Origin of the sequence: Carboxylicivirga caseinilyticus (genome assembly GCF_050589785.1) — a bacterium.
GTDB lineage: Bacteria > Bacteroidota > Bacteroidia > Bacteroidales > Marinilabiliaceae > Carboxylicivirga > Carboxylicivirga caseinilyticus.
Window position 1 is genome coordinate 115,343 of the sequence record NZ_JBNGOX010000005.1, and the last position, 57,671, is coordinate 173,013.

Genomic DNA, 57,671 nt, shown 5'->3' on the forward strand with positions numbered 1-57,671 from the left:
TCTGACTCTAAAATTAGAAGACCTTCTTTACTTAAAGGGTGCTGACAATTATGTCACCATTTATTATAATGATCACCAGAAGCAAGAAAAATTTCTTTTACGTAATACTTTAAAGCAATTGGAGGAGTCGCTAAGACCCCATGATATTATCAGATGTCACCGTTCTTATATGATTAACTTCAATAAAGTTAAACTCATAGAACGCAGCAAAGAAGGCCTTCGAATAAGACTGGATGTGTTGCCCGTAATTGAAATTCCAATTTCCAAAACCTATTCCTCTGAGGTATTTACATTGTTTGAAAGAAATGGCTAATACATATATTTTGCAACACTGTTGCAAAATATAAATAAGGATGCTATTTTTGCAACAAAGTTGCAATTATGGAAGCGAATGATTTTTTATCCGAATTTGGTTTAAGCCGCACTGCAATCCGAACAAAACTGGTTCAAATTTTAATGGATGCTAATGAAGCATTATCGTCCAAAGAAATTGAAGCATTCCTGGATGACAATATAGACAGGGTTACCTTATATCGTACCATTAAACTATTTGAAGAAAAGAAACTGATTCACAAAATTGTTGTGGATGAGCAAATAACCAAATATCGTTTAATCAAACCCAATAAAAACACAGAACATCCACATTTCCATTGCGTCAGATGCGACAAAGTAGTTTGTTTACCGGATACTCCGTTACCCTGTTGTGATCTTCCTGAAGGATTTAGTGTAAGCAATCAGAACACCATAATTGAAGGCACCTGTCAAAAATGCAATAAATAAACCTATGAAACTTAAACACACCAAGATATTACTGTTGATTATAAGCATTTCAGTTTTAATAGCCTGTAATCAGAATAAAACAAAAAATAGTAAACCAACAGTATCTGTAAGTATTGGACCACAGAAATATTTTGTCGAACAACTAACGGATACCTTGTTAAACGTTAATGTTATGGTTCCTCCCGGGGCTAGTCATGCAACCTACTCACCAACTCCTAGCCAACTGGTTAAATTAAGTCAGTCGGAGGCATACTTTCTTATGGGACATCTTAGTTTTGAAACAACATGGGAAGATAAACTGGAAACAGCTAATAATAAGTTGAAATGGTATAATCTATCAAAGAATATAACACCCATTGAAGGAGATCATGATCATCACCATCATGATGATGAATTATGCAGCCATGGAGTTGATCCACATACATGGACGTCTCCAAAAGAAGTTAAACAGATCATTAATAATCTAAAAGAAGCTCTTCTTGAATTGCATCCTGAGTTTAAGGAGACAATAGAAAAGAATCACCAGACCTTTATGGCAAAAATAGATGAATTGGATGCCCGTTTACTAAAACTGCAAAGTATCAATCCTGATTTATCGTTTATGATTTTTCATCCTGCATACACATATCTGGCACAGTCTTATGGATTTGAGCAAATAACAATTGAATTTGAAGGCAAAACACCAACCCCGGCGCGAATGCAAAAAACCATCCAGGATGCGAAAAAGAAAAATATAACAACAATATACATTCAGGAAGAATTTGATAAAACCAATGCCGAAACCATTGCCAATTCTATCAATTCAAAAACAGTACAAGTTAATCCACTTTCTGAAAACTGGCTGGAAGAGATGAATCGCTTTATCACACATCTTGAAAAAAACTAATATGTCAGCATTACTTGAATTGAAGAATATTAGCGCCGGTTATGACGACAAAACCATTTTGCAAGGCGTTAACCTGCAGGTTAATCCGAAAGACTTTGTTGGAATTATTGGCCCCAATGGAGGTGGTAAAACTACTCTTTTGAAAGTACTACTTGAACTTTTACCTCCTTTTGACGGAAAGGTGATTAAACAAACAGGATTGCGCATCGGCTACTTACCACAAATTAATTCCATAGATAAAAAATTTCCCATTTCTGTTAAGGAGGTTATTTTATCAGGACAATTATCAAAAAGTTTGTGGAATAAAAAACACGAAAAGACATCCAATAAGGTGGATGAACTTTTAAAGTTTGTTGGTCTGGAAAAATATAAACACAGTGCAATCGGTGACCTCTCAGGAGGGCAGATGCAACGTGTGTTTTTATGCAGGGCCCTCATCAGTAATCCTCATCTACTAATTCTGGATGAACCCAATACATATGTCGATAAAACCTTCGAAGCCAACCTATATAACCTTTTAGGTGACTTAAATAAAGATATGGCAATATTACTGGTATCGCATGATGTAGGAACCATTGCTTCTATGGTAAAGACAATTGCCTGTGTGAATGGAGGATTACACTACCACGCATCCAATAAGATCACCAACGAAGTATTAAAATCATACAATTGTCCAATCGAAATTATTAGTCACGGCACTATTCCTCACCGCGTTTTAAAAGATCATAAGCATGAATGATTTTATTGAATTACTATCCTTTTCCTTTTTCAAGAATGCACTATTGGCGGCTATTCTTACATCCACAGTTGCAGGAATAGTAGGAACCTATATTGTTGCCCGAAGAAATGTGTTTATAAGTGGAGGAATTACACATGCTTCATTTGGAGGAATGGGTATTGCATATTTTTTTGGTTTATCACCACTTTTAGGTGCTGCTTTATTTGCAATTGCATCTGCCCTAGGCATTGAGTGGAGTAGCAAAAAGGCAGGCTTACGCGAAGATAGTGCAATCGCCATTATCTGGTCTTTAGGGATGGCCATCGGTATCATCTTTGTTTTTCTTACTCCTGGTTATACACCAAATTTGATGGGATTCCTATTTGGTGACATTCTAACCGTTAAAATTACCGATCTTATACTTTTGGCCGTACTAGCTGTAATTATCGTAGTTCTAACCATAATTTATTATCAACCAATTTTATTTACTGCGTTCGATAGCGAATATGCCCAAACAGTAGGATATAAATCAACTCTGATCCGATACATAATATCAATAGTTATTGCTATATCCATTGTGTTATCAATTAAGATTATGGGTATTATTCTAGTACTTTCACTATTTACCATACCTCCATCAGCTGCCAATTTATTTTCGAAAAGTTTTAAATCAATCATCTGGTACTCCGTAATTATTAGTCTGACAGGTAGTATAGCCGGCTTACTATTTGCCTATCTTTTTGATTTACCTTCCGGAGCCACCATCATATTTACCCTTACCGGAATCTATGTTTTACTAAGAATTTTAAAAACTATTATTCGTAATTAGATGAGAAGAACACTTTCGGCTATAATAACATTAACATTTTCTATAATAGTTAATGCTCAAATTTCTGGCATCATAACTGATAAGAACAGTTCTGAAAAACTCGTTGGCGCAACTGTTTATATAATGGAATTAGACAAAGGTACAACAACAGATACTAACGGCCGATTCACCCTCAAGAACATACCTGACAACGAAATAACTATTCAAATATCATATATTGGATATCAAACAACATATATTAAATGGTCTCCTGAATCAAACCAGTATGATTTAAGTATCAGTCTTGAACATGTTATGATACGACACGAGGAAGTAGTTGTTTCTGCAGGTTTCTCTGATACTCAGCATAGAAATGCTATTTCTGTCGATTTTTTAGATAACAAACAAATCTCATCAAGCCCGGCTATCTCATCGACCCAGCTTTTGGCAAAATTCCCGGGCGTAGATGTTGCAGGTGGCAGTCCAGCTGAATCGCAACCTGTTATCAGAGGATTATCAGGCACCAATATCTTAATGCTTAATAATGGAATCCGCTTGGAAAACTATCAATTCTCACGTCACCACCCTTTTATCGTTGATGAATACGGAACAGAAAGAATTGAGGTCATCAAGGGTCCTGCATCATTATTATACGGTTCTGATGCCGTGGGCGGAGTGATCAATTTCATAAAAGAATTACCAGCTGCGACTAACCAGATGGAAGCCGTTTTTGGCAGTCGGTACTTTAGTAACACAAATGGCTTTAATACGACTATGGCTGTGAAACAAAGCTCTGAAAACTTCCAGTGGGGAGTAAGAGGAGTCGTTAAATCACATGGTGATTATCACGATGGAAATAATAATGCGATTCCAAACTCACGATATACGAGCAAAGCATTAAAAAATTTTATTGGTTATAATTTCAAAAATGGTTCAACTAAATTATTTTATGATTATTCAACAGACAATATTGGTTTAACAATTGGCGGAATTGATACTATAACTCTTGGGGACAGTAATAATCCAATAGTTTATTATCAGGATCTGGAAAACCATTTTATTAGTTCAAAAACAACCTTGTTTATTGGTAACACTAAACTAAATGCAAACTTTGGATATCAAATTAATAAACGTAAAGAAATTGAGATAGCCACTGCCGAAGAAGACGGAATTGCTATCAATAGTCAACTTAACACCTTTAATTACGAGCTAAAAGCACAGACTAATTTATCTGATAAAATTAAATCCATTTTTGGTTTTCAGGGAATGTATAGAAACAATGCCAATCATGAGGCAGAAGGTAAAATCATACCTGATGCTGATTTATTAGATCTTTCAGGATTTGGATTCTTCCAGTATACACCGAATGATAAATTTGTAATGCAGGCTGGTTTAAGATACGATTACAGAAGCCTCGACGTGCCATTGCAGGAAAGGGGATCACATGAACACGGAGAAACAACCGAAGAAACTGCTCATGAAGAAGAATATATTGAACTCTATCGTAATTTCAATAACATAAGTGGATCAATAGGTGCTACCTATAATTTATCCGAGACAAGTCTTTTACGAGCCAATTTTGCAAGCGCATTCAGGGCTCCTAACCTGGCTGAACTAACTCAGGGTGGATTGCATGCAGGTCGTCATGAAGAAGGTAATATGAATTTGGAAGCTCAACGCAGTTACGAAGTTGATTTGGGGTTACATAATCATCATGAACTATTTACATTTGATATCTCAACTTTTTATAACAACATTACTAATTATATTTATCTGGCTCCAACCGGGATAATTGAGGATGAAAACCCTGTTTACGAGTATCGCCAAACACCAGCTGGTTTGGCAGGAGCTGAAGCAGGTATACATTATCACCCCAGTTCTGCCAAATGGCTGCATATAAAAGGAACTGGTGCCTATATTCATGCACAACAAAAAGATGGGAGCCCTCTTCCTTTCATTCCTCCTTTAAAAGGAAATCTGGAGATCAAGATTGAAAAAGATAACTGGGCTTTTTTGAAAAGAAGCTTTTTCCAGATAGATCTGGATCTTGCTTCAAAACAAAACAATCCTTCAGAATTTGAAACCGTTACCAATGGTTACTATTTGGTAAATGCCATGGCAGCAACAGAACTTAACCCGGGAACCATAAATATTGAGTTATCAGTTTCAGCGAATAATTTAATGAACATACAATATGTTGACCATTTAAATCTTTTAAAAGATTTAGGCTATTACAATATGGGTAGAAATATCTCCATTGGATTAACCGCAAGGTTTTAGAAACAGAAAGGCGATGCTCCACCACGATGCATCGCCTCTACCTTTCAATTGTCAAACAATTCTTAATCTTTGGCATGATAGCCAACTTTCTCTATTATTTTAGCTAAATCTTTTCTATTCACTTTTAAGGTATCTGCTTTTACCGTTGTAATTCCTGTTTCGTGATCAGCTTTTACTTCAGCTACACCTTCGAGTTTCATCAAACCTTTTTCAATGGTCATTTCACAGCCATCACAAGTCATTCCTTCAACATTCAAAACTATTTCACCAACATTTTCAAAAGAAACAGGCTCAGTGTTATTTTGTTCACTTTTTTTACTTTGACAAGCCCCTAAAAACAGGGTAACAAAAAATAAAAGACTTAGTATTCTCATCATTGCTATTTTTTTAGTTTGTTAAATCTGATCGGCATAAATCAAAATGATCATCCATAAATAGAACGTATTAAAATACAAAAACATCTTTCTCAAGCTCGTATTCTGATTCTCGTTCTTTAATTTTATGGTAATACGAACCGACCAAGCCATCATCAGAATTGTTGATATTGTAACAATCCATATCACAGGTCGATTGGTAATTACATTAAAAAATGGAAGAAACATTGCTGAAATAAACGTAGCCAAAAACCAAACCAAATTAATTCTATTGATCTGTTCCTTGGATAAAACATCTGTAATAACAGGAAATCCGGCATTTCTGTATTGCTCTCCATATTTAAGAACCAATAACCAAAAATGTGGCATCTGTCCTAAAAAGAAAAACAAAGCCAGGAAATGAATACGAGCATCCATTATTGAACCTCCGGCAGCAATCCAACCAGCAATTGGAGGAATAGCACCAACAACAGCACCCGGAAACACTGAAAACGCACTCCATCGTTTCATTGGTGTATAGATAAGGTTATACCAAAACACTCCCATCCATCCACTAAATATAGCCCAAAACCCAAAAGGCAAAAGAGCAAATGTTCCTGCCAACAAAAACAGTAAAGATAAAACTACCGCCCCTGAAGTATTGATAATTCCAATTGGCAAGGGACGATTAGCTGTTCGGGTCATTAAAGCATCAAATTGTTTTTCCTGCAATTGATTAATCGCTGATGCTCCGGCAGAAAGAAAGAATATACCAACAAACACCAACAAACCTTCAAACGATAACTTACCGTCATAAATAATGTAACCGGTATAAGCAGTTAAGCCTACAGGTAAGGAAATAGAGAATTTTCCAAAGGTTTTAATATGTAGTAGAGATAAACCCACTATTCAGATAATGACTGGAAATATTCTATTAAATGCATCATTTCATTTTCAGTGATTTGATCCTTATAAGATAGCATCAAGCCTTTATCATATCCCTTAACAAGATCAGCATTCGGATCCATAATAGATCGACGAATATATTCCTCATCAGCAACAACTTCCCGTTCTTTACCATCAGTAATAACAGTACGGGTTGATCCAATAATTCCTTTATATGAAGGGCCTACTAATTTACTGCCATCGACAGTATGACAAGCAACACAACCGTACTTTCTCAAAACACTAACCCCGGCCAATCGTTTATTAGTACCTTCATTGGCTTCTTCTACAGCTACTGTATTCTCTTCCATCCATTTATCAAAATCAGACTCAGGAACTACTTTAACTGCCGACATCATATAGGAATGTCTTAAGCCACAATATTCAGCACAAAAAACCTCGTATTTACCTTCTTTTTCTGATTCAAACCAGATATAAGATTCTTTACCCGGAACCATGTCCTGCTTCACTCTGAATGCCGGTATATACATACTATGTATAACATCCATAGCTTTCAAATCCAATTTTACAGCTCGGTCCTTAGGAACAATCAGTGTATCTGTAACCATTCCGTTTTCATATTCAAAAGCAAAACTCCACATACGTGCTATCACTTTAACAGGCATTGCATCATCTGGTACCTCTTTTTGAGATTTCCAACCTTTCCATCCATAAGAGAACATTACCAAAACCAGAATAGTTGGAATTACAGTCCAGATGATTTCCAATTTGGTACTTCCTTCAATATGTGTAGCTTCCGGATTTTTACTTTTTCTGTATCTAAAAATATAATACACCAAAAAGGCAGTTATCCCAAACAAGAATAGTAAGGCAACACCAAAAATAAACAGGAAGGCCGAATCAACCTGCGAAACAAAGGTGGAAGCATTTTGTGTAGTTTTGTCGATCATATCTTAACGATAATTATAATCCAAAAATGTTACAAACATCACCAATGCAATCAAAATAAACACAGCACCAACAAGCGCCTTCAATAGTTTATTATCAAACTTAAGATGCATAAAGTACACCAGAACAAAACCTGATTTAACTGCAGCAATCAATATGGCAGTAAATACTGTAAGACTTGCCAAATCAATTTGAGTAACAGCTACTGACAGAAGCGTTAATACTATTAATACTGCCAGTATAATTCCATAGGTTTTAAAAGGAACGATATGTGATTCATTATGATTTTCCATAGTATTGAATTTATGCGATAAGGTAAAACAACGGGAAAAGGAAGATCCAGATTAGATCAACTAAATGCCAATATAATCCTGCGTTATCAAGCAGTACAGGATTCTCAGCAGTTAGTTTATTATTATTCACTTTCACACTTACAATAGTGATTAAAACAATACCTACTATAATATGCAAAGCATGCAATCCAGTCATAAAAAAGTATAATCCATAAAACAAAGTATCACCTTGTCCCAGCTTTAACAGATCTTCGCTTCCGGGAAATAACCCATGATGAAACTTACCTTCCCACTCAAAATATTTATTCACCATAAACATAAAGGCGATAAACAAAGTGGTAGCAAGCATAAGCATGGTCATGCCCTTCTTTCGCATGCGAATTGCACTACTGGCCATAGCCATACATGCGCTACTTACCAAAAGTATAATGGTATTAACCGTTCCAACTGTCACACTTAATTCCTCAGCTGCCAAATGAAACGCAACCGGATTTAAGTATCGGTAAACACCGTACACAATAAACAAACCGGCGAATAACAACAGTTCGGTAAAAATAAAAAGCCACATTCCAATTTTCGACCCTTCATCGTCGCGATGGATATCATGTGATAATGCAATTGTTTGACTCATATTATTTGGATTTTATCTGTAATCGTAAGGACTACGTTCAATTACTGGTATTTCTTCAAAATTTTCAAGTGTTGGTGGAGAATCCACTTCCCATTCCAGAGTTCTTCCTCCCCATGGGTTTTTACCGGCTTTAGGTCCGCTTTTTGCTCCTTTAATCAGATTAACCAGGATGATAATTAAACCTGTGATCAATACCCACGAACCCACCGTGGAAATAATATTAGGTCCGTGAAAACGATCTACATAATCATAGTAACGTCTTGGCATTCCATCAATACCTAAAAAGAACATTGGCAGATATAACGTGGTAAAACCGATAAAAAACAAAATCCATCCAGTAGTTGCAACTCTGGTATTATACATTCGTCCCCATATTTTAGGAAACCAGTAATGAATAGCCCCCATGAAGGCAAAACCGACACCTCCAAATACAATAAAATGAAAGTGAGCAACCACAAATGCAGTATCATGCAAATGCACATTCGTTGCTAAAGCTCCTAATGCTAATCCCGAAAGCCCTCCGATCATAAACACAAACAAGAACGATGCAGCCCAAAAGAATGGTGGCTCTAATTGTATAGATGCTTTATGAAGTGTTCCAACCCAGTTAAAGACTTTTATAGCACTTGGTATTGCAACCAAAAAGGTAAGGAACGAAAATGTATACAAAGCCGTACCACTCATTCCGGAAGTAAACATGTGATGTCCCCAAACAAAATATCCTACGAATGCAATTGCCAAGGTAGAAATCACAATGGCCTTATATCCAAAAATTGATTTATTGGCAAAGGTTGGAATGATTTCAGAAATAGCTCCCATGGCAGGTAATATCATGATATAAACAGCCGGATGGGAATAAATCCAGAATAAGTGTTGATATAAAATCGGATCTCCTCCTAATGCAGGATCGAAAAAACCTATATGAAATAATCTTTCTCCAACAATCATAAGTAAGGTGATTCCTACAATTGGAGTTGCCAGAATCTGAATCCAGGCAGTACCATACAATGTCCAGGGAAATAATGGTAAACGGAACCATGTCATGCCCGGAGCTCTCATCCTATGTATTGTTACAATGAAATTGATACCAGTTAGAATAGATGAAAAACCTAAAACAAATGCCCCTATAACAGCGGGAAGCATATTTGTATTGGTTTTAAAACTATAGGGAGCATAAAAAGTCCAGCCTGTATCAGGAGGTCCACCGCCCATGAACAAAGCGGAAAGAGCTATAATCGCTCCTGCAATATACACCCACCACGACATCAGATTTAATTTTGGAAAAGCAACATCCTTTGCCCCAATCATAATAGGTAGAAAGAAGTTACCAAATACTGCAGGTAACCCTGGCACTACAACCAAAAAAATCATTATCACACCATGAAGTGTAAAGATGGCATTGTATGCTTCTGGATTCATGATGGTCTTTCCTGGTGCAATCAGCTCTAATTTCATAGCAGCCCCTAACGAAACCCCTACAAGAAAGAACGTAACAATGGCATATAAATACAAGAGGCCAATTCGCTTGTGATCAGTTGAAAAAATCCAGGCAAAAATACCTTTGTATTTTCCTTTCTCTTCTCTAAAACTCACATGTGTTGTAGTTTCCGATTCGTGATTTGACATATACTAACGATTGATTTGAATTTAATTAGTAGCTTTCCTTTTAGGTTTTACAGTTAGAACTAAAAGAACCAAGCCGGCAATTACAATTATTAAAACACCGGCCAACTTGGTCACATTCAAAACATATGACTGTCCAACCGGATCGTAACTATAACAAAACTGTAATATTCTATTAACAGTAGGTCCTGGAATTCCTTTGGATGATTCTATAACCGCAAGTTTGAATTCGAATGGTAGAAAATAAGTTCCGTTAAGGTAACGGGTTATTTTACCTTCGGGACTTATAAGAATTAAACCTGCTGTATGAATAAAATCTGAACCTGTTTTTTTATAACTAAAACCTAAAGACTGAGTTAATCGGGATACATTTAAACTATCGGCTGTAAAAAATAACCATCCATCTTCCATTCCTTCCTTTTTAACCAGCATCGAATAGTTATTTCTTTTTTTCATGGCAAGATCAGCACCTTCTGTAAAATCAAAACTTACCGTTACAATCTGATAATCTTCCCCCAACACCATATCTGATCCATTGACAAGCTCTGTTATTCCATCCATTAATGGAGTACATATTCCGGGACAACGATAATAGACAAAATTTAAAACGGTGGGTTTTGTAAACAAAGAGCCAATCTGTACCTTCTCATTATTCACATCAACCAGTTCAATATCTGACGGAACCAACTCATCCAAATGCTCAATTATACCGATCTTTTCAGGATCCTGACCCAGAATATCAATTATTATTAAACCTAGAAATAAAAAAACAAATGCTATTCTCATAGAAAGATGTTTTGGACTTAATCGCTAAAATACTATTAATATTTGTTTATCTTTTATTCTTTTTAACACTTCAACCATCTAAATGTTTTCTCATGTCAGACCTACAAACAACGATATATTAACGTTTTAAAACATTTATTGTAGAGCACTTTTATAACAATAAAGAGTGCGTAAGGTTTAAGAGGTGTTAAATTTCTTATATACAAACACAAAAAAAGGGCTGCCAGAACGGCAACCCTCTTATATATTTTTTCAATCAGCTTTCTACTTCAACCAACCAATGATAGTTTGTCGACCCGTTACTTTTTGTTCAAGCTGAACATCAATTCTGGAATCCAAAGGTAAATAAAGATCAACTCTGGAACCGAACTTAATAAATCCCATCTGCTCACCCTGAGAAATGGCTTTTTCTTCTTCAGCATAACATACAATACGACGAGCCATTGCTCCTGCTACCTGACGAACAAGAATCTGAGTCCCTTTATGGTTTTCAATCACCACAGTTGTTCTTTCGTTTTCAGTAGAAGATTTTGGCAAATAGGCAGCCATAAATCTACCGCTGTGATGTCTGAAATACTTAACAACTCCTTTAATTGGAAACCAGTTGATATGTACATTTGTAACCGACATAAAGATAGACACCTGAAGACATTTGGTTTTTAAATATTCATCTTCTACCACTTCTTCGATAGTTACCACTTTACCATCAGCCGGTGCAATAATTGCACCATCCTGGATAATAGCATCACGTTTTGGACTCCTGAAAAAGTTAACTATCAGGAAATAAAATAACGCCGACACAAAAGTTGTAATATTTGTGATTTCAATACCAGCTAAAAAATAAATGCCGGCATTTAGGCCCAGCAGTACTATAAGTACTACAAATAACGTCGAGTAGCCTTCTTTATGTATAGTCATATTTATAAATTACAATTATCCGAATAAAACAAAAAGTGCAAATACCATTGGTGCTGCAAAGAGCACAGCATCAAAACGATCTAATATTCCACCATGCCCAGGTAAAATATTTCCCGAATCCTTTGTATCAACATTACGCTTTAACATCGATTCGATTAAATCGCCCATTGTACCAAATAGCGAAATAATAACTCCAGCTCCCAGCCAAACACCCAGAGATGCCAAACCGGTTAGCTTAAAAATAATATATGCGGCCGCAAATGTAAATATAACTCCGCCAATAAATCCTTCCCAGGTTTTTTTTGGTGAAATTCTTTCGAAAAGCTTATGCTTCCCAATGCTAACTCCTACAAGGTATGCTCCTGTATCATTGCACCATACCATTGCAAAGAATCCCAGTAAATAGTATCCATTAAATGCACCATCAACCCATCCAGTAAGATACAGAAACGATAATGGCAAAGAAACATATATAGGAACAAGTAAGGTTAGTCCAATTCTCAGGAAAGGATTATCTCCTCCTTTAAATAATTCACGAACAAATGGAATCCAGATAATTGGCATCAAAACTACATACCAACTTTGGCTAATAATATCCATTGTATCTAAAAAAACAAGAATTTGAAAGGATAGCCCTAATGATAATGAAGCAAGCAAATTTACTTTGTCGTATTTACGCTCAAGCAGGCGCTTTAGCTCTAACATACCAACCAATGCCACGACCAAACACACGATAAAAAATAGAACAGGATGATATAGGATAGACCCTACAACCGTTACTACGAAAAGGATACCTGTTAAGGTGCGTTGTATAAAATTATTCATTGATTGACGTTAATGCGCTGCAAAGTTAATATATCCTCGCTAATTTTAAAATCAAGCTTCCAAGTCAATCAAAACAATTAATTCTTTAGGTCCGTGTGCTCCCATAACGAGTGTCTTCTCAATATCTGCAGTGCGGCTTGCACCCGTAATAACTGTCATTTGAGAAGGCATATTACCGTCATATCTTTCTTTCATTCCATCAATCGCCTCCTCTAAAAATGGAACCAGCTGAGATGCTTTTGCCACCACAATATGTACAGGTGGAAAAATATTCATTAATCTACCTGATGGATGAGCAGAACTAATAACAACGGATCCGGTTCTTGCCACCAAGAACTCACATTTTGTTATACCAACTTCCATTTCCACAAAGTCATCATCTTCAGAAGAAACTTTCACAACCTCTTTCAGTTGCTCTTTTAATTCCGGATCACGAGTAAAGAGATATTTACATCCTTTTTCATCCAGGATATTTTTAACCAATGCGGAAAATTCTCCCCCCCCTTTATAAACATATGATAATCCCTTTATTTTCTCCAACTCCTCTCTAAAGATAACAAGTAAATCCTCAGGGTAGGGAAAAACACGAACGGATCGATCTCCTGGCGAGAACGATCCGTCTGTAGTATTTTGAGCCGCTTTAAGTCTGTTCAGAATCTTTTCGCGGTCGTTTTTTGACTTATTTTGCTGATTATTGCTCATTTTTTTCAGTTGTTTCAGATGGAGAATCAGCCACTTCATCTTCAACAGCAGGAGTTTCGATAGAAGTTTCTGCTTCCTTCGATTCTTCCAAATCCTCTTCCTCAATTACATGTTCTGAGAGTTTTCGCTTACCGAATAATTTTTCCAGATCCTCGCTAAAAATAACTTCTCTCTCTAACAACACTTCAGCTAGCTGAACATGTTTATCATGATTTTCAACCAAAATCTTTTTCGCACGGGCATATTGTTCGTCAATGATACGGCTGACTTCTTCATCGATTAGCTCAGCTGTTTTTTCGCTATATGGCTTTTGGAATGAATATTCCGACTGACCTGATGAATCAAAGAAACTCTTATTTCCAAGTTTATCACTCATACCAAAATAGGTCACCATAGCATAAGCCTGTTTGGTTACTTTTTCAAGGTCATTCAAAGCCCCCGTACTTATTTTACCAAACATGATTTCTTCAGCAGCACGACCTCCCAAAGCAGAACACATCTCATCCAGTATTTGCTCAGTTGTGGTCAACTGACGTTCCTCAGGAAGATACCATGCAGCACCTAAAGCTTTACCACGAGGTACAATGGTAACTTTTACCAATGGGTGAGCATATTCAAGCAACCAACTGATGGTGGCATGACCAGCCTCATGATAGGCAACGGCCTTACGCTCGTCTTTTGATATAATCTTATTTTTCTTTTCCAGTCCGCCAACAATACGGTCAACAGCGCTAAGGAAATCTTCTTTCTCAACAATCTTTTTATTACCGCGGGCAGCAATTAAAGCAGCCTCGTTACAAACATTGGCAATATCGGCACCCGAGAATCCAGGTGTCTGCTTTGCCAAAAATTTGCTTTCAACCTCTTTACTCAGTCGCAATGGACGTAAGTGAACATCAAAAATTGCTTTACGTTCCTTCAGGTCAGGTAACTCAACATGTATCTGACGATCGAAACGGCCAGCACGCATCAATGCACGATCAAGAATATCTGCACGGTTGGTAGCTGCTAATATGATAACACCACTATTGGTTCCAAAACCATCCATTTCTGTCAATAGTTGGTTAAGGGTATTTTCGCGTTCATCGTTGGCTCCCATGTTAGGACTTTTACCTCGAGCTCGTCCAATGGCATCAATCTCATCGATAAAAACAATACATGGTGCTTTTTCTTTTGCTTTCTTAAACAAGTCACGTACGCGGCTGGCTCCAACTCCCACAAACATCTCAACAAAATCGGAACCCGACATGCTAAAGAATGGTACATTTGCTTCACCAGCAACCGCTTTTGCAAGCAATGTTTTACCTGTTCCCGGAGGGCCTACCAAAAGTGCACCTTTGGGAATCTTACCTCCCAGTTCGGTATATTTTTCAGGTCTTTTCAAAAACTCGACTATTTCTTCCAATTCCTGTTTTGCTTCAACCAAACCAGCTACATCCTGGAATGTAACATTAATGGCTGATTCCTTATCAAACATTTTGGCACGCGACTTACCTACATTAAAAATATTGCCGGCACCACCACCGCCACCTTGAGCTCCCATACGACGGAAAATAAATACCCAAACTGCAATTAAAAGCAATAGAGGCCACATAAATGCGAAGAAATCACCAAAAAAATCGGTTCGTTTTTCATATTCAACAGGAATACTTATGCCAAGTTTTTCTTCTGTCTGCATTCTTAATTCCTCAAATTTATCAATCGAAGGAATCTCTACTTTAAAATGAGGACCTGAAGCAGGAGGCCCGGAATTGGTTAGATTCTCCTTAAAAAGGTCTTTAAATTTATCTAACCTATCTTCTTGCATGGTAATTTCAGCAATCCCTTCGTTGCGAATTACCACTATTTGTTTAATATCACCACTTTCAAGGATTTCTTTTCTGAATTCGCTATAAGAAATACTATGTGGTCCTTGTCCAAAGTCCATTTGACTCACCAGCAACAAGGCAACAGCAATCAATCCATAAGCCCAATACATATTGAACTTTGGCAACTTTGATTTCTCTTTATCGTTCCCTTGACCTTTTGGTTTTTCGTTTGCCATATGTTAATGCATCTAATTTTTAAAATAAATTCTCTATGTCCGTGCGTGCTGCATCGGCCCATAGACCTTCCAAATTATAGAACTCCCTTTGTGATCGCTGAAATACGTGTACAACAACGTCAAAATAATCGAGAAGAATCCATTCAGCATTTGTAAATCCTTCAGTATGATTCGGTTTCTCTCCTGCATATTCTCGCACATAATCTTCCACCGAATTTGCTACAGCATCAACATGAGTGTTACTGTCGCCATCACAAATTACAAAATACTGACAAATGGTATTATCCAACTCAGTAAGGTCGAGTATCGCAATATTTGTGCCTTTCTTTTCTTGTATTCCTTCAACAATGGTGTCAACTAATTGTTTGGCAGTCATATTTTCTTCCTTCATTCCTTATCTGCTTCTTTTTTCTTTAATTTTTTCTCTGGATATTTTAGATTAATTCTTCATAAGCCGATGCTTTGTAGCTTGTTAGCACACATCGTACAAAATGATTCTGTCAAAGATAGCACTTTTAGATAGATATAATTGATGTATTTTTACCTTTCGATTAAGTTAGCAGTATTTAACTGACAATTTTACACTAACACTGAAAGGATGGCACACATTTTTAAAATTGCCTACATAAAACATGCTGAGTTAAAATCTACCAATGAAGAAATGAAGTCATTGCTGTCTCGACAAAAACCGGAAGAAGGAACTGTTATTCTCACTGATCATCAGGTAGCCGGAAGGGGACAAGCTGGAAACTCATGGGAAAGCGAGAAAAACAAAAACCTCACCTTCAGCCTGTTGTTACGACCTCATTTTCTGGAACCACACAAGCAATTTTATATTTCTAAAATAGTGTCATTAGGATTGATTGATACAATCCGGGAATTTTTATGTGGTGTTACCATAAAATGGCCTAACGATATTTATATTGGTGATAAAAAACTGGCTGGTATCTTAATCGAGAATTCTATTCTTGGATCCCGCCTCGATTATTGTATCATTGGCATTGGATTGAATGTTAATCAAACTGAGTTTATCTCTGATGCCCCTAATCCGATTTCGCTAAAAAACATCACTTTGACGGAATTCGACTTAAACGATGTTCTGGAGAAATTACTCACTCATATAGAGAATAGATACATTCAATTGCAAGAAGGTATGGAAGAGGAAATAGACAGAGAATATTTTAGTTTACTCTACCGTAATATTGGTAAGCATCCATTTAAGGATGTAAGTGGAGTTTTTCGCGCTTCCATCAAAAGTGTCAGTGAAATGGGACTACTTACTTTGAAAGACGACCAAGGTAACTTTAGGGAATATGCTTTTAAAGAAGTAGAATTTATTCAGGAACCTACATCCGGTCAAATGCCTGGAAGATGTTAACAATACTCATAGCACAAGATTTAATCACATTAAAACGATAAACTTTTCATTTCAAAAATTAAAACTTTAGGGCCTATATTGTGTTTTTTGAATAAATATCAGACCATGAAACTATCTCAACATTATATGGCCGCCATCGAATTAATAGATCAGGCATATCAAACGGAACCCAACATCGAAATATATGATGGAAAAAGTTATCCACGGGAGTATCTGTATGCCCAACGAATGGTAACTGAACTCATGACATTTCAACCAAATGCCAGCGAAACAGAATTGATAGCAGCCAGATGTCAACATCTTAATCGATGGGATATACCTCGTACAGATTATCCGAATGGCAGAAAAGGTTATCATGATTGGCGTACAACTCTTTATGATTATCAAGCTCAAAAGGCAGCCGATATAATGCAAAAAGTCGGATATGATCAGCAATCAATTGATGAAGTTAAAGCAATGGTTGGAAAAGTTCATATTAAACTCAACAACCAAACGCAATTAATAGAGGACGTAGCTTGTCTGGTATTCTTAGAATATTATATCCAACCTTTTGTTGATAAACACAAGGAGGATGAAATAAAATTAGTCAGGATAATTCATCGTACCTGGGGAAAAATGTCAGATAAAGGACATGCAGCTGCTCTGCAATTAAATATTCCTAAACCTATACTGGCACTTATTATGAAAGCCCTTGAAAGAAAGGAATCCTGATATTTAAGATATATAAGAATGGATCGCATTTATATCAGATAAGATGCGATCCATTTTAATGTTATTGATATTGATGCTTAGCAATAGCATCAGAAAGTACTTCCAGAAATTTATTAATTGGTTTACTGGCTACCATTTTAATCATCGGATTCATATCAGCCTTAATGGTAAGTTTGATACGAGTATCATCCTCTGCAACTTCTTTCAATTGAATCCAAAGAAAGAAATTAAAAGGAGTTTTACCTTCAGCGGTATATTTTATGGTTTTAAATTCTTCTTTCTCAACAATTCGCAATCCTACTTCACCTACAGGATCAATAGTAAAACGACACGAATCGCTATTTGACTGCCAGTTTGTTATCTTATCCTTTGGAATCAGATCACCAAAATGATCAAAATCAGCAAGGAAATTAAAAATAGTTTCAGAAGAATAGGTCGACTTCTTAATGTCACTTTCAAACGTTGTCATGACTTACAAAATAAAAGAGCAAGCCATTCACTGACTTGCCCTGAGTTTATTTACAAATTTCTTACTTATTCCAGTTGGCAGGATCTTTTCTCCACTCTTGCAGTGTTGCCACGTCATCGGCTGTTACATAGCCCGACTCCTTAGCATATGGAATCATTTGTTCGTACGAACTAAGTGTTGTTAATTCAACATTGGCTTCATCAAATGCCTTCTCGGCAACACCGAAACCATAGGTAAAGATAGCTAACATACCCATTACTTCAGCTCCGGCTTCACGAATGGCTTCAACAGCTTTTAAACTGCTACCCCCTGTTGATATCAAATCTTCAATCACAACCACTTTTTGTCCAGGTTGTAAATCACCTTCAATAAGGTTAGTCATACCATGCGACTTGGCTGCCGATCGAATATAGATGAATGGTTTATTAATAGCATCTGCCACCAAAGCTCCCTGCGCAATAGCACCAGTAGCAACTCCGGCAACCACATCTACCTCCGGGTATTTCTCTAATACCAGGCGGGCAAATTGCAACTTAATAAAATCGCGCACTTCTGGGTAAGAAAGTGCTTTACGGTTATCACAATAGATCGGAGATTTCCATCCCGATGCCCATGTAAATGGGTTTGCAGGTTGCAACTTAATTGCCTTAATTTGCAACAGCTGATTGGCTATGATTTCTGCTAATTTTTCCATGCCGCAAATGTATAAAGTTTTTTTCAACGATAGAATACTTTTTTTAACCGACTCGCTCGAACAAGACCTTATTAATAACGACTTTGATGCCTTGCATAAATTCACATCGCATCATGAACTGAAGCAATTTGTTGAGTCGTTTGAGAACAATAAGGATTTGCAACAAGCTTTTCTTTACGGTCGTCCAAAAGAGCAATTATTAACCGAACTGAAAAAGTGCTTTAAATTTTTAATGGCAGCCGGAGGATTAGTATCTAATAACAATGATGATTTATTGATAATTCATCGTTTGGGTGTATTTGATTTACCCAAAGGAAAAGCCGAAAAAGGCGAAAGCATTGAAGAAACAGCATTACGTGAGGTTACTGAAGAGTGCAGCATTGCACCGCTTTGTCTAGAAAACAAATTATGCTCTACTTTTCATACCTATCTGCAAAAAGGAACCAACTATCTGAAAGAAACAGTCTGGTTTATGATGAAGTTTGAAGGCTCTGAAAATCCTGTTCCTCAAACAGAAGAAAATATTGCAAGTGCCCAATGGTTAAGCGTCACACAATTGGATAAGGTTAAGAAAAACACGTATCCTTCAATAATCGAAGTTTTAAACACAGCCGGATATTAACTGTAACCAATCCTTTTTAATTCATTTTAACACACTTAAAGCAACAAAAAAGGCCGTTAACGTGTAAAAAAAGTAGAAATTGTGCAAAATCAATAGTTTTTTAAACTATTTTAGTGCTTAATTAAAACACCTGACATGTCCGAAAACGAGTTCACCGAGCAAAAAACAAGGCTTCGGATAGAAGCTATGGAAAAAGAAATAGAGCGATTACGCTCTTCCAGCCATAAAAAATCTAATAAAATAGGATCGCTTCGTCGAAACTTATACTTTCAGCTGGTATTTTTTGTGTCCTTATTTTCGATTCTTTTATTTAAAGGATTGATCTTGCTTCCCGGCATCAGTAGCTCAGTAGACAAAGCACCTATGCAAGCAGAGGTGATTATACCACAAGATACCATAGTTACTAAAACTGAAATCAAAACTCAGGAAGATACAATCAGTCAGATCGTTTACAACACTCATAAAGGAGCCTTGCCCAAAGAAGACTACGATGGTATTCTATTTGCCATTCAAATAGGTGCCTATACTGGTATTGATCTTGATAAATACGACGGTAACCTTTTAGGCATCAAACAGGATAGTTTTGAAGGAATCAATCAGTTTACATTAGGTGAATTTATTGAATACAATGAAGCTGAAGAATTTTTAAATATCGTAAAAGGCATGGGCTTTAAGGATGCCTTTATCATGTCGTTCAAGAATGGACGCCGAATTAATATACAGAATGCGCTTGCCATGCGACTACAGGAACAACCTGTAGAAGTAACCGTTAAAGAAGCATATGAAGAAGAAGGCACTTCTGATGCTAATCTGGCATCAACCACACTTACTGAAAATGATACAAAAGAGAGTATTACAGTACCAGTTTCTACAGATGGAATAAGATTATAACATAGATAAAATAACAAGAAAGCCACCGTTGCAATCGCTCCGGTGGCTTTTTATTTAAATACAAACTATTACTGATGCAGTTCTTGTCGGATGTAAGTAATAATTTTCCAACGATCGTCGGGGATCACTTGTGCAGCATGTGACCCCATCATTCCAAAACCAATCGTTATTACATGAAAAATTTCTCCATCCGGATTATTTCTGATCTTATCTGATAAAAGTGTAGCTGGTGGATAAGGATACTTACCTGAAGTATATAAAAATCCTTTACCATCCCCTTTATCACCATGACAGTTAATACAATATATTCCGTACAACTCTTTCCCTCTTTCCACAATTTCAGTTTCACCATGATATGGATTTTCTAACTCCTGACCAGCCCAGGTACGATTCACATCGGTTTTTTCAAAATCATATGGAATCATTTCACGAGGAACAGTTCCCTCTGGTGGTAACTGATTTGTTTTACCATCTTTCCAAACAGGATTTTCAGCATATGTCTCATATGCCTGTGATTGTTCCATATCAGGAAAGTAACTATAACCTGGATGATTTCTGTTTTTATCACACGAAGCCAGTATAGCAAGAAAGGCAACACCCAGGGTTAATGTTTTTATAGATTTCTTCATATCAGCGAATGTTGTCATAATCAAAACTCTCTTTAAAGTATGGATGATTCTCAGGTACCACGGGAGCTTTAGCAAACTGTTTGAAAAACAGAAATAAAAAGATACCGGCAACAAGTATTGTCATACCAATTTCAAGCACTCCAAATTCAGCATGCCCGACGGCACCGGGCCATATGGATACATACATATCTATCCAATGTCCTACAAATACTATTATTGCAGCAATAAGCAACCAATTCATCTTTCGTTTTGTACCTCGTGGCATCAAAATTAAAAATGGTGTTAAAAAGTTGATGATTACATTAGTCCAAAAGATAAACTGAAAATCATTCTGCCGCGTCACAAAGTATACTGTTTCTTCAGGAATGTTACTGTACCAAATTAATAAATACTGCGATATCCACAGATACATCCAGAATATACTAAATCCAAACAAATATTTTCCAAGATCATGCATGTGTTCATCATTAACATGATCCATATATCCCATTCGTCTTAAAACAAATAATAGAATGATGATAACAGCAACTGCCGAAACAAAGGAACTTACAAAAATATACCAGCCAAATAACGTACTGTACCAATGGGCATCTATAGACATGATCCAATCCCATGCTGATGTAGAACTGGTAATGGCAAAAAGTACAATAAAAATACCTGCCCAATTACGACTGCGGGTAAATAGTTTTAAATCTGTTGATCCATCCGAAGCCAATGACAGCTTACGTATTTTTCTCACAAGAAAAGTCCAAAGTGCGATATATACAACTGTACGTATACTAAAAAACAAAGGATTTAGAAATGCGCTTTTACCTTGGAGCACTTCATCCAGATCCTCGGTATGACTCCAGTGGTAAATATCGTGCATACCCACCAATACCAAAAACATGATGACTCCGCCATAAGGAACATATTGTCCCATGGCCTCAGGGATACGCTGAATAGCGGTATGCCAACCTGACTCACCTAAAATATGAACCACCACAAAAAAAGCTGCGCCCATTGCAATGGCAGTAAAATAAAAACCATTTAACAGCACATTTGCCCAAATTCGATGGGTATGGTCGAGGTTAAGAAACACCCCGGCAACTGTTAATACAGCCCCGATAACCATCAGCACAATCAAGAAGGTTTTTAGCTTTTGCGTAAATTCAAATGACTTATACATGATTATCGTTTATGATTTAACTTCGTGTAATTGAACTCCCAATGCTCCCACTGATTGTAATGACTCATGCAGTGACTCAGCATTTCCCTCTTTGGCCTCCAATAAAATCTGGAATCTATCATTGGTTACCTCTTCGTCAAAAATATGGTTATCGGCTCCCGGCCCCAGATTACTTCTTATAAGAAAGCCAAAAACTAATGCAAAAGCTGCAAACAATACAGTTAATTCAAAAGTAACCGGCACAAATGAAGGTACTGATAAATAAGGTTTACCACCGAAATTCAATGGCCAAGCTTCAGTAAAAACCCAGGCCTGAAATCCAAAACCTATTATGGAACCAATTGCTCCAGCCACAAAGCCAGCCCGAGGCAATCTTGAACGGCGCATCTTTAATACTTTATCTAATCCATGCACAGGAAAAGGAGTGCGAACATCTGTGATATCCACATTTTTTTCCTGTAGCTCTTTAATGGCTATTATCAAATCCTTATCATCCGGAAAATATCCTGAAACGTATGTCTTATTCTTCATAGCTCTTTATTTTCCTTTTTTAATAAATTTCTCTGCAGATGTTTTTAATACACTCTTAACCTCAGCAATCGCTATTACAGGGAAGAAGCGAATAAACAAGAAGAACAATGTAAAGAACAATCCAAAAGTTCCTAAATAGATTCCGACCTCAACCCAGGTTGGAGAATACATACTCCAGCTTGATGGCAGAAAGTCGCGGTGCAGAGAAGTAACAATAATTACAAAGCGTTCGAACCACATACCAATATTCACAAATATTGAGATGATAAAAGTGGCAACAAAACTGCGTCGTATCTTTTTAATCCAGAATAACTGAGGAGTAATAACATTACATGTCATCATAATCCAGTAAGCCCACCAATAAGGGCCGAACGCACGGTTAATGAATGCATATTGTTCATATATAACTCCTGAATACCAAGCTATAAATAACTCAGTAATATATGCTATACCAACAATCGAACCGGTCGCAATTATAATCTTGTTCATCGACTCAAGATGCGCCTTGGTAATATAGTCTTCCAGATTGATCGCTTTTCGGGTAATAATCATCAATGTCAATACCATGGCAAAACCTGAAAATACCGCACCCGACACAAAATATGGCGGAAAGATGGTTGTATGCCAACCCGGTATAACAGAGGTGGCAAAGTCGAAACTTACAATGGTATGCACTGAAAGTACCAATGGAGCAGCCAAACCTGCCAAAATCAAACTCATCGATTCATGTCTCATCCAGTGACGAGCTGATCCTGTCCAACCAAAACTCAAAAAAGCATAAATCTTCTTTTTAATACCATTTTTAAGTCTGTCGCGTATTGTACCAATATCAGGAATCAATCCCATATACCAGAACAATAAAGAAACAGTCAGATAGGTTGAAATCGCAAAAACGTCCCAAAGAAGTGGGGAGTTAAAGTTGACCCATACATCCCGTGTGTTTGGATATGGAAAAATAAAAAATCCCAAAGGCAAACGTCCCATGTGAATCAGTGGGAAGAGCCCGGCACACATTACAGCAAAGATGGTCATTGCCTCTGCACTTCTGTTAATGGATGTACGCCACTTCTGACGGAATAATAATAAGATGGCAGAAATAAATGTACCGGCATGACCAATACCAACCCACCATACAAAGTTGGTAATACCCCAACCCCAACCGATGGTCCGGTTCAGTCCCCAGGTTCCAATTCCATCCCATACCGTAACAAAGATGGAAAACAAACCAAACATCAATGCAATAAGTGCCAATGTAAGACCAGCATACCAGGTTTTACCCGGCCGGCCTGTCATCGGTGCATATATTTCCTCGGTGACTTTACTATAGCTTTTTTCTCCGCTAATGAGCGGTTCTCTTACTGGCGATACGTACATTAGCTTAGCGTTTTATTTTGATCTTTATTTCTTACTTTACTCAAATAAACAACCGATGGTAAGGTATGCAGCTCTTCCAATAATCCATACTGACGGGCATCTTTCAATAATTTAGATACTTTACTGTTTGGATCATTCACATCACCAAAAGTGATCGCATCGGCAGGACAAGTCTGTTGGCAAGCTGTTTTTATTTCTCCGTCTTCCAGCATTCTTCCTTCACGCTTAGCTGTTAATTTCTTCTCCTGAATACGCTGAATACACATCGAACATTTCTCAATAACTCCTTTGGCTCGTATGGTAACATCCGGATTGAGAACCATTCGTTTAAGATCAAGCGTCATTCCGGCAGGATCGACACGGTTATTCGGAATAGTGTCGGCTCCGGTATAATCATACCAGTTAAAACGACGCACTTTATAAGGACAGTTATTATTACAATAGCGAGTACCAATACAACGGTTATAAGCCATCTGGTTAATACCTTCGGAGCTATGGTTAGTAGCAGCTACCGGACAAACGTTCTCACAAGGAGCATTATCGCAATGCTGACACATTACCGGTTGACGAACCACTTCGGGATTATCAGATTCGCCTGCGTAATAACGATCCAATCTTAACCAGTGCATTTCATGTGACCGGCGTACTTCATTTCGTCCTACAACCGGCACATTATTCTCCGCCGAGCAAGCTACAACACAAGCATTACAACCGATACATGAATTCAGATCGATAACTAATCCCCAATGGTGTCCTTTGTATTCATGCTCATGATAAAGGGTTGTATGCAGTTTTTCAACCTCTTCGTGTTTTTCATTTCCTGAGGCAGGATTCTTTAGGTATTCGGCAATGGTTGTTTCCCTCACCAAAGCTCGTCCTTCCATGGAATGATGAGACTGTGTGGCAGCCAACTCGTAGGTTGCTCCTGTTGCAACAGCATCAACATTCTCAACGAAATACTGGCGATTGCCATTCTTCATTTTCACCAAAGGATAAACATTCTTACCCAGATCAGTTGCGACTCGGCCGGCATTCTTACGTCCATAACCAACAGCAATAGCCAAGGTATTTCTTGCCTGCCCTGGTTGAATCAAAACAGGTAATTCAATTCCATTCACTGCAACAATATCACCCTGACTCCATCCCCTTAATGCCGCAAAAGCTGGCGAAACAGCTACATAGTTATCCCAACAAACGCGACTAACCGGATCGGGCAATTCCTGTAACCAGGGATTATTGGCCAATGTTCCATCTCCAATCGGAACATTCTGATAAAGAACAAGCTCCAATTCATTTCCTGAAACAGGATTGGCATACTTTGATATAAAACTGGTGTCAACCCCAGAAAAGGATGGGACACTATTTTTCTTTGTATCATCAAATACCAAACCATCTCTAAGGGAAGTCTTCCAGAATGTTTCGAACTGTTTACCTTGTGACAAGTTTATATTATAGATATTCTCTTTCCAGTTTGACTTGATAAAATCGTAATACTTACCTTCAACACCAGCCCATGCCATCAGGTTTTCCTGGGCATGTCGTGTTTTAAACAGAGGACGGATAGCTGGTTGAGTAAGCGTAAATAACCCTGAAACCAACTCTGAGTCATCCCAACTTTCGAGAAAATGTGGAGCCGGCAAAACATATTTACATGCTAATGCAGATTCTGTTTGCTGCGAATGAACCGCAATTTTCAGATCCACCTTAGCCAATACATTCTGAGTTTTTTCATCCAATGGAAGGTGATACAAAGGATTGGTATTCCATAACATAACAGCTCCAACCTGATCGGCTTCAATTCTATTTAACAGATCTTCAAAATCCTTATCCTTTCCTTCAAATAAACTGATTGGGTAATCCAAGCGAATGGTATTTCCTTCACTTTCGAGGATATGATTGATACCACATACCATTGATTGTACATCCACATCATTACTACCCGATACAACCAGAGATTTACCTTTTGCAGACCAAAGTTCTTCTGCAATTTTCTGTATTTGTTCAGGTGCGTTTACTGTTGGTACCGACACACCGGCTTTACCGGCTAATAAAGAAAATAAGGCTGCGATATAATGTGCTTCGTCTGAAGCAGCCATCGGAACACGTTCATCGGAATTTGAACCCGTTAATGTCATGGTGGATTCGAACTGTACATGACGCATCATCTCGCGTTGTCCTTCGGTTAACTTCCTTGCTGAAGCATACTGACGACCAAAAGTAACCGGTTGCAACCAGGTCCCCAGAAAATCAGCATTAAAACCAACCACCAGTTTAGCCGCATTAAAGCGATAAGAAGGTATGATTGCCTCACCATAATTTAATGCAAATGATTCGCGTAATGCTGAATACGAATATGCATCAAATGTTTCATGAACAACAAATGGATATTTTGCTTTAAAATCAGCCAGTAGCTTTTTTGTTGAAGGACTTATGATAGTTGATGTCAGAATCACAAATTCCTTCCCTGCATCCCATTCACTCAATATTTTCAACATATCAGCATCCACCTGCTCCCAGGTAGTAGCTTTCCCGTCCACCATTGGTTGAGCCGGACGTGACTCATCATATAAATTGAGTAACGAGGCTTGTATTCTTGCAGATGCCGAACCTCCGGTCATCTTACACATGTCATTTCCTTCAATCTTTATTGGGCGACCGTCTCTGACCTTAACGAGGATGGGCACCATTTCTGATCCATCGTAAAACGAAGATGCGTAATAATTAGCTGTGCCGGGCTTCACCTCTTCCGGCTGTATCAATAAAGGGATGGCTTTCTTTACAGGGCGTTCGCATCCTGCCAGAACAGCAGCCGAGGCGATACTAAATCCGAAGTACTTCAGAAAGTCGCGACGCGAATTTGTTGAAGAATCCTTCCCGTCGTTCAATATATAAGAAGATTTCTTCTCCTGAACAACTTCTTCTTCGGGTATTAATTCTTCAATGCTTTTCCAGTATTGCTTCATAGTAATAACTGATTTATTTTGGGTAACAAGGCAATTCCTTAATTAAATTTCTCTTTGATTAATGATGACAATTCATACAATCATTTGCACCAACATCAGCAGCCTTAATTGAGTCAAGAACTCCTTCTGCAATGTCTTTATGCAAGGCTTCAAATGTTTTGTAATAATCGTTATCGTAGAAGTTTACATTGGTCTTTTTATGACAATCCAAACACCAGCCCATTGACAGATCATTTTCTTGCTTAAGAATGTGCATCTCTTCAACTGTTCCATGACATTCAGCACAATCAAGCTGACCCGCATTTACATGTTGAGAGTGATTAAAATAAACATGGTCCGGTAAATTATGAATTCGTATCCACTCAATGTCTTTATTATTCTCATAAGCATCAACAACCTTGGCAATTTCAAACTGCCCGGAATTAGTACCATTACGCACTACCATATGACAGTTCATACATAAACCAGCACTTGGAATTCCGGCTGACTTTCCGTGTTGAGCATTATAATGACAGTAATTACAATCTATCTGATTATCCTGAGCATGCACTTTATGCGAAAATTTAATAGGTTGATCAGGCATATAATCCGGACTTCTTCCAAAATCAGTTAATGTATGTGCAATAACTTTACCCTGATAGGCCAGTCCACCCATAATAATAAGAATATGAACAAGTTTAAACTTAACCCTTTTGGTAAAAAAGATATCAACCAATGCAACAGCCATTAGTACTCCCAACAACAAGAAAATCAAAATTGTATTGATTGACATTTTCTTTTCAGGAACACCATTTTGAGATAATTCGGTAAGATAACCATGAAGATGAAACAGCTGCTCATCAGTCAATTCGTAATTGATATGAACCTTCTCCCTCATTGCCCCAGACGGTGTCAACAAGTGACTTTTAAAAGTTGCAAGATCCATATCAGCAGCCACTTTGGCCATTTCCAATGCCGAAGGATTCCAATTGATGGTGTCGGAAGTGTAATAGGTATGACAAGATGCACAGGCTTTCGCATCTTCTCCCGTTGGAATTAATCCATAATACAGCCGTTCGCCAACTTTTAAATCAGGTTCGGGTGTTCCCTTTTTACCGCGTTTTTCTTCTGCCCCAACATTTATTGTTGAAAGAACAACAAAAAAAAGTAAGAAAAACTTTAAGAAAATCTTCCCGGAAGAACGGGACTTAGATAAAGTTTGAACCATATTAACGTATTATTTATCATCTAAAAGAATTCTCTCACACACGTAAGTATCATCTAATCAGAAGATTTAGAGTTAATGACAATTAATCTTTTTTAACATTTCAACTTTTAACCATTCATAACGATTTAAGTTGAAGATTGTTTAAGAGCTTTATTTGATTTTAAAGATTTTTTTCTCTTTTATTCTTTTAAGTTTTCGGTAAGTTTTTTAACCAACTTATAATTAAAGAAGAACTCCCTGGCAACCACACGGATTATTGTATACACAGGTATAGCCAAAAACATTCCAAGTATGCCTGACATATATCCGGCCATTAAAATAATCAGGAATATTTCAAGAGGATGTGCTCTCACACTTGATGAGAAGATAAACGGCTGGAAAATGAGATTGTCCATTAACTGAACAATCAGATAAACAAAAAATATCCCCAGAATAAAGTTCAGAAAATCGGGTGGAACACTTAATTGAACATACACTATTAAACCCACAAGAAAACCAAAAAAGGCTCCAATCAATGGCCCAAGGTAAGGTATTACATTAATGAAACCAGAAAATAAACCAATGATTACAGCATGTTGAAACTCAACTCCAACAATTAAAAACCCTACTGTTACAAAAACAGATATAAGTGTAATCTGAATTAAAACTCCTATGAAATAACGCCTTAGTAAAGTCTTAATGGATAACAGCATATGCTTTAAGGCACCTTCAAAATGTGTCGGAATAAATAAAAGAAGTCCTTGAATAACCAACCATTCTTCTTTAAGAAAGAAAAAGGTCATAAACGAAACACTAAAAACAAAAATAAAGACGCCTCCAAGAAAACCTAATACTCCGGTAAATATGCTTCTCAATTGTGTGAAATCAAAAAATGTAATAGCTGTTTCTTTCAATTGATTCTCCAATACATCAAGACCGGCCTTACCAAATTCTGAATGATTAAGCGGAGCCAGAACATTCTCCAACAAACGGTTACCTTTACTAAAAACAACATCAATATCCACATTTGATAAAAAGTGAATTTCTTTGATAACAAATGGGACTGCAACCCTAAAAAATGTAAAAACAAAAATCCACAAAACCAGAACGGTTATCAATGCAGCTACAGAATTCGATAATTCCCATTTTTTAACTCTGATTCGTTTAAGCAAATCAAAAACGGGACGTATAACAAGGGAAATTACAACAGAAACGAGAACGAAAGACACCACCGCTCTGAAGTACCAAAGTAGCAACGCTGTCAGGCAAGCCAGTAAAATCCATAATAAATATTTAATTCTTTCTGTCATATAGCCCCTAAACTGATTCATGAGATGCTATTAACAAGTTATTCCAAATATTTGAGAATAGCATATTTTCTTTTCAAATCATATGGTCAAAAAGTCATCAAAATCCACTATTTAAGCATTATATATTCCAATTTTATATACAAAATATATAGAGATATATGTTTTTTCACTACATTCATCCCCAAGATGAACACTGAACCCATTTAGAGAGAGCGCACCATTTTTTTAAAGCCCATTACCCACACAAATCATGAGAGGATCAATAATCGGAGACATTATTGGCTCTGCTTTTATAGAGTCACCACAAAGCACAACAGATTTTCAGCTTTTAAAGCCATTTTCGGCCTACACAACAGATACTGTTCTGACGATTGCCATAGCTGATGCCATTATAAAAAAACAATCATACGAGGATAGTTTACGTCATTGGGTCAGTAAATTTCCAAAAGCAGGTTACAGAAAGAAATTTATGGATTGGGCATTATCCGATAAACCTAATCAACAATATAACAGTTCGGGTGATGGAGCTGCACGAAGAGTAGCACCCATCGGTTTTTCTGCTCAAACTCTTGAAGAAGCAATGGAACAGGCTAAAGAAGCTACCATTATAACGCATGCCCTTGAACCTAAAATTAAGGCCGCACAAGCTATGACCGGGGCTATATTTTTAGCAAGAAAAGGTGAAAGCAAAGAAGAAATCAGTGAATTCTTAAAAAGTAAAATAGGGTACGAGCTTCCAACTTCACTTAATAAAGAAGAAATAAACCCATTAATTAAAAAATATAAATCTCCGGCTCCGGCTGCTTTGTTAGCTTTTCTGGATTCAACCAATTTTGAAGATGCTATTCGCAAAGCAATATGGCTGGAAGGACCAACCAATACTATTGCATCTATAACCGGTGGTTTAGCACAGGCTTATTATAAACATATTCCTAAAGCATTAGTTAGAAAAACACTCTCCAGAATTGATCCCGAAATGGAAAGCACAATGGAGGACTTTGAAAAAATACACTGTAAGGAAGTTTTACAGAGTAATCAGGACATTAAATTTAATTTTCATTAAAATAAAAAAGGTCAGCTCTCGCTGACCTTTTCATTTATATACTAAGTGGCTTTTTCACTTTTTCATCCAATAAGGCAAATGCCAATACCTCTGAAATTTCCTTCACAAAATGGAAAGTCAATCCTTCAAGGTATATGTCATTGATCTCATCAATATCTTTCTTGTTATCCTGAGACAGAATAATATCTGTTATACCAGCCCGCTTTGCAGCCAGAATTTTCTCTTTGATACCACCAACAGGTAAAACTTTACCTCTCAATGTAATTTCTCCGGTCATTGCCAAACGGGCCCTGACTTTACGCTGTGTAAATATCGAAGCTAACGAAGTTACCATTGTAACACCTGCAGATGGACCGTCTTTTGGAATGGCTCCTTCCGGAACATGAACGTGAATATTCCATTCATCAAAAGTTTCGGTTTTTAGACCCAGCATTTCGGCATTTGCTCTTAAATACTCAAGAGCCAAAACAGCTGATTCTTTCATAACATCACCTAAGTTACCGGTAAGTGTTAATTTACCTTTTCCTTTACTAATGCTACTTTCAACAAAAAGAATTTCACCTCCAACAGCCGTCCATGCTAAACCAGTAACAACACCGGCAGTTGAATTATCCTGCCATTTATCCTTCGAGAATCGCGGAACACCTAAGAATTCTGCCACATCTTTGATGGTGAGATTCTTCTTAACTTCTTCGTCTTTGGCGATCTTTAATGCAACTTTTCTGCAAAGTTTAGCCAAAACCTTATTCAGTTCACGAACCCCTGATTCGCGTGTATAGGATTCAACAATATAACCCAATACATTTTTATTGATGGATAGCTTACCTTTTGCGATCCCATGATTTTCCATCTGATAAGGCAGCAAATGACGTCGGGCAATCTCAACTTTCTCATCTAATATGTATCCGCTAACATCGATCAACTCCATACGATCAAGTAATGGTTGTGCAATATTACCAATGGTATTTGCCGTAGCAATAAACATTACATTCGAAAGATCGAAATCAACCTCCAGATAGTTATCATGGAAATGTTCATTTTGTTCGGGATCCAGAACCTCAAGCAATGCTGAAGCCGGATCGCCATGAAAACTACTGCTTATTTTATCGATCTCATCAAGAATAAATACCGGGTTTGCTGATCCCCCCTTTTTAATATTCTGTATGATACGACCTGGCATTGCACCAATATATGTCTTTCTGTGTCCCCGGATTTCTGCTTCATCATGAACTCCTCCAAGCGACATACGAACATACTTACGTCCTATGGCATTGGCAACAGATTTACCTAATGAGGTTTTACCTACTCCCGGAGGACCGTATAAACAGATGATAGGTGATTTTAATTCACCTTTCAGTTTCAATACCGCCAGATGCTCAAGAATACGTTCCTTCACTTTATCCAAACCGTAATGATCACGATCAAGGAATCTCTCCGCCCGTTTCAGGTCATAATTATCTTTGGTATAATCATTCCAGGGAACATCCAATAATGTTTGCAGATAATTATACTGAACCGAATACTCACCTGCTGCAGGATTCAAGCGCTGAAGTTTATCAATTTCTTTAGCGAATAAATCAGCCACCTCCTTATTCCATTTTTTCTTTTCAGCTCTTTCTCTTAAATCGCGAACCTCCTGCTCAATAGGGCTTGAGCCTAACTCATCCTGAATGGTTTTAATTTGCTGCTGAAGCAAATATTCTCTCTGCTGCTGATCAATATCCTGTTTTACCTTGCTTTGGATATCATTCTTCAGCTCCTGCATCTGAACTTCACGTGCCAAATGCTCTAACAATGCCATTCCTCTATCCAATAGGCTCTCACATTCCAGCACGTCTTGCTTTTCCTTAACCGACATTTCAGAGTTGGAACCCACGAAGTTGATCAGGAAACCATCATTTTCAATATTTTTTATTGCAAACGATGCTTCAGGTGGAATATGTGAAGATGCTTTAATAACCCGTAGCGAAAGATCTTTGATGGAACTTACTACTGCTTCAAACTCACTCTTGGTATTGTCATTAGGCAAAATATCTTCCAGACCTGTCACTTTAGCCAAATGATAGGGCTCATCAGTCACAATCTCATCTAATCGAAAACGTTTTTTACCCTGTATGATTACGGAAGTAGAATTATCAGGCATTTCAAGTATTTTAATAACCTTGGCCATCGTTCCCACTTCGTAAAGATCTTCTTTCTGAGGATCATCCACTTTCACATCACGCTGAGCGATAGCTCCAAAGTAACCTTTATTGCGCTGCACTTCTTTAATTAACTGAAGTGATTTGGCCCTACCCAAAGAAATAGGAATAATCACCCCAGGAAACAACACCGTGTTTCGAAGCGGTAAAATCGGCAATGTGTCAGGTACCTCAAGCTCATTTACGCTTTGATCATCCCCTTCTGCAACGATTGGAATAAACTCAGCATCAGACTCAAACACCTCTGATAGATAGATACTATTTTGCTTTGTCTTATTTTTATTCATATTAAGTCTTTCAAAAAGGCAGACATTCCTGTCAATATGTCCGCAAAGCTCATTAAAATACAACGATACCTATTGTATCAATACATGTGCCAAAAACTAGCGCAGGGCACTTCTAAACTTAATTGTATCATTGAAAACCGTCTTCAGTATGCTACGATCTGTATCGGTAAAAGATACATTTCTTCTTCCCATTGCAATGGTTGCAACATTTTCAACAGCCTTCAGCCCGTTAATCCTGTATCCCTGTGGTCCTCCAATCACAAATGAAGGAACAAAATTCCTAGGAAAACCGCTACCAAATAAGTTACTACCCACACCTACAACAGTACCTGAATTAAATGCAGTATTAATAGCACAGCGGGAATAGTCCCCCATCACTAAACCACAAAACTGAAGATCTGTTTTCTGAAAGCGTTCAGTTTCATAATCCCACAGCTTAACCAGTGCATAATCATTCTTCAGATTTGAAGTGTTAGTATCAGCTCCCAAATTACACCATTCTCCTATGATTGAATCACCTAAATATCCGTCATGCACTTTATTACTATATCCGGTTATGATTGAATTACTCATCTCTCCTCCAACCTTAGACCATGGACCGATGGTAGCACCTGGATAAATTTTTGCACCCATGCTAATTTGTGATGATTCGCATAGAGCAATCGGCCCGCGCAGCATGGCACCTTCCATAACCACCGCATTCTTACCAATGTAGATGGGGCCGCTTTGTGGATTCAGATAAGCATATTCTACACTTGCCCCCTCTTCTATAAATATCTGATCAATTAATTGGGGATTTTTATTTAATCCCACCACATTGACTGTGTCACTTAAGGGCTGACTTCTTCTTCCTCGTGTAATGAGTTCGAAATCATTCCTGATCTCGTCCTGATTGTAGGGAAGTAATCGAAATATCTTATCCAGATATTTTATTTCACCATCATACTCTTTAATATTAAATGATGATGTTTTTCCTTCTATAATTTCTGATGTAAAATCTTTTGAAGATCGCACTGCCAGCAAAAGTCCTTCTTTTACAAGGGCTTCATTAAAGCCTAAAGCACTTACTTCGTCAACTAAATTATTCGCTGGCAGTAACGAAGCCGAAACAAATAAATTATCTTCTGCCAGTTCGCCTCCATATTTGGCAGAGAGCTCAACAGATGTCAGATAGCCGGCAGACCGACCTAGATGTAACTCCCATTTTTCTTTGATAGTTAATATTCCACAGCGTAAAGCAGCTTGTGGTCGGGTAAAAGTTAGCGGCAACATTGCCGCATTATGTTGGTTGTCAAATAATATGAGATTCATCGCAATAATTTTACACTTAAAAATACAAAAAAAGCTCCGGAAGTTCCGAAGCTTTTTTTATATCTTAACAAGTAGTAATTACTTACGCTTGTCGAAATGCTTTTGATAACGGCTCATAAATTTATCAACACGTCCAGCTGTATCAACTAATTTCATTTTACCTGTGTAAAATGGGTGTGATGTGTTAGAAATTTCCAACTTCACCTGAGGATATTCAGTCCCGTCAATCTCAACAGTATCTTTTGTTGCAACAGTAGAACGAGTAATGAATGTTTCCCCGTTTGACATATCGGTAAAAGCTACCAATCTGTAATTATCCGGATGAATTCCTTGTTTCATTGTTATATGCTTTAAATCCTTACTATTCTAATTCTATTCGGGCTGCAAAGATAATTCATAAATTATTAACGACAAAAGATTTAAACACAGAAATTACAAATCTTTTTTGTCTTCATTTGAATACTTTGTATCCACAGGTATTTCTGTAGCCCTTTCTTTACTTATTTTCTGACCATTAAAGAGGTATCGATAAGTAATGTGTTTCTTGCCAAAAGCCGCACCCATCGATTCCTGTAGCACTCTCATCTTAGGATTAAAATCTCCTACCCACGAAAGTTCAAGCTCTTTTATATGTGATTTCTTCTCTACCGCTCCTTTTAAATTCCAAAACAGACCAGATTCAATACCCGACCTTTGAAACTTCGGTACAACTCCCAAAATAACAACTCTTGCCCGGGTCATTTTATTAGAATATTTGCGCCACAGAAACTTAAGCTTATTTACGCCATTCAATTTACCTTTGAATCCTTTTATGATTTGATTCACATCAGGAAACAACACAATAAATCCAATGGGATCGTCATGGTGATAAGCAAACCATATCAAATCTTCCATCATAAAAGGCTTGGCTTTCTCCATGGTTTTATTCAGCACCTCCCGATCAATGGGTTTAAAGTTCTCATGAAATTGCCAGGCATCATTATAGATGGTTTCGAAATCATCCAGAAACTTTTCTGATTGTGTCCAACTAAAATGTCTGAAATTAAAACCCTCTTTTTTAACCACCCAACCTGCAATTTTCCAAAATCGCTCAGGGAAAGGAACTGTCAAATCCAGATGATTGGTTATCTGTTCGAAATAGTTGGAGAATCCGTATTCCTCGAAAAATTGTTTGTAATAAGAAGGATTGTACTGCATTCCAAATCCTGGCTGTGTAAATCCATCAACAAGCAGCCCCCAAAAATTATCGTTCTCTCCAAAATTAATGGGCCCATCCATGGCTTCCATGCCACGCTCTTGCAACCATTCTTTGGCTTTATCAAACAATAGAAAGGCAGCCTCTTTGTTATCGATACATTCAAAAAAACCTAACCCACCTGTTGGCTGCTCAAATCCAAAAGCCTTTTTTTCATTGATAAAAGCAGCAATTCGACCAATTACCCGATCCCTGTCTTTTAGAATAAAACGAGTAGCTGTACCGTGTGTAAAGAAAACATTTTGCGTAGGGTCAAAAATTTCTTCGATCATACCATCTAAAGGACGAACATAAGCATGGTCGTTTTGATAAATTATTTCAACGACATCTAAAAACTGCTTATTCGAAATTTTATCTTTTACCTCAAATATTTTCATAGGACAATAAAAAAATGGTGAAACCACAGGCCTCACCACAAAAGTATATGATTATTTTAACTTTCCTAAAACTCAAACCAGTTCACATAGTCTTCCGGAAGCTTTGCAGGGACATCTTTGTGATAGAATTCATTTCTGGAAGCAACATAATTATAATCCCCTTCCCATTCTTGCCATTTATCTGCAATGGTTTTTACTGCATCAATAATATAATCCAATTCCTGATCAGTCATTGTAGGATGAATTGACATACGTATCCAACCCGGTTTTTCAGATAAATCACCATGATTTATTTTACTGGTAATCTTATTAGATGTATAATAATCAACATGTAACAGATAATGCCCATAGGTACCGGCACAAGAGCAACCGCCGCGAACCTGAATACCGTATCGATCATTCAATAATCGTACTGCCAGGTTAAAATGAAGATTATCAATATAAAATGAGATGGCACCCAATCGTTCTTCTGCATTATCAGCCAGTATATTCATTCCGGGAATCATACGAAATTCCCGAAAGATCTTTTCAATCATTTCCTTTTCACGAAGATGAATATTTTCAACACCCATCTCCTCCTTTAATTTAATGACCATTGCAGCTTTTATGGATTGCAGAAATCCGGGAGTTCCACCGTCTTCGCGTGCTTCAATATCATCAATATATCTGTATTTACCCCAACGATTGGTCCAGTCTACCGTTCCTCCTCCTGAATTATCTGGCGCCACATTATGATACAATGCTCGATTAAAAACCATTACTCCAGAACTTCCCGGACCCCCAAGAAATTTATGAGGTGAAAAAAAGACCGCATCCAAACTTTCTTTTGGATCTTCAGGATGCATATTAATCTCATCATAAGGAGCCGATGCAGCAAAATCGACAAAACAGAACCCTCCATTCTCATGCATTATCTTTGCTAAATCATAAAACGGAGTTCTAACGCCTGTAACATTCGAACACGCTGTAAAGGATCCTATCTTTAATATGCGGTTTTCATATTTTTTAATTTCTCTGCGCAGTGAATCAGGATCAACCAACAATTGATCGTTGGGTTCCAGTACAACCACATCAGCATTGGTCTCTAACCAGGAAGTATGATTTGAATGATGCTCCATATGGGTTATAAAAACGACCGGACGTTGATCAGCAGGCATGCTGCAGAATCGCTTTGCTTGCTCTGGAACTCTCATTCCCAGGATTCGTTGTAGTTTATTAATAACATTGGTCATTCCAAAACCGGCTGTAATAATAATATCATCATCCCCGGCATTAACATGCTTTTTTATAATCTTATGAGAAAGTTTATAAATATTGGTCATGATCATTCCAGTATCACTCGACTCGGAATGTGTATTCGCAACCATCGGACCAATTTTTTCCTTCATTACTGATTCGATGGGCTCATACAGCCGTCCACTGGCAATCCAATCGGCATAAACAAGAGGTTTTTCACCAAAGGGAGTTTGAATAATTGCATCGTACCCAATTGTATTCTTTCGAAACTTTTCGAAGTGAGATTCAAGCTTGCTCATTCAATTAATCATTTAATAAGTCGACACATTGATAATATTATCATATCTACATTAATACAAATATAAACTTTCAATCAGTAATGAAAAATGACTTTTACCAACTTCAAAAGTTAATCTATTTACCTTCATCAACGAACTGAATTTCGCTTATAATATCTTGTGCAGTAATTTTCAGCGGCTCTGATTCCGATTGACTTGCTTCTTTCACCCAATTTTTAAGCTTTGGTGTGCTTATTCCATTAACACGCAACATTTTTTTAACTGCAAAAGCAATTGATTTTAGATAAAAATAATCTTCTTGCCACAAACGATCATTAATCAGGTTATCTATCTCTTGTGTACTCGTCTTCTGTGAGTAATAAACAGACCATCCTTTTGTATAATTAGATAAAATCTGCAACCATTTATTATCAGCTTCTCTCCATTCATTAACCAATTCATCTGCAATAGGCAACTGCCCCCAGAGCAACATAGATGTTCGTTCAACCAAATCGATATTATTGATTAAAGCAGCCCAGTCTCTGCATCTTTCAATGGTCATCTCTTTAGCAGGCACCAACATGGCTGCCAACAACATCGTTTCTCTGATTTCTTTATGCCATAAACGTTCGGCCAATGTATAATCTGATCGATGCATTGAAGCAAGTTCTTTTAAATGTGGAAATCCAACACCATAGTTAACACGGTATCGAATGCCTCTTCCCTCCATTTGTCCCACTGTTGTGCCATTCATCCGTAATCGTATACGATTTATAATTGACTCAAGCTCGCTATCCAACTCCTTATTTTCGATAAAAAACTTCATCTCGATAAAATTTACATCTTTTAACCTCGACTCCAACCATCAGAATTACCAAACTGATATCCAATGTATTTATTTTGATTATCACTCTGAAATATCGATGAATAATCGGATACAAAGTAAAAGATTTAAAATTTTATTGCCTAACTATTGCAAGATTCAATTTGATAATATTATCTTTGCATCGCTTTAGAAAAATGGTGAATGTAGCTCAGTCGGTTAGAGCGCTGGATTGTGGTTCCAGAGGTCGCCGGTTCGAACCCGGTCTTTCACCCAGAAAAAAGGTCAGCAATTTTGCTGACCTTTTTTAGTTTACACTATTTCTGATTTAAAACACTCACCATTGATTTACTGTTAATGTAAAATATTAACTCGTTTATTCTTCTTATTAGTCTGTCTGACCAAAAGGAAAATTATAAACCGGGTATTTTACTATTTTTGGTACACCTAACAAGAAATAATGATTCGCATCAAATTTATATTATCAATACTCTTACTAATTATTTCAATTGTTTCTGTTCACTCTCAAAACCTGATAGAAATAATCGAGAAAAGTGAAAAAGCTGTATTTGAGTCGCATAGTTACGACAACAAAGGCCATGTGATTGGTAACGCCGCAGGTTTTTTTATATCACCCAACGGTCTGGCCATAACCATGAGTTCCATTTTTGAAAAGGCTGATTCGGCCAGTATTGAATTAAGGAGTGGACGCAAATATAGTATTGAAAGGGTCATTTCAGTTCATCCGTATACAAACCTGGCATTAATAAAGGTTGAGCCAAGCAGATCACGCCCGTTTAATTATCTGTTACCCTCGAAAATATCATTCAGAGAAAATGAAGAAATTCTGACCATGATATTACCTCAAAAGGATGATGATGCAGATGGCACCTATCTGGCAGAAGTTTCGGAAATTAAATACTTTCCATTTATCAGCCGATCAGGAGTTATTAATCAAAACGTTTCCCATCATACCAACGGAGCACCGGCAATTAATTATAAGGGGGAATTGGTTGGTATTCTTAAGAGTCATGCTCAAAAAAATAAAAAGATCATTTACAATTCATATCTACTGAACGATTCGAACTGGGTTGATATCAATCAAAAGGTGCCGAATGTTAAAATGAATCCTGAAATAAGCTCTTTGTTAAGCCCCGAGATTAGTGAAGGTATCTTCAATATTATAGTCGAAGATTATATTGATGCCGCACGAGAGTTAAGCAAGCATATCAACCAAACCATTGAAGACGTAGAAGGCAAATGCCTTAGAGCTTATGCCAGGCATAAATACAACAATAAGGTTGGAAGCAGAGAAGATTTTGTTGATTGTAACCGTATTGATCCTAATTACTTTTTACAGTATTATTTAAAGGGATTGATTGATATGGAAGAGAACAAAAAAGACGATGCCCATATAAATTTCACTTTGTGCCTTGACAATCAACCCAATTTTGCAGCAGCCATTGTTCAACAGGCCATGATTGATCTTGACCGAAGAGAAAACATTCAGGAAGCATTTAACCGTTGCTCAGAAGCCATTCTGCATGATTCGCTGGAAGCTACAGCCTATTACGAACGCAGTCGACTACGATTTCAACATTCCGACAATAAAGAAGGAACATTGGATGATGTAAATAAAACCATTTACCTTAATCCCAACCTTCCCGGCATTTACACGCTTCGTGGCATTATTCGTGCTGACAACCAGGATTTACTGGGTGCTATTGAAGATTACGATCGAGCCATCGAAAAGGATCCGAAAGATGTTCATGCCTATATTAATCGTGGAATAGCCAAATATAATATTGGGTTAAAGGAAGAAGCCTGTAACGACTGGAGCACCGCCGGAAATCTGGGTAATTACAATGCTTACAAATACCTCTCGAGATATTGTAAAGAGGTTAACAGAAGTATTTATCCCAATTAATTATTTTTTCTTTTTGACTTGAAAAGGTCATTTAAAGCATTTGAACCAAAATATCCTGTTGGTTTGTTACCTTTGTATCAAATATAAAAACAATGATTACACAAGAAACACTTAAAGATTTAGCAGGACGCGAGTTAGCGTTAAGGAGGTATCTTTGACGTCGATCGTAAACTGATTGAAATAGAAGAAGAAGAAATGCGATCACAAGCTCCTGATTTTTGGGATGATGCCAAAAAAGCAGAGGAGCAAATGAAAAAGCTTCGTGAATTAAAAAGCTGGGTTAATGATTATAATGAAGTGAAAGCTTCAGTAGACGACCTGCAGGTATTGTTTGATTTTCAGAAAGCAGGAGAAGCTGATGCTTCTGATGTTGATGAGCAATACGAATTGACCCTTGATTTAATTGAAAAGCTGGAACTGAAAAACATGCTTCGCCGCGATGAAGATAAGATGGGTGCTGTATTAAAAATCAATGCAGGAGCAGGTGGCACCGAAAGTCAGGACTGGGCGCAAATGCTGATGCGTATGTACATTCGCTGGGGTGAAGCACATAAGTATAAAGTTAAGGAAGTAAACTATCAGGAAGGTGATGAAGCCGGTATTAAAACCGTGACTTTACAGTTTGAAGGAGATTTTGCTTACGGTTATTTAAAAAGCGAGAACGGTGTACACCGTTTGGTACGTCTTTCGCCATTTAACTCAGCCAATAAACGAATGACATCATTCACATCTGTTTTTGTTATTCCTCTTATTGATGATAGTATTGAGATTGAGGTAAACCCAAGTGATATAGAATGGGATACTTTCAGATCTGGTGGAGCTGGTGGACAGAATGTAAATAAGGTAGAAACCGGAGTTCGACTGCGACACATTCCATCAGGCATCATTATCGAAAATACTGAATCACGTTCACAGTTAGGAAATAAAGAAAATGCCTTGCGTCTTTTAAAGTCGCAGCTATACGAGATTGAACTTCGTAAAAAACTGGAAGAACAAAACAAGATTGAATCGCAAAAGAAGAAAATCGAGTGGGGATCTCAAATAAGATCATACGTACTTCAGCCATATAAATTGGTTAAGGACGTGCGAACCAATCACGAGACTTCGAATGTTGCAGGGGTGTTAGATGGTGATATTGACGATTTCATTAAGGCATACCTGATGGAATATGGTGCTCAGGAAGTATTTGAATCGAACTAAAAGCAAGCTTTATGATACAGATTTTTCATAATCCACGATGCGCAAAAAGCCGGGAAGGGTTAAAGCATCTTGAAGACAAAGGGATCGAATTTGAAATCATTAAATACCTCGATGAGCCACTAACCCCGGATGAGCTTACTGATGTATTACGCAAATTAGGCAAGCGACCAATGGAGATTATCCGCACTAAAGAAGATATCTTCAAGGAAGAGTTTGCCGACAAGGAACTTTCGGATGAAGAATGGATTCTGGCAATGCTCGAATATCCACGATTAATAGAACGTCCGATAATCAGTAACGGCGAAAAAGCGGTTATAGGAAGACCTGCTGAGAATATTGATAGCATACTATAATTGAAATCCCGATGAACATAATTTCATCGGGATTTTTCTTGATTATAACTTTATAAACCTTACATAGGTATCATCCTTTTTCAAAATATATAAACCTCCTTTCAGATCACTCACATTTATGCGATTAGCAAAACATTTATGTGATTTAACTTTTTCTCCTGAAATAGAATAAATCGAGACGATATCACCTTTGCTTATATTAGAAATAGTCATCCAATCTGTAACAGGGTTTGGATAAATAATTATTTCATCAGTTTTAGATATTCTCTCAATTGATGATGATACGCCATTCCATTCTACCTCGACAAACAATCTGTCGTAAGGATAATAAGTAGTAATATCTCCCGAAACTGAAGTAGTAACGTTATCAGATGAAAAACCAAGTGCATTCACCTCTTCATTTAACATTCCATAGTTGGGCATTGGAGTAAATGTCTTGCCTAAAAACAATTCTTCAGTTTCAGTATTTTCAAAAGTAAGTCCATCCAGATTTTTTAAAGTTATACCATCATAATTGAAAACCTTTGGATATTGATCTTGCAGGAAAACAATGATATTGGCTGATCCATCATTTAGAGGGTACAAATTAGCCTTTGTTGTAATATCACCATCCATAAAAGGAGTGAAAGAATTATCGAAATTGATTCCATTTTTACTTAACCAAATCGTTGGTCCAGATGGCTCGTTATTTTCGATATACATGAAAAAATAATTTCCACCCTTATCTGCATCCAAATCAAAATAATGATAATTCCCTTTAGTAGTTGTCCTCAACCTTGTTGGTGTTTGCCAAACACCGTTGACCTTATGTGCATAATCAATATAATATGTTCCCAACGAAGGTGCCTGTTTATAATACACCAGATGTTGATCTTCATTATCAATAATTTGCCTACCTATCCATGAAGTTCCTCTATCAACCGTTCCTTCTGAATATTTATAAATTTGGGTCATAGTACCCCAATTAACCTGCTCATTACTGTAATCAACAATTACCTCGTGCAATTCTCCTCCATAGTTCCACCATCCGCGTCGATGCAAAATAATATGAACCTTTCCTTCTGAATCCGTATTAATAGCAAAAGGTACTAAAGCATAATTATACGACCACGAATCCTGTAATTGTGTATAATAAACCTTCTCTTCCCACCCTTCCATTGTTTCAACCAATACAACAGTTGTTTGCCAAAATTCATATCCATAAGATGTTCTGGCCCCATAGTTAAAATAGGGATTATACGAATATGCTATGACACGCTGATTATTTCCTGTAAGACCAATAAATGCAATATAAATATCCCCGTCATGACCTGTAGGAATTAATTCTTTTGTCCAGACATCTGTTCCACGTTGATTAGTAAAACAATGTAACTCGTAATTATCAACTATCAGAGAATAAAGTGTCCCATTCTCATTTAATATTGTTGAATATTCCAGATAATTTGCTGGTGAAGTGTAGTATTGCCTCTGAAATTGAAGCGATTGAGCATAGGTATAAGATGAGAGCTGACCCGACTCATTTTGAGCTGATACAGGTAAAGAAACGATTATTAAAATAACCAAAAATTTAAGAAGTAGACATTTTGTTTTCATGATAACTTAATTTAGATAGGTGTAAAAAGTGCATTAAAAAAGTTAATCAATATAAGAGACAAAATCAAGCACAAAACAATTCTATATATTTTATTATCTATATATTAAAGATTGTTCAACGTTAGTTAAACAAGATTATATATAACAATTTTGACATAATTCAGATCCTACCTATATTAGACAGTTACGCAACCATTCGTCTATATATTCATCATTAAAACATAAGAATCTAAACCCACAAATGATGAAAAGACATATCTTGCTTATTGCAATCTGTATAATTAGTATTTCAACCTTCGCTCAGAAACATAACAGTACGGTATATCTGAAAAATGGTACTGTCATCAAATGTGACATATTAGAAATACTGCCGAACGATGGTGTTAAAATACAAACCGGTTCGCATGTCTTAATGTTATCAAACAATGAGATTGATCGTATTGAAATGAATAACAAGAAAAGCAACTTAAATTTTGAGAACGAAAAAGAATACAAGGGAGTTTTTAATAAAACCTCATTGGGCATATTAGCAGGCAATACTTCCAATAATGAAAAAGCACCCCTAACCTTTACTTCAACTTTTGGGGTTCATGTAACACCGAAAATTACCCTGGCTGCCGGATCTGGTGTGGAATTTTATAAAGAAACCATTATTCCGGCTTTTGCAGAAATCCAGTATTTCTTTAAAACAAAAAAACTAACACCCTATCTATATTCAAATGGCGGCTGGTCTTTTAGCATTGATGATAGGAAAAGTACTTCATCATATGAATACAATTCACACGGAGGAATCAGATATGGTGGAGGTGCAGGCATTCGTATATGGACTAATTCAGGTATAGGCTTAATTATAGAGGCCGGTTATCAATACCAGGAAATTAAAACAGACAAAACACAAAGCTATATGCAATACGAATCGACATTAACTGATGAATACAATCGTTTTGCTTTTAAAATAGGACTATACTTTAACTAAACCCAACCATGAAAACAAAATTATTATTGACTTTTTTTGCCGGTTTATTGATACTAAGCAGCTGCAAGAAAGAATGTGATCCATGCATGACACCCCCGGCTCCATTTTATTTTGATATTAAAGATGCCGAAAGTGGTGAAAATATTTTTACATCAGGTATAGCCAGTTCTGATGATCTGGAACTAATTAACACATCAACCAACGAAAGCATGGATTTTGATTTTATTGATGATGAGGATGTGAACATACTAATGATAAACAGCATTGGTTGGAAAACAGAAATTATTTCGGCTAAACTGCTATTAGATGGAGAAGAAGTATTTACGTTAACCGTAGATGCAGAAAGAAATTCAGGTAATTGTTGCAGCTGGACGGAGTATAACGACATTGAAATTAGTAATGCTGATTTTACGATAGACAATATTTATGGTACCTATATCGTTTATTATTAGAAGTCTGATACCCCATTTGTATTAGAACCTCATTTTACCCCTATAAAAACGAAGTCCCTGCAGGCCTAAAACCTACAGGGACTTTTCTATTTATCACTTATTACCAAATTCTATCTGTATGACTGGCCACCTGAACTGGTGTTACCTACAACTTTGATAGGTCCCCGCTCTATAACCAGATTTTTCTTACCACTACTACCTTTTGCATTTAATCCTCCGGAAGATGCTGTTAAAGCAAAGCTCAATTCTTCAACATCATTTAAGAAATCCATGCTTACACTGCCCGATGAAGCCTTAAAGTATGAAGCTCCGGTTAATTTAATGTTAGTACCTCGCTGGCTTCCACTTGAACTTGAAAGATTAACAGCACCGGTTACTCTATCCAACTTCATACTGCCTGATGACGTGCTTGCTTTTACATCTCCAGTAACATCAGTAATATTTAAACTACCGGATGTTGCCGTTGCCCAAAGATTACCTTCTACCATATTAATGGATTGTCCACCGGAAGAAGTATTCATATCAAGATCACCACCAATATTTTCAGCCTTGATACTACCTGAAGAAGCTTTTGTTTTCACATTTCCTTTCACACCAACAATACGTTGCGAACCTGAAGAAGTACCGGCACGTAAATCACCACCTATATCTTCGATTGACAAACTTCCGGAAGAAGCGCTAATGTTCAGATCAGAATTAATATTACGGGCTTTGATACTTCCACTGGATGCTTTCAGTCGAATATTGCTCTGTCCTATACCTTCAACACTAACACTACCACTTGAATTATCCACCATAATATTGGTATTCTCAGGCACCTTAAATTCCAGTTTACCTTTAAGGTTACCACTGATAGAATTAGGACGATCAATCCAGACACGAAGAGTTCCACCACTTACATTATGACGAATTTTCATATCATAATTTTTAGATGCATAGATCTCACCAGTAAAAGACACATCATTGGTTGACTCTCCTGTGATGATTACCGAACAGAAAGAACCTTCAACCTCAACGGATGTTACATTGCTATAATTTTCATTTACCTGATCAAGCAGATTTTGTGCCTGTAGGCACGAAACGGAAAGGGTTAATATCATTGCCAGGGACAACACAAACCCTAATCTGTGCATATTTCTCATTTCAAGGGGTATTTAATTAATAATCTATCTATCACTTAGTTTTATGACTACGATAAATAGGACGCCTTGACATAATAAGAAGTTACAAGCCTTTTTACTTTTTTTGTAGAATCGCAGATTTGTTGAATTGTTTAATTGCTCATCCACAGTTCAACAACTAAACAAATTAGCACTCACGGTATTAAATCAATTCTGCAGCCAGAGCTTTTAAATCAACACCTGAGAAATTGCCTGATGTCATAATCAGTAAATTTGAATTTTTCAGATCTTGTTTCTTTAACCAACCGACTAACTCTTCCGATTCAGTCATCACCAACAATCCTTCCTGATCAAAAGCATCACTTACCTCCAACTTTGAAATATCAGGCAATCGTTTGTGTTTTAACACTTCAGGATTATAGAAAACAATGGCTTGATCGGCCATTTGCATTGTATGTTTGTACTGTGGTAAAAAGTTTTTATTCAAGCTACTAAAGGTGTGTAATTCCATTACGGCTATTAACCTGCGGTCAGCAAACTGCTGCTTCATGGCATTGGTGGTTGCCTTTAGTTTAGATGGAGAATGCGCAAAATCGAGATAGATATTGGTATACTCATTCTTTTCTAATAATTGAAGTCGCTTAGCAGCCCCTTTAAAGGTACCAATGGCTGTCAGAAACTCATCATCTGAAATACCAATCTTATTACAAACCATGCGGGCACCATTCATATTCTGAAGATTGTGATCACCAAACACCGACATTGGATATTCTTTACCTTCCCATTTCACAACCACTTGCCCCATTTTGTTTTCGTAGGGCAAGGTGGAATAAGCCTGTACATCCAACTTATCTTTTTTCTCAGTGGCCAGCTTAACCAATTCTTCATCACCATCAAAATAAATAAGGGCGGCCCTTTCAGGCATGCTGTCTGCAAAAATGGTAAACTGACTAATATAATTCTCCCATGTTGGGAAAACATTCATATGGTCCCAGGCAATACCAGTCAACATAGCAACCTGTGGTTTGTACCAATGAAATTTAGGAGTCAGATCAATAGGTGAAGACAAATATTCATCTCCTTCAAACACTGCTATCGGAGCTTCTTTTGTCAGTCGAACCATGGTGTCAAACCCTTCCAGCTGTGCACCTACCATGTAATCAAAATCTTTCTCCAATGTCTTCAGAACATGCATTACCATGGCAGTTGTTGTTGTTTTACCATGACTTCCACCAATAACAACACGGGTTTTATCTTTGGTTTGCTCATACAGATATTCAGGATATGAATAAATCTTTAATCCCATCTTTTGAGCTTTCAATAGTTCAGGATTATCTTTTCGGGCATGCATACCAAGAATGATGGCATCCAGTTCGTCATTAATATTGGCTTCATCCCAACCTTCTTTCTTAGGTAATAAGCCATGAGTTGCCAATCGTGATTTGGAAGGTTCAAAAACCTCATCATCCGAACCAGTAACAGTAAAGCCTTTCAAATGCAAGGCAATAGCCAGATTATGCATAGCACTTCCACCAATGGCAATAAAATGAACCCTCATAGCAGTTTTATTTGATTTTTTGAACAGCTAAAAGTAGTAATAGTTTTTCAGGCAGAAGGCAGAAGACAGGAGTATTTTAGCCTATCAAGACTCTTTTAGAAGACTATAGACAGAAGGCTTGGATTATGGATATCGGACTTCGGACTGATTGCTGCGGTCTTTCATTATTGAGAAATTAAGTTTAAACCATATTGATATGATAGAGAATACTTACTTTTGCAAAAAACTCAATAAAAATGATTGATAAGCACGAGTGTAAACAGATTGGTATCATTGTAAAAACACACGGTATAAAAGGTGAATTGGTAGTTCGTTTATTTGATGAATTCAATATTGATCATATGGATACCGAGTTTTTGTTTATTGAGTTAGATGGTGGTCTGGTACCTTTTTTCCTGGAAGAAGCCCGAGAAAAAAACAAAACCGATGTTTTGGTTAAGCTTGAATTAGCTAAAGAAGAAACCGAGATTGAACGCCTGATTGATGGACGTGTGTTTGTTAAAAAAGGCAATGTTGATGAAGCTTCTGATGATGAGGCCTTCTCTGCATATCAATTAGTAGGTTATTCTGTTCAGGTCATTGGCATTGGTCCACTTGGTAAGATTATTGCCATTAAAGACATCTCGAAAAACCCGTTGTTCGAAATCGAATTTGAGGGTCGCGAAATTCTAGTGCCTATCGTAGAAGATTTCATTGTGAATATCGACGACGAAAATGAGGTTATTATTTTTGAATTACCCGAAGGGTTGATTGATCTTGATTAGTAGAATTGCTGAATTGTAGAACTGTTCAATCGTCGACTCAACAAATTAACAGCTCAACAATTAAACAACTTAAGACCATTTCTCCGCCTCACCAATTCTCATACGCCAATCAGATAAAATCTCTATAGCCTGATGCATTTTAGTATCAAAGGCAACCATCACTGATTTACATACCACCTTGGTTTCCTGTGTCCTGACATCAACTATATGTTGTTCCATATTCAGACTCTTGGTGCCAATTTTGACAATGGCCGTTTTCACCTCAATCTGATCTTTTAAAAATACCGGAATAATAAAATCGGTATGGATAGATGCAATGATTAAAGCCTGTGTTCTTTTAAAAAAGTCATCTCCAAAAACGTCATGAATATAGTGCATACGACCTAAATCGAAATACTCCTGTAAAGTAGCATTGTTTACATGTCCAAATGAATCAATATCGTTAAAACGAATTTGAACCGAGGTGCTATGATGAAATGTTATTTCTTGCATCTTTAAATCTGTTAGCTATTAGCTGATAGCCAATAGCTTTTTACATTAATATTATATCTTACGAAATTAAGTCTAAAAGCTAACTGCTAGTATCCGAAGCTTTATTATTCCCTGATAATCTTAATCTCCCCGCCTTTTCCAAGCTTAACAATACTTGAAGGTGCCGGATTACTGGTTTCATTCTGACGGTATTCAACAATAAAGTCGACCCCATCTTTAATTACATCACTTATCTGGCTAAAGTTCTGCGGAGAAGGTTCTCCACTAACATTTGCCGAAGTACTGACAATAGGCTTTTTAAAACGGGAACACAACTCTTTTGAAAAATCTTCTTCTGTAATACGGATACCAATACTACCATCTTCCGCTATCAGATTTGAGGCCAGATTTTTGGCATCATCATAAATAATAGTCAATGGCTTATTGGTTAACTCTGCCATATCATAGGCTACTTCCGGAATATCATTCACATACGAGGCCAGCTTGGCAGTATTATCAAGCAAAACAAGCATACTTTTAGAGTCGGCTCGTTGCTTCAATTCATAAATTCGCTTCACTGCCTCAGCGTTGGTAGCATCGCATCCAATACCCCAAATGGTATCTGTTGGATATAATAGTATACCCCCGTTGCGTAAAACTTCAAGGGCCTTTTTTAAATCGTCGTGCATAATCAATATACTAATGATTGAGGCTGCAAGATAAGAAGAAAGCAAAATTATTTAACCATTGATTGTAATAAATACACGGTTATTAGACTTACTCTGTGTTCATTAATTATTCAATGGTTTTCGGCCTGGTACATTCCAATATAATTCTATTAATATGCACGCTTTCCGGAAACTTTAACCGTTACAATATAAACAAATAAAGCAGTAGCTATTCCATAAATATTAGCATCAAATCCCAAAGGTAATTGTCGCCCTGAGAGAATAAGTAGCAATGTAGTTGTACCTCCTGTAACCATTGATGCCAAGGCAGCAATAGAACTGGTTTGCTTAGTGAACATAGCTGCCAATACCGGAACAATCATACCTGATACCATAAAAGAGTAGGAATGCAGCATTAGATCAAGTACACTTGTCATTTTAAGTGCCAACAGAAGAGCTATCACACCAATAATTAATGTAAGTATTTGTGAATACAGAAGACTCTTTTTTGCTCTGTGTTTTTTCAGCACATCGGTCAATATATTACCGGACGCTGCCATTAAACAGCTATCGGCTGTTGACATTATTGCAGAGAAATAGGCAGATAAAACAACACCCAGAAAACCGACAGGTAAAATAGTCTTAAGTAAGACAGGCAGCCCCATTTCCGCATCCAGGCTATCGAAAGTATAACCTGGCAATTGATTATTTTCCATCGCTACTCTCGCAAACATTCCCAGTATCACACCAATAAAAGCCATGATGGGATATTCGAACAGTCCAGCGATAAACCAGCCACGTTGCGCTGTTTTGGTATCTTTAGCAGCATAGATGCGTTGATAAAGAGTCATTCCGATAAACCAGATAGGAATGATGGTAAACATCCAATTCACAATTTTTTGCCAGCTTATTGCCTGCAAACTCAAAAATGAAGGATCCAGAGTTTCCCGAATCGCCTCAATGCCACCAATTTTAATATAGGCAAAGGGCAGACCAACCAAAACTAATCCACCCATTAATACAATCCACTGAATTGTATCCGTATAAATTACTGCTTTTAATCCTCCCAAAACGGTATAAACAACCGCCACAGTCCCCATTACCAACAAAGCCTGATTAATTGAAAGAGCTGGAAAAGTTGAAGAAGCCAATTTAGCCCCAGCAAGAATTTGCGAACTGGTGAAACCTATATATCCAATAGCAGAAATTAATCCGGCTAAAAGCGCTACACGTTTATCAAACACATGCTCTAGGTATTGAGGAAAAGACAAAAATCCTTTCTCTCTAGCCAAGTCCGAAACTTTTGGGATCAATAGCACACCGCTCAACCAGGCACCCAACAAGCCAGTAAACAACAACCAGCTCCCTGATAATCCCATTGTAAACCCCAGTCCTCCAAGTCCTATTGAAAATCCTCCACCAACGTCAGTTGCAACAACTGACAGGCCAATATGTAAGCTACTTAATTTACGTCCTCCAACATAATAATCCTCTGTAGAGTTATTTTTTCGCATGAAATAAAAACCTACCCCGAGCATTACAATCAGATAGGAACAAAAAATGAGAATATCTACTATATGCATTTAGCTAATAATTTTTGCCCAATACCCCAATCCATTCATTATTAATTCAATGGAAACAGTACCGATAAGAAGAGCAATTACACGTCCGGCAATATCAATGTATTGTTCAATAAGCTCCTCTTTTTGTTGCTGTATTTTGTCGTGAATATGTTTTAAAATAAGTATGATAGAAGTACAAAGACCAATTGCCAATACAATTGCTATTACAGCCTGCATTTTATTTAGACGTTCGCCAATAAACACACTGTAACTAATTGTTCCGGGACCTATAAAAATAGGCATAGCAATCGCACCTGCCACATACTTAGATTCACCTCTCAACGTCTCTATCGAAGCACTGCCTTTAAACACAAACTGTATACCCGTTATCAGAAAAACAACTCCCCCAAATATTTGAAATGAAGCAAAACTGGCATTAAATACCGAGTCAAAGATAGTATCGCCCAGCAATGCGAAAGAACAAAACACAACCGAACTAATCAACGAAGCTCTGATCATCACCTTTGTAAATATTGCTTTCGACTTTTTCTTAACAATATCTATCAGGTAAACAATAATAAGAAAGGGATTAAGCAGAACCAACAACATGGTAACAGATTTAAGTATTTGCTCCATTCTTTATGTATTGATTATTAATGTTCGAGCTCAACGTTTAATTCATAATATGATGACCTTCCTACATTTTTGATATAACCTTTATACGTCAATGATAAGATTATCTCTGAGCCCTTTGTTGGTGGAATTTTTAAATCTTTAAAAATATTACCATACAAAACGCTTCCTTTCTTTTGAAGAAATTTTAATACCTTTTTTTCACCCTCCGGGATTGTCGATAGTTTTAAGTTTCTCTTTTCTGTCATTTACTTCTTTTAAATCTTTTTGATTAATAATATATGTTTTACAGTTACCCCAACCATTTACTCCCCTGTAACAAAAAACATTGCGATAAAGGGCCAACGGTGTATCTCCAGTTTCTCCTTTACCTGCAAAAACAGGACAGCTTTTTGAATTAGGACATAAGTTTTTTGACATATTAAATGTGTTTAAAATAAACGTTCATACTTTCGATGGTACCTGCAATATTCGTGTTTTTAATCAAGGTTCCGGAATAACGGTAACCAGCCCGTAAAAAAGTTTTATTCATAGGTACGGAATTAAGCCTGGCTATGGTATATAAAGTATAAATACCCTGCTCCTTCATCTCTTTCTCCATCGCTTTGAGTAAAATACTTGACAAGCCATTGCCACGATGAACAGCACTGGTTGCAAAATCAGTCATCTCAGCATTTTTGCCTTTGCAATCAACTTCTGAAGAAGCTAACGCCCCAATCACTCCATTCTTAAATGCACCAAAATATTGAATATTCTCATTCATTGTTTTCTTAATATAATCGGCTTCATGAATAGGGAAAGGGTATGTTTCAAACACTTCCTTATATATTGCTACCATTTCGTCAACATCTTCCTTATTTAATCGCCTTACTTCATAACCCGACTCACTACTATCATAAATCAATTTTGATTGCATTTCGTCCTGAAGTAATGAACTTAAGATACTTAACTGATCTTTTTCAATATGAAGAAGTCGATCAGAACTTAAAAACTTAGCCATAAAACAAGCATCATGCTCACCTTCATAAAAATGAGGAATATGCCCTTCCATTATGTACCCATCAGCAATAAACAACGGGGCAACCTTCTTGGGAATTTTGCAGAATATTTTTGTATAACCATTCTGTCGTGCAAGAACTGAAAGTTGTTGAATAACCAATTCAGCTTCCTGTACATCCAATTTCATTAAATAAATCCGATTGTTGTGTTTACCATGTTGAATTAGCGAACTATTTCCAATGGTTTCGGCAACATCATGCATTATCATCTCTTCTTTGAAAACGCTCATTATTTTCAGGTATTAAAGATATTGTATCATCATTGTCAGATAGAAGCTTTTCAATTCCAACAGCTTCCAATTCTTCATTATTCTCATTTATTTGTAGTTCCAGGTCACACTCTTCACAATTTCTGTCACACATTTTTGGCTCATAGCTATCCGGCTCTTTATAAGTTGTTATCACTCCTTCATAATTACGCAACACTACTTTATTTGTGGACCATGAAATAATATAGTTAGGCATGGCAGGAATCTTGCCTCCTCCACCTGGCGCATCAATTACATAGGTAGGACGGGCAAATCCACTGGTGTGTCCTATCAAACTTTCCATTATCTCAATTCCTTTACCAATTGGCGTACGGAAATGCGAAAGACCTTCGGACAAATCACATTGGTATAAATAATATGGACGAACCCTGTTTTGAACCAATTTGTGTAATAGTGTCTTCATTATTCGGGGGCAATCATTAACATCAGCTAACAGAACTGATTGGTTACCTAAAGGAAATCCCGCATCAGCCAGTTTTGCCAGAGCCTCCTTTGAAGAGGTTGTAATTTCATTCGGATGATTAAAATGGGTATTAATCCATAGTGGCTGATATTTTTTAAGTATCGAAATTAATTCATCAGTAATTCTATAAGGAAGAACAACCGGCATTCTTGTTCCTATACGAACTATTTCAACATGTGGGATCTTCGTTATTTCAGCTAACAGCCAATCTATTTTACTATCTGGCAGCATAAACGGATCTCCTCCAGAAAGCAAAACATCCCGAACCTGTGGAGTTCTCTTAATATATTCTATTCCTTCCATTAATTCATCATTTGAAGGTACAAAATCCACATCTCCAACTTTCCGCTTTCGGGTACAATGCCTGCAATACATTGAACAAATATTACTAACATGAAACAAAACACGATCGGGATAACGATGAGTAATGCCTCTAACCGGACTATCTTTATCCTCCGATAAAGGATCATTTAGCTCTGACTTCAAAGTAATTAACTCATCAACGCTGCCAAATGATTGCTTAAAAACAGGATCGTTCTTATAATTGTTTTTATCAATCAACGATAAGTAATAAGGCGTAATAGAAAGCGGAAACTTTTCAAATGTCCTCTTAAGATCATTTCGTTCTTTTTCACTAAACTTTATACCCGTGAGGTATTCAAATTTTTCGAGTGACCGAATGGAATGTTTCAATTGCCATTTCCAATCCTTCCAATTAGAGAACTTGGAAGATTCAGCAATTTTAAAAGCAATTTCTTTTTGTGCGTTGTCGTATATCATAATTTGTTCGTATGTGATGTATTTGTTGAACACTTCTGGTTCAATGAAAAATAATTTTACACCTCAATAGATGTATAGCACTCTATTTATGGATACTAATATTGAAAAACACTATTAACCAATACCAGAAAAGAGGCTCAGAAGTTATTTTTGTTTCTATGCGAACAAATTTACAAAAAAATATAATAATCCCAGAATAATCTATACTTATTCAGAATATCCCAATCAATAAGAAATTAAGAAGAACTATTGATTCAATACTTCATCCTCTTCCAGATCACTTTCAAGCGTAATCAAAGGCGAAGCCTCTACCTGTTCAATATTAAGCAGTTTTACCAATGTATTTAAACTATGCTGCACGCTTTCTAATTCTTTAGAATCTAATTTTTGGAGTCTTTCAGATAACTGCTCATGAAGTAACGCAGGTATACGATCCAATAAAGAATCACCTGCTGAAGTTAACGCAATATTAACAACCCTTTTATCTCCGGTTTTTGGCAAACGGGCCAGATAACCTTTTTTTTCAAGCCGGTTAATAATGCCGCTAACAGTTGATGAATTGAGATTTAAAAATTTACGAATCTCACCCTGAGTAGCCTGATAATTACTTGAGTCATGAAGAAAATTTAAACACAACACCTGTGGAATACTAACACCATATTCTTTTTGAATCTTTTTTGATTCAATATCAACAGATCGAACAATCTTTCTGATCTTTATTAAAATTTCGTTTGTATCCATCATAAGGTATCGATTACAAAAATAATATTTTTCTCAAAACCTTTACAAATAAAAAACCGCCAAGCTACTGCCTGACGGTTTAATTTTATTCTATTTAAGTCATTTACGACTTCTTGAAAATCGTTTAATAACATATTACACTGCTACATTATTTTCGCGCAACGCATCGTTTAAGGAAGTCTTTTTATCTGTCGACTCTTTGCGCTTACCAATGATTAATGCTGCTGGTACCTGAAAATCACCAGCAGGGAATTTCTTGGTATACGAACCCGGAATAACTACCGAGCGAGGTGGAACATATCCTTTATATTCTATTGGCTCATCACCGGTAACATCAATAATTTTTGTAGACCCGGTTAATACCACATTAGCCCCCAATACAGCTTCTTTACCAACACGACACCCTTCAACCACGATACAACGTGATCCAATAAAAGCATCATCCTCAATTATAACCGGAGCAGCCTGTACCGGTTCCAATACACCTCCAATACCTACACCTCCACTCAAGTGAACATTTTTTCCTATTTGTGCACAGCTACCTACTGTTGCCCAGGTATCAACCATGGTCCCTGTTTCAACATGTGCTCCAATATTAACATATGAAGGCATCATCACCACTCCACTTTCAATAAATGAACCATAACGTGCAACGGCATGAGGAACTACTCGAACACCCAATTTCTGATAATCTTTTTTCAATGCTATTTTATCATGAAATTCAAATGGCCCCACTTCGATGGTTTCCATTTTCTGAGTCGGGAAATATAAAATCACTGCTTTTTTCACCCACTCATTTACAATCCACTCGTCACCATTAGGCTCAGCTGTTCGTAATTCACCCTTATCCAGTTTTTCAACCACCGTTTTAATGGCTTCAACGGTTTCTGTGTTATTTAATAAGCTTCGGTCTTCCCAAGCTTGTTCAATCATATTTTTTAAATCGCTCATTGTGATGATTTTTTAATTTTGCTGCAAAAATAAGGCTTAAAAATAAGTAATCAACCCGAAAAAGACTACTTCGTCTGATTTTAACCAATTCATCTCTAGTTGTTAATATTTTAAAACTATTAATACAACTCTATAGTTCATATGAATTTTCAACTCACGACGTGGTTGTTTATCTCTTATTTCGTAAACTCCTCGCTTCGTGCAGGGTTATTGATGAATATGTCTATCTCACATTTCAAAACCCCCAAAGGAAGTAATATAATTAGCCCAGAATTACAGCGGTGGTATACAAATGTATCATAAAAGAATCCCATCGTGATTCAACTGTTAATTCGCATTATTGTCAAGTTCTATAACCTTACAAATTAAAATTTCAACATGTTTTAAACATATCAGGCAACCATTACCCAATCATTAGCATTATTTAAACAAGGTAATAATCCTGACTCATGAAATTAAACCCCCTTTCGTCGTTATGTATTGTCATTCTGCTTTTTTTAAGCACTAATTTACAAGCCCAGTTCGAACTCGAAACTGGAATAAACGGACAAGTAATAAGCTCAATAGACAGCTCACCAATTCCTTATACACAGATAGGTGTTTATGGTCGAAACCTGATGTTTGCAACCGATTCATTAGGCAGATTTAAGATTGTTTTTCCGGAAGGCGACAGCCTAAAAGCACTGGCTCTGGGTTACGAAACGGCCATTCTTTATGCGGATTCACTCTTTAATCAAGAGACAATTGTTAAATTCATTCAATTAAAGCCCAAACTTTTTCAAGTGACAAAGATTGATATCACCCCATATAAAAAAGAAGTCGATTCTACCGAAATTGTTAATGATTGAAATAAAATCTAATTTAATAATTCTCATCAGGCAACCATTTAATCCTGATTTGCATTTAACTTAGATAATATGATTTCATAACGAATGAAAAACCTCCCTTTCTATATCATCCTTATTTTTTCATTTTTAGTAAAGCTGAATTCAGTTGCTCAACAGCCAGAATTAATATGGATTCATGGAAAAGTAATTAATCATTCCGACAGTATCCCCATACCCAATGCACAGGTTGCCAGTTTTAAAATGGTAAGAATCTTTGCCTGTGATTCATTAGGTGAGTTCAAATCTACATTTCCAAAAGGCGACAGCCTGATGGTAACAGCTCTTGGCTTTGAGCCAAAGGTTTTCAGCAGAGACAGTTTAAATAATGATGAACTGGTTATTTTCGATCTTGAATCAAAAAGCTATATGCTTGATAAAGTAGATGTAAGTGGATTCAAAGAATTTCGAGAATTCACTGATTACCTGATAGAGGAAAGAGAGAAACAAAAAGAACTGGAATTTCCTTCCTATGTACCATACGACACAATGGCCTATGCTAAACCTATTTATCACAACAAACCTCCCATCTTAGTAGCATTATTTCAACCCATTAATTACATCTATTATTATACAAGTCCTTCTGAACGACAAAAAATAAAATCTTTACGAGAGGTGCAGGAAGATAAAATAAGAAGTCGTCTAACCAGAAACCTCGTTCATCAACTTACTGAGCTTGATGGTGAGAAACTGGATAAATTTTTAATATATTGCAACACCAAAATACATCTTACCGAACAAGACAATGAAATATCTATTACCAATAAGGTAATGGATTTATACTTTCATTACCAGCAAGAAAAAGAAAAATAATGACGGGAAAAAGACTTATTGTTTTATGTGCAATAATATTGTTGATTGTGGGTAACAGCATTGCTCAAACATCAACAAAGGGAAGAATTTTGGCAAAAATACAGGATCAAACAACTAATAATCCTGTTCCGTTTGCATTTGTAGCCAACAGCAAAACAGGTATTGGAAAAGAAACC

59 protein-coding genes and 1 tRNA gene (2 of these 60 running past the window's edge) are annotated in these 57,671 nt (G+C 36.9%); 21 read left to right on the forward strand and 39 right to left on the reverse strand.

Going from position 1 to position 57,671, the window contains the following annotated elements:
* The 6 genes from ACRD62_RS04110 to ACRD62_RS04135 form a co-directional block, all read left to right on the forward strand.
* A protein-coding gene (locus ACRD62_RS04110) for a LytR/AlgR family response regulator transcription factor (RefSeq protein ID WP_430818854.1) crosses the window boundary here: on the forward strand, positions 1-313 show its final stretch. Its footprint begins 536 nt before the window's first position; the window shows 313 of its 849 coding nt (coding positions 537-849); its start codon lies off the left edge, out of view; it ends in the stop codon at positions 311-313.
* A 68-nt stretch (positions 314-381) separates the two neighbouring features.
* Positions 382-780 (forward strand): Fur family transcriptional regulator, encoded by a 399-nt coding sequence (locus tag ACRD62_RS04115; RefSeq protein WP_430818855.1) that lies wholly within the window; start codon positions 382-384, stop codon positions 778-780.
* Positions 781-784: 4 nt separating this feature from the next.
* On the forward strand, positions 785-1,666 hold the full coding sequence (locus ACRD62_RS04120; protein WP_430818856.1) for a metal ABC transporter solute-binding protein, Zn/Mn family: 882 nt from the start codon (positions 785-787) through the stop codon (positions 1,664-1,666).
* A 1-nt stretch (position 1,667) separates the two neighbouring features.
* Complete coding sequence (locus ACRD62_RS04125) at positions 1,668-2,405, forward strand: metal ABC transporter ATP-binding protein (protein ID WP_430818857.1); 738 nt, start codon at positions 1,668-1,670, stop codon at positions 2,403-2,405.
* Entirely contained in the window at positions 2,398-3,213 is an 816-nt protein-coding gene (locus ACRD62_RS04130; RefSeq protein WP_430818858.1) for a metal ABC transporter permease, read from the forward strand. Before ACRD62_RS04125 ends, ACRD62_RS04130 begins: the two co-directional genes overlap by 8 nt.
* Positions 3,214-5,472 carry a TonB-dependent receptor gene (locus ACRD62_RS04135; RefSeq protein ID WP_430818859.1) on the forward strand — a complete coding sequence of 753 codons (2,259 nt, stop codon included), beginning with the start codon at positions 3,214-3,216 and terminating at the stop codon, positions 5,470-5,472.
* Positions 5,473-5,534: 62 nt separating this feature from the next.
* Here the strand turns inward: ACRD62_RS04135 and ACRD62_RS04140 are convergent, their stop codons facing one another.
* The 12 genes from ACRD62_RS04140 to rsfS form a co-directional block, all read right to left on the reverse strand.
* Complete coding sequence (locus ACRD62_RS04140) at positions 5,535-5,849, reverse strand: cation transporter (RefSeq protein WP_430818860.1); 315 nt, start codon at positions 5,847-5,849, stop codon at positions 5,535-5,537.
* A gap of 18 nt (positions 5,850-5,867) precedes the next feature.
* Positions 5,868-6,731 carry a protoheme IX farnesyltransferase gene (locus tag ACRD62_RS04145; protein ID WP_430818861.1) on the reverse strand — a complete coding sequence of 288 codons (864 nt, stop codon included), beginning with the start codon at positions 6,729-6,731 and terminating at the stop codon, positions 5,868-5,870.
* Positions 6,731-7,681, reverse strand: coding sequence for a cytochrome c oxidase subunit II (coxB, locus tag ACRD62_RS04150; RefSeq protein WP_430818862.1), 951 nt, complete (start codon positions 7,679-7,681; stop codon positions 6,731-6,733). The genes ACRD62_RS04145 and coxB overlap by 1 nt, the downstream gene beginning before the upstream one ends.
* Positions 7,682-7,684: 3 nt before the next feature.
* Positions 7,685-7,972, reverse strand: a complete 288-nt coding sequence (locus ACRD62_RS04155; protein WP_430818863.1) for a cytochrome C oxidase subunit IV family protein — start codon at positions 7,970-7,972, stop codon at positions 7,685-7,687.
* 10 nt (positions 7,973-7,982) lie between these two features.
* Positions 7,983-8,603: a cytochrome c oxidase subunit 3 family protein gene (locus tag ACRD62_RS04160; protein WP_430818864.1), complete on the reverse strand. Its 621-nt coding sequence runs from the start codon at positions 8,601-8,603 to the stop codon at positions 7,983-7,985.
* Positions 8,604-8,615: 12 nt separating this feature from the next.
* A complete protein-coding gene (locus tag ACRD62_RS04165; RefSeq protein ID WP_430818865.1) occupies positions 8,616-10,229 on the reverse strand; it encodes a cytochrome c oxidase subunit I in 1,614 nt (537 codons plus the stop codon).
* 21 nt (positions 10,230-10,250) lie between these two features.
* On the reverse strand, positions 10,251-11,012 hold the full coding sequence (locus ACRD62_RS04170) for an SCO family protein (protein ID WP_430818866.1): 762 nt from the start codon (positions 11,010-11,012) through the stop codon (positions 10,251-10,253).
* A gap of 264 nt (positions 11,013-11,276) precedes the next feature.
* Positions 11,277-11,930, reverse strand: coding sequence for a phosphatidylserine decarboxylase family protein (locus ACRD62_RS04175; RefSeq protein ID WP_430818867.1), 654 nt, complete (start codon positions 11,928-11,930; stop codon positions 11,277-11,279).
* Between the two features lie 15 nt (positions 11,931-11,945).
* Positions 11,946-12,755: a phosphatidate cytidylyltransferase gene (locus ACRD62_RS04180; protein ID WP_430818868.1), complete on the reverse strand. Its 810-nt coding sequence runs from the start codon at positions 12,753-12,755 to the stop codon at positions 11,946-11,948.
* A 51-nt stretch (positions 12,756-12,806) separates the two neighbouring features.
* Complete coding sequence (locus ACRD62_RS04185; protein WP_430818870.1) at positions 12,807-13,457, reverse strand: LutC/YkgG family protein; 651 nt, start codon at positions 13,455-13,457, stop codon at positions 12,807-12,809.
* Positions 13,447-15,501 carry an ATP-dependent zinc metalloprotease FtsH gene (gene ftsH, locus ACRD62_RS04190; RefSeq protein WP_430818871.1) on the reverse strand — a complete coding sequence of 685 codons (2,055 nt, stop codon included), beginning with the start codon at positions 15,499-15,501 and terminating at the stop codon, positions 13,447-13,449. Before ftsH ends, ACRD62_RS04185 begins: the two co-directional genes overlap by 11 nt.
* Positions 15,502-15,520: 19 nt before the next feature.
* The gene (rsfS, locus tag ACRD62_RS04195; RefSeq protein WP_430818872.1) at positions 15,521-15,892 is read right to left on the reverse strand and encodes a ribosome silencing factor; all 372 of its coding nucleotides are present in this window, start codon (positions 15,890-15,892) and stop codon (positions 15,521-15,523) included.
* 207 nt (positions 15,893-16,099) lie between these two features.
* Here rsfS and ACRD62_RS04200 point away from each other — a divergent pair, with 207 nt between their 5' ends.
* Together ACRD62_RS04200 and ACRD62_RS04205 are read left to right on the forward strand one after the other, a co-directional pair.
* Entirely contained in the window at positions 16,100-16,879 is a 780-nt protein-coding gene (locus ACRD62_RS04200) for a biotin--[acetyl-CoA-carboxylase] ligase (protein WP_430818873.1), read from the forward strand.
* Between the two features lie 105 nt (positions 16,880-16,984).
* Positions 16,985-17,590 (forward strand): DUF4202 domain-containing protein, encoded by a 606-nt coding sequence (locus ACRD62_RS04205; protein WP_430818874.1) that lies wholly within the window; start codon positions 16,985-16,987, stop codon positions 17,588-17,590.
* A gap of 61 nt (positions 17,591-17,651) precedes the next feature.
* Here the strand turns inward: ACRD62_RS04205 and ACRD62_RS04210 are convergent, their stop codons facing one another.
* Positions 17,652-18,059, reverse strand: a complete 408-nt coding sequence (locus tag ACRD62_RS04210; protein WP_430818875.1) for an SRPBCC family protein — start codon at positions 18,057-18,059, stop codon at positions 17,652-17,654.
* Positions 18,060-18,120: 61 nt separating this feature from the next.
* On the reverse strand, positions 18,121-18,753 hold the full coding sequence (pyrE, locus tag ACRD62_RS04215; protein WP_430818876.1) for an orotate phosphoribosyltransferase: 633 nt from the start codon (positions 18,751-18,753) through the stop codon (positions 18,121-18,123).
* Between the two features lie 7 nt (positions 18,754-18,760).
* On the opposite strand from pyrE, the gene ACRD62_RS04220 reads away from it, so the two are divergent.
* Together ACRD62_RS04220 and ACRD62_RS04225 are read left to right on the forward strand one after the other, a co-directional pair.
* Positions 18,761-19,375: an NUDIX hydrolase gene (locus ACRD62_RS04220; RefSeq protein WP_430818877.1), complete on the forward strand. Its 615-nt coding sequence runs from the start codon at positions 18,761-18,763 to the stop codon at positions 19,373-19,375.
* A 135-nt stretch (positions 19,376-19,510) separates the two neighbouring features.
* A complete protein-coding gene (locus ACRD62_RS04225; protein WP_430818878.1) occupies positions 19,511-20,266 on the forward strand; it encodes a hypothetical protein in 756 nt (251 codons plus the stop codon).
* 68 nt (positions 20,267-20,334) lie between these two features.
* Here ACRD62_RS04225 and ACRD62_RS04230 read toward each other — a convergent pair whose 3' ends face one another.
* From ACRD62_RS04230 to ACRD62_RS04260, 7 genes are all read right to left on the reverse strand, one after another.
* The gene (locus ACRD62_RS04230) at positions 20,335-20,895 is read right to left on the reverse strand and encodes a c-type cytochrome (RefSeq protein WP_430818879.1); all 561 of its coding nucleotides are present in this window, start codon (positions 20,893-20,895) and stop codon (positions 20,335-20,337) included.
* A gap of 1 nt (position 20,896) precedes the next feature.
* Complete coding sequence (locus ACRD62_RS04235) at positions 20,897-22,063, reverse strand: hypothetical protein (RefSeq protein WP_430818880.1); 1,167 nt, start codon at positions 22,061-22,063, stop codon at positions 20,897-20,899.
* A 9-nt stretch (positions 22,064-22,072) separates the two neighbouring features.
* Positions 22,073-22,594, reverse strand: coding sequence for a DUF3341 domain-containing protein (locus ACRD62_RS04240; RefSeq protein WP_430818881.1), 522 nt, complete (start codon positions 22,592-22,594; stop codon positions 22,073-22,075).
* A 6-nt stretch (positions 22,595-22,600) separates the two neighbouring features.
* On the reverse strand, positions 22,601-23,968 hold the full coding sequence (nrfD, locus tag ACRD62_RS04245) for an NrfD/PsrC family molybdoenzyme membrane anchor subunit (protein WP_321407283.1): 1,368 nt from the start codon (positions 23,966-23,968) through the stop codon (positions 22,601-22,603).
* Positions 23,968-26,931, reverse strand: coding sequence for a TAT-variant-translocated molybdopterin oxidoreductase (locus ACRD62_RS04250; RefSeq protein WP_430818882.1), 2,964 nt, complete (start codon positions 26,929-26,931; stop codon positions 23,968-23,970). Before ACRD62_RS04250 ends, nrfD begins: the two co-directional genes overlap by 1 nt.
* Before the next feature lie 58 nt (positions 26,932-26,989).
* The gene (locus tag ACRD62_RS04255; RefSeq protein ID WP_430818883.1) at positions 26,990-28,138 is read right to left on the reverse strand and encodes a cytochrome c3 family protein; all 1,149 of its coding nucleotides are present in this window, start codon (positions 28,136-28,138) and stop codon (positions 26,990-26,992) included.
* A 179-nt stretch (positions 28,139-28,317) separates the two neighbouring features.
* Positions 28,318-29,448 (reverse strand): AI-2E family transporter, encoded by a 1,131-nt coding sequence (locus ACRD62_RS04260; RefSeq protein ID WP_430818884.1) that lies wholly within the window; start codon positions 29,446-29,448, stop codon positions 28,318-28,320.
* A 229-nt stretch (positions 29,449-29,677) separates the two neighbouring features.
* Between ACRD62_RS04260 and ACRD62_RS04265 the strand changes: the two genes are divergently transcribed.
* Positions 29,678-30,490 carry an ADP-ribosylglycohydrolase family protein gene (locus ACRD62_RS04265; RefSeq protein WP_430818885.1) on the forward strand — a complete coding sequence of 271 codons (813 nt, stop codon included), beginning with the start codon at positions 29,678-29,680 and terminating at the stop codon, positions 30,488-30,490.
* Between the two features lie 34 nt (positions 30,491-30,524).
* Here the strand turns inward: ACRD62_RS04265 and lon are convergent, their stop codons facing one another.
* From lon to ACRD62_RS04295, 6 genes are all read right to left on the reverse strand, one after another.
* The gene (lon, locus tag ACRD62_RS04270) at positions 30,525-32,978 is read right to left on the reverse strand and encodes an endopeptidase La (RefSeq protein ID WP_430818886.1); all 2,454 of its coding nucleotides are present in this window, start codon (positions 32,976-32,978) and stop codon (positions 30,525-30,527) included.
* A 96-nt stretch (positions 32,979-33,074) separates the two neighbouring features.
* Complete coding sequence (locus ACRD62_RS04275; protein WP_430818887.1) at positions 33,075-34,289, reverse strand: putative sugar nucleotidyl transferase; 1,215 nt, start codon at positions 34,287-34,289, stop codon at positions 33,075-33,077.
* 78 nt (positions 34,290-34,367) lie between these two features.
* Positions 34,368-34,628, reverse strand: coding sequence for a type B 50S ribosomal protein L31 (locus tag ACRD62_RS04280; RefSeq protein WP_212212402.1), 261 nt, complete (start codon positions 34,626-34,628; stop codon positions 34,368-34,370).
* A 93-nt stretch (positions 34,629-34,721) separates the two neighbouring features.
* Positions 34,722-35,921, reverse strand: a complete 1,200-nt coding sequence (locus tag ACRD62_RS04285) for a GNAT family N-acetyltransferase (protein ID WP_430818888.1) — start codon at positions 35,919-35,921, stop codon at positions 34,722-34,724.
* 65 nt (positions 35,922-35,986) lie between these two features.
* Positions 35,987-37,456 carry an aminotransferase class V-fold PLP-dependent enzyme gene (locus ACRD62_RS04290; protein ID WP_430818889.1) on the reverse strand — a complete coding sequence of 490 codons (1,470 nt, stop codon included), beginning with the start codon at positions 37,454-37,456 and terminating at the stop codon, positions 35,987-35,989.
* Between the two features lie 115 nt (positions 37,457-37,571).
* Complete coding sequence (locus tag ACRD62_RS04295) at positions 37,572-38,261, reverse strand: DNA alkylation repair protein (protein WP_430818890.1); 690 nt, start codon at positions 38,259-38,261, stop codon at positions 37,572-37,574.
* A gap of 196 nt (positions 38,262-38,457) precedes the next feature.
* On the opposite strand from ACRD62_RS04295, the gene ACRD62_RS04300 reads away from it, so the two are divergent.
* The 4 genes from ACRD62_RS04300 to arsC all read left to right on the forward strand — a co-directional run bounded on the left by ACRD62_RS04300 (position 38,458) and on the right by arsC (position 41,738).
* Positions 38,458-38,533: transfer RNA gene (locus ACRD62_RS04300), tRNA-His, on the forward strand.
* A 185-nt stretch (positions 38,534-38,718) separates the two neighbouring features.
* Positions 38,719-40,185 (forward strand): tetratricopeptide repeat protein, encoded by a 1,467-nt coding sequence (locus ACRD62_RS04305; RefSeq protein ID WP_430818891.1) that lies wholly within the window; start codon positions 38,719-38,721, stop codon positions 40,183-40,185.
* 92 nt (positions 40,186-40,277) lie between these two features.
* Positions 40,278-41,385 (forward strand): peptide chain release factor 2 gene (gene prfB / locus ACRD62_RS04310; protein WP_430818892.1). Its coding sequence is split into 2 segments (ribosomal slippage): positions 40,278-40,340 and positions 40,342-41,385, totalling 1,107 coding nucleotides; the frame shifts between segments, so codons are not numbered across the junction.
* Between the two features lie 11 nt (positions 41,386-41,396).
* A complete protein-coding gene (arsC, locus tag ACRD62_RS04315) occupies positions 41,397-41,738 on the forward strand; it encodes an arsenate reductase (glutaredoxin) (protein ID WP_430818893.1) in 342 nt (113 codons plus the stop codon).
* A 42-nt stretch (positions 41,739-41,780) separates the two neighbouring features.
* Here arsC and ACRD62_RS04320 read toward each other — a convergent pair whose 3' ends face one another.
* On the reverse strand, positions 41,781-43,331 hold the full coding sequence (locus ACRD62_RS04320) for a T9SS type A sorting domain-containing protein (RefSeq protein ID WP_430818894.1): 1,551 nt from the start codon (positions 43,329-43,331) through the stop codon (positions 41,781-41,783).
* Positions 43,332-43,575: 244 nt separating this feature from the next.
* Between ACRD62_RS04320 and ACRD62_RS04325 the strand changes: the two genes are divergently transcribed.
* A complete protein-coding gene (locus tag ACRD62_RS04325; protein WP_430818895.1) occupies positions 43,576-44,307 on the forward strand; it encodes a hypothetical protein in 732 nt (243 codons plus the stop codon).
* A gap of 8 nt (positions 44,308-44,315) precedes the next feature.
* Positions 44,316-44,759, forward strand: a complete 444-nt coding sequence (locus ACRD62_RS04330) for a hypothetical protein (RefSeq protein WP_430818896.1) — start codon at positions 44,316-44,318, stop codon at positions 44,757-44,759.
* A gap of 110 nt (positions 44,760-44,869) precedes the next feature.
* On the opposite strand, the gene ACRD62_RS04335 is transcribed toward ACRD62_RS04330, so the two are convergent.
* Positions 44,870-45,901 (reverse strand): DUF4097 family beta strand repeat-containing protein, encoded by a 1,032-nt coding sequence (locus ACRD62_RS04335; RefSeq protein WP_430818897.1) that lies wholly within the window; start codon positions 45,899-45,901, stop codon positions 44,870-44,872.
* A 181-nt stretch (positions 45,902-46,082) separates the two neighbouring features.
* A complete protein-coding gene (locus ACRD62_RS04340) occupies positions 46,083-47,438 on the reverse strand; it encodes a UDP-N-acetylmuramate--L-alanine ligase (protein ID WP_430818898.1) in 1,356 nt (451 codons plus the stop codon).
* Between the two features lie 236 nt (positions 47,439-47,674).
* On the opposite strand from ACRD62_RS04340, the gene rimM reads away from it, so the two are divergent.
* Positions 47,675-48,202 (forward strand): ribosome maturation factor RimM, encoded by a 528-nt coding sequence (rimM, locus tag ACRD62_RS04345; protein WP_430818899.1) that lies wholly within the window; start codon positions 47,675-47,677, stop codon positions 48,200-48,202.
* 69 nt (positions 48,203-48,271) lie between these two features.
* Here the strand turns inward: rimM and ACRD62_RS04350 are convergent, their stop codons facing one another.
* The 9 genes from ACRD62_RS04350 to ACRD62_RS04390 all read right to left on the reverse strand — a co-directional run bounded on the left by ACRD62_RS04350 (position 48,272) and on the right by ACRD62_RS04390 (position 55,798).
* Positions 48,272-48,694, reverse strand: coding sequence for an acyl-CoA thioesterase (locus ACRD62_RS04350; RefSeq protein WP_430818900.1), 423 nt, complete (start codon positions 48,692-48,694; stop codon positions 48,272-48,274).
* 104 nt (positions 48,695-48,798) lie between these two features.
* Positions 48,799-49,362, reverse strand: a complete 564-nt coding sequence (locus ACRD62_RS04355; RefSeq protein WP_430818901.1) for an L-threonylcarbamoyladenylate synthase — start codon at positions 49,360-49,362, stop codon at positions 48,799-48,801.
* A gap of 149 nt (positions 49,363-49,511) precedes the next feature.
* Positions 49,512-50,924 (reverse strand): sodium:solute symporter family protein, encoded by a 1,413-nt coding sequence (locus ACRD62_RS04360; RefSeq protein WP_430818902.1) that lies wholly within the window; start codon positions 50,922-50,924, stop codon positions 49,512-49,514.
* Positions 50,925-51,539, reverse strand: a complete 615-nt coding sequence (locus ACRD62_RS04365; RefSeq protein ID WP_430818903.1) for a MarC family protein — start codon at positions 51,537-51,539, stop codon at positions 50,925-50,927.
* Positions 51,540-51,737: 198 nt separating this feature from the next.
* Positions 51,738-51,956 carry a hypothetical protein gene (locus ACRD62_RS04370; protein WP_430818904.1) on the reverse strand — a complete coding sequence of 73 codons (219 nt, stop codon included), beginning with the start codon at positions 51,954-51,956 and terminating at the stop codon, positions 51,738-51,740.
* A gap of 1 nt (position 51,957) precedes the next feature.
* Positions 51,958-52,824, reverse strand: a complete 867-nt coding sequence (gene ablB, locus ACRD62_RS04375) for a putative beta-lysine N-acetyltransferase (RefSeq protein WP_430818905.1) — start codon at positions 52,822-52,824, stop codon at positions 51,958-51,960.
* Positions 52,790-54,106 (reverse strand): lysine 2,3-aminomutase, encoded by a 1,317-nt coding sequence (gene kamA / locus ACRD62_RS04380; protein WP_430818906.1) that lies wholly within the window; start codon positions 54,104-54,106, stop codon positions 52,790-52,792. Before kamA ends, ablB begins: the two co-directional genes overlap by 35 nt.
* A gap of 246 nt (positions 54,107-54,352) precedes the next feature.
* The gene (locus ACRD62_RS04385) at positions 54,353-54,850 is read right to left on the reverse strand and encodes a MarR family winged helix-turn-helix transcriptional regulator (RefSeq protein WP_430818907.1); all 498 of its coding nucleotides are present in this window, start codon (positions 54,848-54,850) and stop codon (positions 54,353-54,355) included.
* Between the two features lie 132 nt (positions 54,851-54,982).
* The gene (locus tag ACRD62_RS04390; protein WP_430818908.1) at positions 54,983-55,798 is read right to left on the reverse strand and encodes a 2,3,4,5-tetrahydropyridine-2,6-dicarboxylate N-succinyltransferase; all 816 of its coding nucleotides are present in this window, start codon (positions 55,796-55,798) and stop codon (positions 54,983-54,985) included.
* Between the two features lie 449 nt (positions 55,799-56,247).
* Between ACRD62_RS04390 and ACRD62_RS04395 the strand changes: the two genes are divergently transcribed.
* The 3 genes from ACRD62_RS04395 to ACRD62_RS04405 all read left to right on the forward strand — a co-directional run.
* Entirely contained in the window at positions 56,248-56,646 is a 399-nt protein-coding gene (locus tag ACRD62_RS04395; protein ID WP_430818909.1) for a hypothetical protein, read from the forward strand.
* An 84-nt stretch (positions 56,647-56,730) separates the two neighbouring features.
* The gene (locus tag ACRD62_RS04400) at positions 56,731-57,495 is read left to right on the forward strand and encodes a hypothetical protein (protein WP_430818910.1); all 765 of its coding nucleotides are present in this window, start codon (positions 56,731-56,733) and stop codon (positions 57,493-57,495) included.
* Positions 57,495-57,671, forward strand: the 5' end (the start) of a protein-coding gene (locus ACRD62_RS04405) for a peptidase associated/transthyretin-like domain-containing protein (RefSeq protein ID WP_430818911.1). The gene runs 597 nt beyond the window's last position; 177 of the gene's 774 nt are visible here — the first part of the coding sequence; it begins with the start codon at positions 57,495-57,497; its stop codon lies off the right edge, out of view. The genes ACRD62_RS04400 and ACRD62_RS04405 overlap by 1 nt, the downstream gene beginning before the upstream one ends.

Bases quoted from the DNA above. Each gene is read 5' to 3' on its own strand.
- ACRD62_RS04115 (WP_430818855.1), top strand. From the start codon at position 382: ATGGAAGCGAATGATTTTTTATCCGAATTTGGTTTAAGCCGCACTGCA.
- ACRD62_RS04120 (WP_430818856.1), top strand. From the start codon at position 785: ATGAAACTTAAACACACCAAGATATTACTGTTGATTATAAGCATTTCA.
- ACRD62_RS04125 (WP_430818857.1), top strand. From the start codon at position 1,668: ATGTCAGCATTACTTGAATTGAAGAATATTAGCGCCGGTTATGACGAC.
- ACRD62_RS04130 (WP_430818858.1), top strand. From the start codon at position 2,398: ATGAATGATTTTATTGAATTACTATCCTTTTCCTTTTTCAAGAATGCA.
- ACRD62_RS04135 (WP_430818859.1), top strand. From the start codon at position 3,214: ATGAGAAGAACACTTTCGGCTATAATAACATTAACATTTTCTATAATA.
- ACRD62_RS04140 (WP_430818860.1), bottom strand. From the start codon at position 5,849: ATGATGAGAATACTAAGTCTTTTATTTTTTGTTACCCTGTTTTTAGGG.
- coxB (WP_430818862.1), bottom strand. From the start codon at position 7,681: ATGATCGACAAAACTACACAAAATGCTTCCACCTTTGTTTCGCAGGTT.
- ACRD62_RS04155 (WP_430818863.1), bottom strand. From the start codon at position 7,972: ATGGAAAATCATAATGAATCACATATCGTTCCTTTTAAAACCTATGGA.
- ACRD62_RS04160 (WP_430818864.1), bottom strand. From the start codon at position 8,603: ATGAGTCAAACAATTGCATTATCACATGATATCCATCGCGACGATGAA.
- ACRD62_RS04165 (WP_430818865.1), bottom strand. From the start codon at position 10,229: ATGTCAAATCACGAATCGGAAACTACAACACATGTGAGTTTTAGAGAA.
- ACRD62_RS04170 (WP_430818866.1), bottom strand. From the start codon at position 11,012: ATGAGAATAGCATTTGTTTTTTTATTTCTAGGTTTAATAATAATTGAT.
- ACRD62_RS04175 (WP_430818867.1), bottom strand. From the start codon at position 11,930: ATGACTATACATAAAGAAGGCTACTCGACGTTATTTGTAGTACTTATA.
- ACRD62_RS04180 (WP_430818868.1), bottom strand. From the start codon at position 12,755: ATGAATAATTTTATACAACGCACCTTAACAGGTATCCTTTTCGTAGTA.
- ACRD62_RS04185 (WP_430818870.1), bottom strand. From the start codon at position 13,457: ATGAGCAATAATCAGCAAAATAAGTCAAAAAACGACCGCGAAAAGATT.
- ftsH (WP_430818871.1), bottom strand. From the start codon at position 15,501: ATGGCAAACGAAAAACCAAAAGGTCAAGGGAACGATAAAGAGAAATCA.
- rsfS (WP_430818872.1), bottom strand. From the start codon at position 15,892: ATGAAGGAAGAAAATATGACTGCCAAACAATTAGTTGACACCATTGTT.
- ACRD62_RS04200 (WP_430818873.1), top strand. From the start codon at position 16,100: ATGGCACACATTTTTAAAATTGCCTACATAAAACATGCTGAGTTAAAA.
- ACRD62_RS04205 (WP_430818874.1), top strand. From the start codon at position 16,985: ATGAAACTATCTCAACATTATATGGCCGCCATCGAATTAATAGATCAG.
- ACRD62_RS04210 (WP_430818875.1), bottom strand. From the start codon at position 18,059: ATGACAACGTTTGAAAGTGACATTAAGAAGTCGACCTATTCTTCTGAA.
- pyrE (WP_430818876.1), bottom strand. From the start codon at position 18,753: ATGGAAAAATTAGCAGAAATCATAGCCAATCAGCTGTTGCAAATTAAG.
- ACRD62_RS04220 (WP_430818877.1), top strand. From the start codon at position 18,761: ATGTATAAAGTTTTTTTCAACGATAGAATACTTTTTTTAACCGACTCG.
- ACRD62_RS04225 (WP_430818878.1), top strand. From the start codon at position 19,511: ATGTCCGAAAACGAGTTCACCGAGCAAAAAACAAGGCTTCGGATAGAA.
- ACRD62_RS04230 (WP_430818879.1), bottom strand. From the start codon at position 20,895: ATGAAGAAATCTATAAAAACATTAACCCTGGGTGTTGCCTTTCTTGCT.
- ACRD62_RS04235 (WP_430818880.1), bottom strand. From the start codon at position 22,063: ATGTATAAGTCATTTGAATTTACGCAAAAGCTAAAAACCTTCTTGATT.
- ACRD62_RS04240 (WP_430818881.1), bottom strand. From the start codon at position 22,594: ATGAAGAATAAGACATACGTTTCAGGATATTTTCCGGATGATAAGGAT.
- nrfD (WP_321407283.1), bottom strand. From the start codon at position 23,968: ATGTACGTATCGCCAGTAAGAGAACCGCTCATTAGCGGAGAAAAAAGC.
- ACRD62_RS04250 (WP_430818882.1), bottom strand. From the start codon at position 26,931: ATGAAGCAATACTGGAAAAGCATTGAAGAATTAATACCCGAAGAAGAA.
- ACRD62_RS04255 (WP_430818883.1), bottom strand. From the start codon at position 28,138: ATGGTTCAAACTTTATCTAAGTCCCGTTCTTCCGGGAAGATTTTCTTA.
- ACRD62_RS04260 (WP_430818884.1), bottom strand. From the start codon at position 29,448: ATGAATCAGTTTAGGGGCTATATGACAGAAAGAATTAAATATTTATTA.
- ACRD62_RS04265 (WP_430818885.1), top strand. From the start codon at position 29,678: ATGAGAGGATCAATAATCGGAGACATTATTGGCTCTGCTTTTATAGAG.
- lon (WP_430818886.1), bottom strand. From the start codon at position 32,978: ATGAATAAAAATAAGACAAAGCAAAATAGTATCTATCTATCAGAGGTG.
- ACRD62_RS04275 (WP_430818887.1), bottom strand. From the start codon at position 34,289: ATGAATCTCATATTATTTGACAACCAACATAATGCGGCAATGTTGCCG.
- ACRD62_RS04280 (WP_212212402.1), bottom strand. From the start codon at position 34,628: ATGAAACAAGGAATTCATCCGGATAATTACAGATTGGTAGCTTTTACC.
- ACRD62_RS04285 (WP_430818888.1), bottom strand. From the start codon at position 35,921: ATGAAAATATTTGAGGTAAAAGATAAAATTTCGAATAAGCAGTTTTTA.
- ACRD62_RS04290 (WP_430818889.1), bottom strand. From the start codon at position 37,456: ATGAGCAAGCTTGAATCTCACTTCGAAAAGTTTCGAAAGAATACAATT.
- ACRD62_RS04295 (WP_430818890.1), bottom strand. From the start codon at position 38,261: ATGAAGTTTTTTATCGAAAATAAGGAGTTGGATAGCGAGCTTGAGTCA.
- ACRD62_RS04305 (WP_430818891.1), top strand. From the start codon at position 38,719: ATGATTCGCATCAAATTTATATTATCAATACTCTTACTAATTATTTCA.
- arsC (WP_430818893.1), top strand. From the start codon at position 41,397: ATGATACAGATTTTTCATAATCCACGATGCGCAAAAAGCCGGGAAGGG.
- ACRD62_RS04320 (WP_430818894.1), bottom strand. From the start codon at position 43,331: ATGAAAACAAAATGTCTACTTCTTAAATTTTTGGTTATTTTAATAATC.
- ACRD62_RS04325 (WP_430818895.1), top strand. From the start codon at position 43,576: ATGAAAAGACATATCTTGCTTATTGCAATCTGTATAATTAGTATTTCA.
- ACRD62_RS04330 (WP_430818896.1), top strand. From the start codon at position 44,316: ATGAAAACAAAATTATTATTGACTTTTTTTGCCGGTTTATTGATACTA.
- ACRD62_RS04335 (WP_430818897.1), bottom strand. From the start codon at position 45,901: ATGAGAAATATGCACAGATTAGGGTTTGTGTTGTCCCTGGCAATGATA.
- ACRD62_RS04340 (WP_430818898.1), bottom strand. From the start codon at position 47,438: ATGAGGGTTCATTTTATTGCCATTGGTGGAAGTGCTATGCATAATCTG.
- rimM (WP_430818899.1), top strand. From the start codon at position 47,675: ATGATTGATAAGCACGAGTGTAAACAGATTGGTATCATTGTAAAAACA.
- ACRD62_RS04350 (WP_430818900.1), bottom strand. From the start codon at position 48,694: ATGCAAGAAATAACATTTCATCATAGCACCTCGGTTCAAATTCGTTTT.
- ACRD62_RS04355 (WP_430818901.1), bottom strand. From the start codon at position 49,362: ATGCACGACGATTTAAAAAAGGCCCTTGAAGTTTTACGCAACGGGGGT.
- ACRD62_RS04360 (WP_430818902.1), bottom strand. From the start codon at position 50,924: ATGCATATAGTAGATATTCTCATTTTTTGTTCCTATCTGATTGTAATG.
- ACRD62_RS04365 (WP_430818903.1), bottom strand. From the start codon at position 51,539: ATGGAGCAAATACTTAAATCTGTTACCATGTTGTTGGTTCTGCTTAAT.
- ACRD62_RS04370 (WP_430818904.1), bottom strand. From the start codon at position 51,956: ATGTCAAAAAACTTATGTCCTAATTCAAAAAGCTGTCCTGTTTTTGCA.
- ablB (WP_430818905.1), bottom strand. From the start codon at position 52,824: ATGAGCGTTTTCAAAGAAGAGATGATAATGCATGATGTTGCCGAAACC.
- kamA (WP_430818906.1), bottom strand. From the start codon at position 54,106: ATGATATACGACAACGCACAAAAAGAAATTGCTTTTAAAATTGCTGAA.
- ACRD62_RS04385 (WP_430818907.1), bottom strand. From the start codon at position 54,850: ATGATGGATACAAACGAAATTTTAATAAAGATCAGAAAGATTGTTCGA.
- ACRD62_RS04390 (WP_430818908.1), bottom strand. From the start codon at position 55,798: ATGAGCGATTTAAAAAATATGATTGAACAAGCTTGGGAAGACCGAAGC.
- ACRD62_RS04395 (WP_430818909.1), top strand. From the start codon at position 56,248: ATGAAATTAAACCCCCTTTCGTCGTTATGTATTGTCATTCTGCTTTTT.
- ACRD62_RS04400 (WP_430818910.1), top strand. From the start codon at position 56,731: ATGAAAAACCTCCCTTTCTATATCATCCTTATTTTTTCATTTTTAGTA.